The 55,315-nt window shown below is 63.1% G+C and carries 61 protein-coding genes (2 of these 61 running past the window's edge); 16 read left to right on the top strand and 45 right to left on the bottom strand.

The genetic code is table 11. The features are described from left to right. Positions 1-247, bottom strand: the 5' portion of a protein-coding gene (locus tag ACERIT_RS07890; protein WP_373674296.1) for a transcriptional regulator. The gene continues 32 nt to the left of window position 1, outside the view; the window shows 247 of its 279 coding nt (coding positions 1-247); its start codon is at positions 245-247; its stop codon lies off the left edge, out of view. Between the two features lie 91 nt (positions 248-338). On the opposite strand from ACERIT_RS07890, the gene ACERIT_RS07895 reads away from it, so the two are divergent. Continuing rightward, on the top strand, positions 339-1,313 hold the full coding sequence (locus tag ACERIT_RS07895; protein WP_373674297.1) for a sugar phosphate nucleotidyltransferase: 975 nt from the start codon (positions 339-341) through the stop codon (positions 1,311-1,313). A 35-nt stretch (positions 1,314-1,348) separates the two neighbouring features. On the opposite strand, the gene ACERIT_RS07900 is transcribed toward ACERIT_RS07895, so the two are convergent. Next, positions 1,349-2,071 carry a diphthine--ammonia ligase gene (locus tag ACERIT_RS07900; protein ID WP_373674298.1) on the bottom strand — a complete coding sequence of 241 codons (723 nt, stop codon included), beginning with the start codon at positions 2,069-2,071 and terminating at the stop codon, positions 1,349-1,351. A gap of 140 nt (positions 2,072-2,211) precedes the next feature. Here ACERIT_RS07900 and ACERIT_RS07905 point away from each other — a divergent pair, with 140 nt between their 5' ends. Continuing rightward, positions 2,212-2,646: a universal stress protein gene (locus tag ACERIT_RS07905; RefSeq protein ID WP_373674299.1), complete on the top strand. Its 435-nt coding sequence runs from the start codon at positions 2,212-2,214 to the stop codon at positions 2,644-2,646. A gap of 108 nt (positions 2,647-2,754) precedes the next feature. On the opposite strand, the gene ACERIT_RS07910 is transcribed toward ACERIT_RS07905, so the two are convergent. The 3 genes from ACERIT_RS07910 to gfcR all read right to left on the bottom strand — a co-directional run bounded on the left by ACERIT_RS07910 (position 2,755) and on the right by gfcR (position 4,572). Next, positions 2,755-3,324, bottom strand: coding sequence for a hypothetical protein (locus ACERIT_RS07910; RefSeq protein WP_373674300.1), 570 nt, complete (start codon positions 3,322-3,324; stop codon positions 2,755-2,757). A gap of 166 nt (positions 3,325-3,490) precedes the next feature. Continuing rightward, positions 3,491-3,835 (bottom strand): glutaredoxin family protein, encoded by a 345-nt coding sequence (locus tag ACERIT_RS07915; RefSeq protein ID WP_373674301.1) that lies wholly within the window; start codon positions 3,833-3,835, stop codon positions 3,491-3,493. Positions 3,836-3,927: 92 nt separating this feature from the next. Further along, the gene (gfcR, locus tag ACERIT_RS07920) at positions 3,928-4,572 is read right to left on the bottom strand and encodes a transcriptional regulator GfcR (protein ID WP_373674302.1); all 645 of its coding nucleotides are present in this window, start codon (positions 4,570-4,572) and stop codon (positions 3,928-3,930) included. Positions 4,573-4,710: 138 nt separating this feature from the next. Between gfcR and ACERIT_RS07925 the strand changes: the two genes are divergently transcribed. Both ACERIT_RS07925 and ACERIT_RS07930 read left to right on the top strand, forming a co-directional pair. After that, positions 4,711-5,493 (top strand): NRDE family protein, encoded by a 783-nt coding sequence (locus ACERIT_RS07925; RefSeq protein ID WP_373674303.1) that lies wholly within the window; start codon positions 4,711-4,713, stop codon positions 5,491-5,493. A gap of 87 nt (positions 5,494-5,580) precedes the next feature. Further along, positions 5,581-5,934 (top strand): helix-turn-helix transcriptional regulator, encoded by a 354-nt coding sequence (locus tag ACERIT_RS07930; protein WP_373674304.1) that lies wholly within the window; start codon positions 5,581-5,583, stop codon positions 5,932-5,934. A gap of 59 nt (positions 5,935-5,993) precedes the next feature. Here ACERIT_RS07930 and ACERIT_RS07935 read toward each other — a convergent pair whose 3' ends face one another. The 16 genes from ACERIT_RS07935 to purN form a co-directional block, all read right to left on the bottom strand. Then, positions 5,994-7,442 (bottom strand): DHH family phosphoesterase, encoded by a 1,449-nt coding sequence (locus ACERIT_RS07935; protein ID WP_373674305.1) that lies wholly within the window; start codon positions 7,440-7,442, stop codon positions 5,994-5,996. Positions 7,443-7,574: 132 nt separating this feature from the next. After that, positions 7,575-9,059, bottom strand: a complete 1,485-nt coding sequence (locus ACERIT_RS07940) for an NADH-quinone oxidoreductase subunit N (RefSeq protein ID WP_373674380.1) — start codon at positions 9,057-9,059, stop codon at positions 7,575-7,577. An 83-nt stretch (positions 9,060-9,142) separates the two neighbouring features. Next, entirely contained in the window at positions 9,143-10,666 is a 1,524-nt protein-coding gene (locus ACERIT_RS07945) for a NuoM family protein (protein ID WP_373674306.1), read from the bottom strand. Continuing rightward, a complete protein-coding gene (nuoL, locus tag ACERIT_RS07950) occupies positions 10,663-12,717 on the bottom strand; it encodes an NADH-quinone oxidoreductase subunit L (protein WP_373674307.1) in 2,055 nt (684 codons plus the stop codon). Before nuoL ends, ACERIT_RS07945 begins: the two co-directional genes overlap by 4 nt. A gap of 1 nt (position 12,718) precedes the next feature. After that, the gene (nuoK, locus tag ACERIT_RS07955; RefSeq protein ID WP_373674381.1) at positions 12,719-13,021 is read right to left on the bottom strand and encodes an NADH-quinone oxidoreductase subunit NuoK; all 303 of its coding nucleotides are present in this window, start codon (positions 13,019-13,021) and stop codon (positions 12,719-12,721) included. Positions 13,022-13,023: 2 nt separating this feature from the next. Then, positions 13,024-13,419, bottom strand: a complete 396-nt coding sequence (locus ACERIT_RS07960) for an NADH-quinone oxidoreductase subunit J (protein WP_373674308.1) — start codon at positions 13,417-13,419, stop codon at positions 13,024-13,026. Further along, positions 13,416-13,679, bottom strand: a complete 264-nt coding sequence (locus tag ACERIT_RS07965) for an NADH-quinone oxidoreductase subunit J (RefSeq protein ID WP_373674309.1) — start codon at positions 13,677-13,679, stop codon at positions 13,416-13,418. The genes ACERIT_RS07960 and ACERIT_RS07965 overlap by 4 nt, the downstream gene beginning before the upstream one ends. Positions 13,680-13,741: 62 nt before the next feature. Then, entirely contained in the window at positions 13,742-14,203 is a 462-nt protein-coding gene (locus ACERIT_RS07970) for an NADH-quinone oxidoreductase subunit I (protein WP_373674310.1), read from the bottom strand. Beyond that, the gene (locus ACERIT_RS07975; protein ID WP_373674311.1) at positions 14,200-15,303 is read right to left on the bottom strand and encodes an NADH-quinone oxidoreductase subunit H; all 1,104 of its coding nucleotides are present in this window, start codon (positions 15,301-15,303) and stop codon (positions 14,200-14,202) included. The genes ACERIT_RS07970 and ACERIT_RS07975 overlap by 4 nt, the downstream gene beginning before the upstream one ends. Continuing rightward, positions 15,303-16,985, bottom strand: a complete 1,683-nt coding sequence (locus ACERIT_RS07980) for an NADH-quinone oxidoreductase subunit D (protein WP_373674312.1) — start codon at positions 16,983-16,985, stop codon at positions 15,303-15,305. Before ACERIT_RS07980 ends, ACERIT_RS07975 begins: the two co-directional genes overlap by 1 nt. Further along, positions 16,982-17,683: an NADH-quinone oxidoreductase subunit B gene (locus ACERIT_RS07985; protein ID WP_373674313.1), complete on the bottom strand. Its 702-nt coding sequence runs from the start codon at positions 17,681-17,683 to the stop codon at positions 16,982-16,984. The genes ACERIT_RS07980 and ACERIT_RS07985 overlap by 4 nt, the downstream gene beginning before the upstream one ends. Next, a complete protein-coding gene (locus ACERIT_RS07990) occupies positions 17,680-18,096 on the bottom strand; it encodes an NADH-quinone oxidoreductase subunit A (RefSeq protein ID WP_373674314.1) in 417 nt (138 codons plus the stop codon). The genes ACERIT_RS07985 and ACERIT_RS07990 overlap by 4 nt, the downstream gene beginning before the upstream one ends. A gap of 105 nt (positions 18,097-18,201) precedes the next feature. Next, on the bottom strand, positions 18,202-18,816 hold the full coding sequence (gene purE / locus ACERIT_RS07995) for a 5-(carboxyamino)imidazole ribonucleotide mutase (protein ID WP_373674315.1): 615 nt from the start codon (positions 18,814-18,816) through the stop codon (positions 18,202-18,204). A 26-nt stretch (positions 18,817-18,842) separates the two neighbouring features. Beyond that, positions 18,843-20,078 (bottom strand): 5-(carboxyamino)imidazole ribonucleotide synthase, encoded by a 1,236-nt coding sequence (locus ACERIT_RS08000; RefSeq protein WP_373674316.1) that lies wholly within the window; start codon positions 20,076-20,078, stop codon positions 18,843-18,845. A 120-nt stretch (positions 20,079-20,198) separates the two neighbouring features. Continuing rightward, complete coding sequence (locus ACERIT_RS08005) at positions 20,199-22,004, bottom strand: flippase activity-associated protein Agl23 (RefSeq protein ID WP_373674317.1); 1,806 nt, start codon at positions 22,002-22,004, stop codon at positions 20,199-20,201. Positions 22,005-22,168: 164 nt separating this feature from the next. Further along, entirely contained in the window at positions 22,169-23,761 is a 1,593-nt protein-coding gene (gene purN / locus ACERIT_RS08010; RefSeq protein WP_373674318.1) for a phosphoribosylglycinamide formyltransferase, read from the bottom strand. 166 nt (positions 23,762-23,927) lie between these two features. On the opposite strand from purN, the gene purB reads away from it, so the two are divergent. After that, the gene (purB, locus tag ACERIT_RS08015) at positions 23,928-25,418 is read left to right on the top strand and encodes an adenylosuccinate lyase (RefSeq protein ID WP_373674319.1); all 1,491 of its coding nucleotides are present in this window, start codon (positions 23,928-23,930) and stop codon (positions 25,416-25,418) included. Between the two features lie 201 nt (positions 25,419-25,619). Here the strand turns inward: purB and gvpM are convergent, their stop codons facing one another. Genes gvpM through ACERIT_RS08065 form a run of 10 tightly spaced genes read right to left on the bottom strand, consistent with a single transcriptional unit; the run spans position 25,620 to position 31,468 of the window. Beyond that, positions 25,620-25,871 (bottom strand): gas vesicle protein GvpM, encoded by a 252-nt coding sequence (gene gvpM, locus ACERIT_RS08020; protein WP_373674320.1) that lies wholly within the window; start codon positions 25,869-25,871, stop codon positions 25,620-25,622. Between the two features lie 5 nt (positions 25,872-25,876). Then, a complete protein-coding gene (gene gvpL, locus ACERIT_RS08025; protein ID WP_373674321.1) occupies positions 25,877-26,722 on the bottom strand; it encodes a gas vesicle protein GvpL in 846 nt (281 codons plus the stop codon). Then, complete coding sequence (locus tag ACERIT_RS08030) at positions 26,715-27,062, bottom strand: gas vesicle protein K (protein ID WP_373674322.1); 348 nt, start codon at positions 27,060-27,062, stop codon at positions 26,715-26,717. The genes gvpL and ACERIT_RS08030 overlap by 8 nt, the downstream gene beginning before the upstream one ends. A gap of 2 nt (positions 27,063-27,064) precedes the next feature. Next, positions 27,065-27,415, bottom strand: a complete 351-nt coding sequence (gvpJ, locus tag ACERIT_RS08035; protein ID WP_373674323.1) for a gas vesicle protein GvpJ — start codon at positions 27,413-27,415, stop codon at positions 27,065-27,067. Next, a complete protein-coding gene (locus ACERIT_RS08040) occupies positions 27,408-27,824 on the bottom strand; it encodes a protein gvpI (protein WP_373674324.1) in 417 nt (138 codons plus the stop codon). Before ACERIT_RS08040 ends, gvpJ begins: the two co-directional genes overlap by 8 nt. Beyond that, on the bottom strand, positions 27,821-28,384 hold the full coding sequence (gvpH, locus tag ACERIT_RS08045) for a gas vesicle protein GvpH (RefSeq protein WP_373674325.1): 564 nt from the start codon (positions 28,382-28,384) through the stop codon (positions 27,821-27,823). Before gvpH ends, ACERIT_RS08040 begins: the two co-directional genes overlap by 4 nt. Beyond that, on the bottom strand, positions 28,384-28,635 hold the full coding sequence (gene gvpG, locus ACERIT_RS08050; RefSeq protein WP_373674326.1) for a gas vesicle protein GvpG: 252 nt from the start codon (positions 28,633-28,635) through the stop codon (positions 28,384-28,386). Before gvpG ends, gvpH begins: the two co-directional genes overlap by 1 nt. A 3-nt stretch (positions 28,636-28,638) precedes the next feature. Then, positions 28,639-29,283, bottom strand: a complete 645-nt coding sequence (gene gvpF / locus ACERIT_RS08055) for a gas vesicle protein GvpF (protein WP_373674327.1) — start codon at positions 29,281-29,283, stop codon at positions 28,639-28,641. Continuing rightward, the gene (locus tag ACERIT_RS08060) at positions 29,273-29,851 is read right to left on the bottom strand and encodes a PadR family transcriptional regulator (protein ID WP_373674328.1); all 579 of its coding nucleotides are present in this window, start codon (positions 29,849-29,851) and stop codon (positions 29,273-29,275) included. The genes gvpF and ACERIT_RS08060 overlap by 11 nt, the downstream gene beginning before the upstream one ends. A gap of 3 nt (positions 29,852-29,854) precedes the next feature. Beyond that, positions 29,855-31,468 carry a gas vesicle protein GvpD basic region 2 domain-containing protein gene (locus ACERIT_RS08065; RefSeq protein WP_373674329.1) on the bottom strand — a complete coding sequence of 538 codons (1,614 nt, stop codon included), beginning with the start codon at positions 31,466-31,468 and terminating at the stop codon, positions 29,855-29,857. A gap of 211 nt (positions 31,469-31,679) precedes the next feature. Here ACERIT_RS08065 and gvpA point away from each other — a divergent pair, with 211 nt between their 5' ends. The 7 genes from gvpA to ACERIT_RS08100 all read left to right on the top strand — a co-directional run bounded on the left by gvpA (position 31,680) and on the right by ACERIT_RS08100 (position 36,278). Further along, entirely contained in the window at positions 31,680-31,916 is a 237-nt protein-coding gene (gene gvpA / locus ACERIT_RS08070) for a gas vesicle protein GvpA (protein ID WP_373674330.1), read from the top strand. 95 nt (positions 31,917-32,011) lie between these two features. Next, positions 32,012-33,019, top strand: a complete 1,008-nt coding sequence (locus tag ACERIT_RS08075) for a MucR family transcriptional regulator (RefSeq protein WP_373674331.1) — start codon at positions 32,012-32,014, stop codon at positions 33,017-33,019. Next, positions 33,016-34,059: a gas vesicle protein GvpN gene (gene gvpN / locus ACERIT_RS08080; protein ID WP_373674332.1), complete on the top strand. Its 1,044-nt coding sequence runs from the start codon at positions 33,016-33,018 to the stop codon at positions 34,057-34,059. The genes ACERIT_RS08075 and gvpN overlap by 4 nt, the downstream gene beginning before the upstream one ends. 24 nt (positions 34,060-34,083) lie before the next feature. Beyond that, the gene (locus ACERIT_RS08085) at positions 34,084-34,509 is read left to right on the top strand and encodes a gas vesicle protein (protein WP_373674333.1); all 426 of its coding nucleotides are present in this window, start codon (positions 34,084-34,086) and stop codon (positions 34,507-34,509) included. Positions 34,510-34,543: 34 nt separating this feature from the next. Further along, on the top strand, positions 34,544-35,326 hold the full coding sequence (locus tag ACERIT_RS08090; protein ID WP_373674334.1) for a ParA family protein: 783 nt from the start codon (positions 34,544-34,546) through the stop codon (positions 35,324-35,326). 221 nt (positions 35,327-35,547) lie between these two features. Further along, a complete protein-coding gene (locus ACERIT_RS08095; protein ID WP_373674335.1) occupies positions 35,548-35,931 on the top strand; it encodes a cupin domain-containing protein in 384 nt (127 codons plus the stop codon). 2 nt (positions 35,932-35,933) lie between these two features. Further along, positions 35,934-36,278 carry a cupin domain-containing protein gene (locus ACERIT_RS08100; protein WP_373674336.1) on the top strand — a complete coding sequence of 115 codons (345 nt, stop codon included), beginning with the start codon at positions 35,934-35,936 and terminating at the stop codon, positions 36,276-36,278. 9 nt (positions 36,279-36,287) lie between these two features. Here the strand turns inward: ACERIT_RS08100 and ACERIT_RS08105 are convergent, their stop codons facing one another. From ACERIT_RS08105 to cobN, 5 genes are all read right to left on the bottom strand, one after another. Next, on the bottom strand, positions 36,288-37,652 hold the full coding sequence (locus ACERIT_RS08105) for an MFS transporter (RefSeq protein ID WP_373674337.1): 1,365 nt from the start codon (positions 37,650-37,652) through the stop codon (positions 36,288-36,290). 228 nt (positions 37,653-37,880) lie between these two features. Beyond that, positions 37,881-38,669, bottom strand: coding sequence for a CbiX/SirB N-terminal domain-containing protein (locus ACERIT_RS08110; RefSeq protein WP_373674338.1), 789 nt, complete (start codon positions 38,667-38,669; stop codon positions 37,881-37,883). Between the two features lie 165 nt (positions 38,670-38,834). Then, the gene (locus ACERIT_RS08115) at positions 38,835-39,743 is read right to left on the bottom strand and encodes a cobalt-precorrin-7 (C(5))-methyltransferase (RefSeq protein ID WP_373674339.1); all 909 of its coding nucleotides are present in this window, start codon (positions 39,741-39,743) and stop codon (positions 38,835-38,837) included. Then, the gene (locus ACERIT_RS08120; RefSeq protein WP_373674340.1) at positions 39,740-40,510 is read right to left on the bottom strand and encodes a precorrin-8X methylmutase; all 771 of its coding nucleotides are present in this window, start codon (positions 40,508-40,510) and stop codon (positions 39,740-39,742) included. The genes ACERIT_RS08115 and ACERIT_RS08120 overlap by 4 nt, the downstream gene beginning before the upstream one ends. Beyond that, positions 40,500-44,564: a cobaltochelatase subunit CobN gene (cobN, locus tag ACERIT_RS08125; protein WP_373674341.1), complete on the bottom strand. Its 4,065-nt coding sequence runs from the start codon at positions 44,562-44,564 to the stop codon at positions 40,500-40,502. The genes ACERIT_RS08120 and cobN overlap by 11 nt, the downstream gene beginning before the upstream one ends. A 34-nt stretch (positions 44,565-44,598) precedes the next feature. Here cobN and ACERIT_RS08130 point away from each other — a divergent pair, with 34 nt between their 5' ends. The 4 genes from ACERIT_RS08130 to ACERIT_RS08145 all read left to right on the top strand — a co-directional run bounded on the left by ACERIT_RS08130 (position 44,599) and on the right by ACERIT_RS08145 (position 48,577). Beyond that, positions 44,599-46,974 (top strand): VWA domain-containing protein, encoded by a 2,376-nt coding sequence (locus tag ACERIT_RS08130; RefSeq protein ID WP_373674342.1) that lies wholly within the window; start codon positions 44,599-44,601, stop codon positions 46,972-46,974. A 102-nt stretch (positions 46,975-47,076) separates the two neighbouring features. After that, positions 47,077-47,301 carry a CbtB domain-containing protein gene (locus ACERIT_RS08135; RefSeq protein WP_373674343.1) on the top strand — a complete coding sequence of 75 codons (225 nt, stop codon included), beginning with the start codon at positions 47,077-47,079 and terminating at the stop codon, positions 47,299-47,301. 2 nt (positions 47,302-47,303) lie between these two features. After that, positions 47,304-48,131 (top strand): CbtA family protein, encoded by an 828-nt coding sequence (locus ACERIT_RS08140; protein WP_373674344.1) that lies wholly within the window; start codon positions 47,304-47,306, stop codon positions 48,129-48,131. Further along, positions 48,131-48,577 (top strand): ferredoxin, encoded by a 447-nt coding sequence (locus ACERIT_RS08145; RefSeq protein ID WP_373674345.1) that lies wholly within the window; start codon positions 48,131-48,133, stop codon positions 48,575-48,577. The genes ACERIT_RS08140 and ACERIT_RS08145 overlap by 1 nt, the downstream gene beginning before the upstream one ends. A 155-nt stretch (positions 48,578-48,732) precedes the next feature. Here ACERIT_RS08145 and ACERIT_RS08150 read toward each other — a convergent pair whose 3' ends face one another. From ACERIT_RS08150 to ACERIT_RS08190, 9 genes are all read right to left on the bottom strand, one after another. After that, on the bottom strand, positions 48,733-48,882 hold the full coding sequence (locus tag ACERIT_RS08150) for a cold shock domain-containing protein (RefSeq protein WP_373674382.1): 150 nt from the start codon (positions 48,880-48,882) through the stop codon (positions 48,733-48,735). 33 nt (positions 48,883-48,915) lie between these two features. Beyond that, positions 48,916-49,287, bottom strand: coding sequence for a DUF3209 family protein (locus ACERIT_RS08155; protein WP_373674346.1), 372 nt, complete (start codon positions 49,285-49,287; stop codon positions 48,916-48,918). Between the two features lie 52 nt (positions 49,288-49,339). Beyond that, positions 49,340-50,539, bottom strand: a complete 1,200-nt coding sequence (locus ACERIT_RS08160) for a CbiX/SirB N-terminal domain-containing protein (protein WP_373674383.1) — start codon at positions 50,537-50,539, stop codon at positions 49,340-49,342. A 56-nt stretch (positions 50,540-50,595) separates the two neighbouring features. Further along, positions 50,596-51,321: a cobalamin biosynthesis protein gene (locus ACERIT_RS08165; RefSeq protein WP_373674347.1), complete on the bottom strand. Its 726-nt coding sequence runs from the start codon at positions 51,319-51,321 to the stop codon at positions 50,596-50,598. Continuing rightward, positions 51,314-51,625, bottom strand: coding sequence for a ferredoxin (locus ACERIT_RS08170; protein ID WP_373674348.1), 312 nt, complete (start codon positions 51,623-51,625; stop codon positions 51,314-51,316). The genes ACERIT_RS08165 and ACERIT_RS08170 overlap by 8 nt, the downstream gene beginning before the upstream one ends. Then, positions 51,615-52,742 carry a precorrin-3B C(17)-methyltransferase gene (gene cobJ / locus ACERIT_RS08175; protein ID WP_373674349.1) on the bottom strand — a complete coding sequence of 376 codons (1,128 nt, stop codon included), beginning with the start codon at positions 52,740-52,742 and terminating at the stop codon, positions 51,615-51,617. The genes ACERIT_RS08170 and cobJ overlap by 11 nt, the downstream gene beginning before the upstream one ends. 2 nt (positions 52,743-52,744) lie before the next feature. Next, complete coding sequence (locus ACERIT_RS08180) at positions 52,745-53,665, bottom strand: precorrin-3B C(17)-methyltransferase (protein WP_373674350.1); 921 nt, start codon at positions 53,663-53,665, stop codon at positions 52,745-52,747. Between the two features lies 1 nt (position 53,666). Next, on the bottom strand, positions 53,667-54,770 hold the full coding sequence (cbiG, locus tag ACERIT_RS08185; protein WP_373674351.1) for a cobalt-precorrin 5A hydrolase: 1,104 nt from the start codon (positions 54,768-54,770) through the stop codon (positions 53,667-53,669). 93 nt (positions 54,771-54,863) lie between these two features. Then, positions 54,864-55,315, bottom strand: the 3' end of a protein-coding gene (locus ACERIT_RS08190; protein ID WP_373674352.1) for a cobalt-precorrin-4/precorrin-4 C(11)-methyltransferase. 604 nt of this gene lie beyond the right edge of the window; 452 of the gene's 1,056 nt are visible here — the last part of the coding sequence; its start codon lies beyond the right edge, outside the window; its stop codon occupies positions 54,864-54,866.

Below are 55,315 nucleotides of genomic sequence, written 5' to 3' on the forward strand. Positions count from 1 at the left end.
GTTCGGATCGACATTCCGGACATCGAGACGGGAGGGTGATCGGATCGTCGAAGTCGTCGAACCCGCACTCGCGACATCGCGGAGGGACGACGAGAAACTGCTCATCGTCGTCAAGCGAGGCCGCGACGTGTTCGAGGTGTTCGTAGACGACCGATCGGGGACGCGAGACGGTTTCGGAGAGATCGCTTGCGGTGGCGTCCGTCTCGCGAAGCCGATCGGCGATTCGCTGGCGCGTCGTTCGCTCCATGTCCATTCGTAGGTCGCGGCCCGTAATATATCGTAGCTAATCGGGGATACAACACAAGAGTGATACGACCCCTCCTCGTCTGCGCGAGTATATGAAGGCGGTTGTACTCGCAGGCGGGTACGCGACGCGGTTGTGGCCGATCACGAAGGATCGACCGAAGATGTTTCTCCCTATCGGGGAGAACACGGTCATCGACGAGATCTTCGCGGATCTCGAGGCCGACGACCGCATCGAGGAGGTGTTCGTCTCGACGAACGAGCGGTTCGCCGACGATTTCGAGGAGTACCTCACCGAGACGCCCTTCGAGAAGCTCACGCTGTCGATCGAGGACACGACTAACGAGGACGAGAAGTTCGGCGTCGTCGGCGCGCTTGCCCAACTCGTCGATCGTGAGGGTATCGACGAGGATCTCGTGGTCGTCGCGGGCGACAACCTCATCAGCTTCGACATCGCCGAGTTCGTCGACTTCTTCGAGGACGCCGGCGAGCCCGCACTGGCTGCCTACGACGTCGGCTCCCGCGAGAAGGCCAAATCCTACGGCCTCGTCGAACTCGAGGGCGACCGCGTCGTCGACTTCCAGGAAAAACCCGAGGACCCCAAGAGCACGCTCGTCTCGATCGCCTGTTATGCGTTCCCGGCCGAGCAACTCGACGACCTCGACACGTATCTGGAGGCGGGCGAGAACCCTGACGAGCCCGGCTGGTTCATCCAGTGGTTACAGGAGCGTCGCACGGTTCGGGCGTTCACCTTCGACGGCGCCTGGTTCGATATCGGCACGCCCGAAAGCTATCTGGACGCCATCGAGTGGACCCTTGATGGAGGCGCAGTCGTCCACGAGAACGCAACGGTCGTCGACTCGACGCTCGGCGAGACCGTCCACGTGATGGAGGACGCGACCGTCGAGGAGACGACGCTCGAACGCGCGGTGGTCTTCCCTGACGCCACGGTTCGAAACGCCGAGATCCGTGGCTCGATCATCGATCGGGGAACCACGATCGAGAATTTCGACCTCTCGGGCGCGCTCATCGGCGCCCATACCTCCATCACCAACGGCGGCCAGTTCTAGAAAGAACGAGACGAACCAGGTGAACGGGAGCGGACTCAGGCCAACTTCGCATCGAGGATCCGCAGGTGCCCCCGCGATCCCTCCCAGACCGGTTCGCTCGTCAACTCGATCGGGCGATCCATGTGTGGGGCGTCCGTCACGAACGTCTCGAATTCGCCGCCTTCTCCGAGGATGTGAACGCCGTATTCAGCGTTGAGCTCGCGAAGCTCCGCAAGCGCATCGCGATCAAGAGTCCGGCCGAGCCAGGAGGCATCGAGGCCGTAGGCCGCCACCTGAACGATCGTGATCTCGAAGCCGGCGTCGATCATCGCTTCTGCGAGTTCGACCGGATCCTCCTGCCACAGCGGGGCGAAGAGATCGATCCCGAGACGATCACACATCGCCTCGATCCGGGCGGTCTGGAACTCGCTTTCGACCGCCCCGGCGGTGACGCCGGCGAGATCGATCCCGGACGAGTCCCGAAGCTCCCGGAGGGCCGTCTCGAGAGGCTCGATCTCCGCGTCACCCCGGCTACCGGCGTCCGAATCGGCGGAGTCTCCCGTCTCGAAGTCCGCCGGTTCGACGTCGATCGTCTCGATCCCGATGCTTTCGGCCGCGAGGCTCGACAGCTCGGTCGCGGGAGTGTGATACATGTAGGAGTCGCCCGCCGGATGGACCGTCAACAGCCGGGCGACTGAAAGTCCCTTCTCGAGGGCCTGATACAGCGCCCACGAGGAGTCCTTGCCCCCCGAAAAGAGACTGATCCAATCATCGCTCATGGATCGAGGAGAGGTCCAGAGCGGTAAAGCCGCAGCGGTCGACCCCGAGTGTGGCGAGAGGACGGCATCCACGGGGTGCAGATTGTGATCGGGAGTACGTTGATACGTCGGGACGCCGAAGCCCCAACTGGGACAAACAGATGTACGAACACGTACTCGTTCCGACGGACGGCAGCCCGACAGTCGAAACGACGCTCGATCACGCGATCCCGATCGCGCGTGACAACGATGCAACGGTGCACGGCCTCTACGTCGTCGACAACCGGATCGTCACCGCAGCCGACAGCGACACTCGATCGGACCTCGAATCCTCCCTCCGTGAGGAGGGGAAAACAGCCGTCGAGACCGTCACTGATCGGGCCGAGTCGGCAGGGCTGGAGGCCGTCGGGGAACTTCGCAAGGGGACCCCCTGGAAGGAAATACTCACGTACACCGAGGAGGCAGACGCCGATCTGATCGTCATCGGCACGCGGGGCAAAAGCCCGCGAGAGAAGATCGTCTCGCTCGGCAGCGTCTCCGAACGCGTCGTCGACAACGCGTCGACGCCGGTCTTCGTGGTTCGCGGCGGCGAGTAGGACACGATAGCTAGCAACTGGCTGCGGGGTTGGTAGCTAGCAACTGGCTGTCAGAAGCGGGGTACAAAAGGCGACTCGAGGAGAAACGAGCGAACGGCCGGCGCGATTTTAATCCGAGATGAACTCGTTGTCTCGCCAATTGACGCCGCCGTTCCCCTCGCTGTTGCCCTGTGGACTCTCGACGACCTCGACCGTTGCGGGGCGTTCTTCGCCCTCCACGATCCGCGTCGCTTGGAGGTCGCCGTCATCCTCGGTGATCGCCGTGAGCGTGCCCTTCTCGGAGCGCAACGCTATCTCGCGAAGCACGAGAAACATCGGATACTGAAGCGCCGTGTTCTGCAACACCGTCTCACGATCGCCTTTGAAACAGGCGAACTCGACGAGCTCGGAGGGAATTTCCTCCTCCTCGTCGTCCATCCACTGGGGACCGCCCGCCCGCGGCGGCTCCTCCTCGTAGACGCGCGTCTCCGTGACGGAGGCCTTGAGTTGAGCCGTTGGCGTGTACTTGCTGATGCTCTCGTCCGACGTCTCGGCTTTGAATATGAGCGTGTTATTTCGGCGTGTGATATCCACGTCGTCGATCTCCGGCGGCAATTCCGGATTGTTCTCGAAGTAATCCTCTACGTCTTCGAGTGGCAGTTCGAGCGTCGAATGAAGTCGGAACACGCGGCCTGACATGGTTGAGATGGGGTGGGTCGTCACAGCGGCGACACTGGGACAGCACCTACCACTCTCTAGGGTGCGAAGCCTTATAGGACCTACTCTTCGCCGAACGGACGTCGACGGTCGCCGTCAGCCGACAGTTGCCACGGTTCGGGGGCACCGAAGTCGATCAGGATCGACCTCACTCGACCGACAGCGTCGATTCGAGATCGCCGCGTTCCTCGAGTTCCGCGAGAATGTCGCTGCCGCCGACGAACTCGCCGTCGACGAACGCCTGCGGGATCGTCTCCCAGTCGCTTCGGTCCGAGAGGGCCTCTCGATACTGCGGGAGTGCCGGCAGGACGTCTATCGTCTCGAACTCCGAAACGTGCGTCGAGATGAGCTGGACTGCCCGCTTGGAGTAGCCACACTGCGGCATCAGTCGGTTGCCCTTCATGAACAGGACGACGTCGTTCTCATCGATAGCCGACTCGACGTGGTCGGCTATCGTCTCGGCGTCATGGTCGCTTTCGGGACTGAACGTCATGGGAACGGATATGCGCCGGTCACCGAAAGAGGTTGCGCCCGCGGCGAGTCCGTCCTTTCCCTCGCGGTCGAACGGTGGCTGGGGGAACTCCCTCAGTCCTCGCGGTCGACACGAACAACGTTGATGAGGGAGTATAGCGGCACACCCTCGATCTCGTTTCTACCCTGCTTGTCGACGAGCACACAGCAGCCGACGGGCTCGCCGCCCCGTTCGCGGATCGCGTTTATGGTCTCGGCCATCGTGGTCCCCGAGGTGACGATGTCGTCGACCACGTAACACTCCCGGTCACGGATGCCGGCGAAATTGCGCGAGAAGCCGCCGCCATGTTCGGCGATATCTCCCTCCTCCCACTGATGTTTCGCGGGGGCGTACGCCCCCAGATCGGTATCGAGCGCGCGTGCGACCATCGTCGCGATCGGCACGCCGGCCTTCTCGACCCCGATCGTCAGATCAACGTCGCCGTCGATCTTCGAGAGTAGGTCGGCCATCGCCTCCCCGGCGTGGGAGAGACGCGTGGAATCACGACCGATCGCCGACCAATCGACGTGGATGTCGGCGGTGGCACCCTCTTCTCGATCCGCGGTGTCGGGCCGGGCATCCGCGTCCGCGCCAGCACGCTCGACGAGCCAGCTCGCCGTCTCGCGGGAGACGTTCAGTTCGTCGGCGATCTCCCCCTTCGAAAGCCCGCGATCGGCAAGCTCCGATGCGTTCGCGATGAGGTCATCGACGTTCTTCATGTGCCCCCGTTCGACGGCCGTTTTAATAGTCGTGTCGTCATCGTCGGCGAATGAGGACGACGGCGACGGTGCCGTCGATCTCCACTCCGGGTCGCATCGACGAGGAAGTTTTTGGCCGTCGCGCGCGGATGGGCGAGCGTGTGTACGCTCACGCTCGCCTGGAACGTGTTTCCCGGATCACCGATCGTGGCCGTGGCGAACCGCGACGAGGCCCTCGATCGACCGGCGGAACCGCCACGCGTTCGTCCTCGGAGAGACGACCGACCTGGGATCGTCTCCCCACGGGACGGCCGCGCCGGCGGCACCTGGGTCGGCTGTACTGACCGCGGGGTCTACGCAACGATCACGAACCGATGGCTCGATGCCGAGATCGATGGCGACCGGTCGCGAGGTCGGCTCGTCGACGACTGCCTTCATCAGTCCTCGACCCGAGCGGCTGTCGATCACGTCACCGAAGCGGTCGACGAGCACACGTACGCCGGATTCAACCTCATAGTCGCCGACCGATCCGAGGCCGTCCTCCTCGAATACGACGGCGAGTTGCGAACCGTCCGTCTCGATCCGGGAGTTCACGCGATCTCGAACGTGGGCGGCGTGATCGATGGGACGACGCGATTTTACCTGCCCGACCGGCGCCAGGAGGCGGGCACACAACGGAGGGAGAGCACGATTCGACTCCACGAGCACCTTCGTCCGCAGGTCGGCGAGGACGTCAACATGTGGGTCGAACGCGCCCGCGACGCGCTCTCCGATCACGAGTTTGGCGCATGCATCCACGGCGACGGGTTCGGGACGCGTTCGAGTTCGGTTGTTCGGGTCGGATCGCGGATCACCGTCGAGTACGCCGATGGCCCGCCCTGCACGACGACCTACGAGCCCGTCCCGATCCCCGATTCGTGGCCGCGGGTCGAGTCCAGTTAGCCAATCGAAGCGCACGGTGAGACCGCAGTTGCTGCGGCCGAGGAGCGGAAGGTCACTTTTAAGCGACTCGCGGGCAGGAGATAGGACATGAGCGTGTCCGAACTCGAGGCCGAACTCTCGGAGGACCAACGCGAAGGGCTCGACCTCATCCGGGAGACCGGCGGGATCCATCAAAGCGACTTCTGGAAGGAACTCGATGTCTCCTCACGAAAGGGGAGCCGCATCGCGGAGGCGCTCTCCGAGGCCGGACTCATCGAGCGCGAATCGACCGTCTACGACGGACACAACACGTACTTTCTGGAACCGACCGCCCGCGATCTCGATTTCTCGCTTTTGATGGCCGGCGACATGCTCTCGCCGTTCATCGGCGAGGAGGAGATCGATCCGCGCTCGGACGCCTTCTCCCAGTGGCTCATGAACCTGGCCTACGAGGAGTACTGAGTCGGACCCCACCGACGACGCGTCCTCTCCAGACACCGAGCACGGCTTCCGATCTCCGTTCACTCCCGCGAATTTCCGGCAAGGGGTTCCTCGATCGTGGGGGTTTGTGGGGCATCGACGACGGTCTCGAAGAACCGCCCGGAGATGCTCTCACGGACGACCTCCATGAGCGTCTCCGTCGAATCGTCATCGACCTCGGCGAGGATGCCGAGGGGAATCTGGGCGCCGGCCATGTCGTCGTGGCCGCCGGCCGATCCGATCGGTCCGAGTGCATCTCTGAGCGTCTCGCCGATGTCAACGTCCGACCCACGCGAGCGAGCCGACGCGTAGACCACGCCGTCGAGATAGCCGTAGACGAAGGTGACGGTGATCCCCTCCAGATCGAGTAGCCGATCGGCCGCCTGCGCGAGCGCGTCACGATCGGTTATCTCGCCGACGCATGAGGCGACTACCGATTCACGGACATCGCGTTCGCGGATCGCGGTCGCGAGGATGTCGAACGTCTCCGGACTGACGCTTGGTTGTTCGACCCGTCTGAGCGTCTCGACGTCGGCCGTCTCCAGGAGCCGGGAGGCCGCCTCGAAGTCCGCGACGGAGACCTCCCGGATGAACTCCCGGGTGTCGACCCGGAGCCCGAACAACAACGCAGTGGCGATCCGCTCGTCCAGTTCCATGGCCAGCCGGTCGAAGTACTCCGCGATGAGAGTGCTCGTCGCGCCGATCGACGGGCGAATGTCGACGTACCGTGCATTCACCGGCGCGCGCGGAGGGTGATGATCGATGACGAAGTCAACCGTCGTCCCCTCCGGGAGCCCGTCGTTGACTCCCGGACGGGAGTGATCAACGAGTGCGATGCCGGCATACGTATCCAGATCGATCCCGTCGAGATGCTGAAGCGAGATGTCGAGGACGTTCACGAGCGCCCGGTTCTCCTGATGGGATATCTCGCCGCCGTAACACGCGTCGGCGTCGACGCCCGCTACCTCGGCGATATGCTGGAGGCCGATCGCGCTGGCGATCGCGTCAGGGTCGGGATTGTCGTGGGTGACGACGGCAAGCGGCCCGGAAAGCGACTGCAGAACCGAGAGGAGATCGACGATCCGCTCGTTTTCGTTCGCGCCGGTGACGTCCAACACCCGGTCAGCGATCGCCTGGACGGGATCAACGATCCGGTCCGCGATGCCAGCGAGCGCCTCGCGAACGGAATCCGGCGGATCGACGCCGACACAGACGACGATGGAGGCGTCGGGATACCGATCGCGAGCGGTTCGGGCCACCGCCAAGTTCCGATCGGGATCGTCGTCGGCGACGATGACGACCTCCGCTCGGTCGGGATACGACCGAGCGTCGGCGGGGTCGGCCTCGACGGCTGCGACGTTCGACTCCCGAAGCGTCGTAACCCAGCCGGAGTCGTCGGTGACGACGTAGACCTCCCCGCGCTGCTGGCGTGCCTGCTCGATGAGCGTGTGGCCGACCGAGCTACAGCCCAACACCAGTCGTCGAACCATGTGAACACGATAGGACGCTCGGCGCCTAAAACGGTGCCGTCCGGGGAGCGACGATCGACCGGGCGAGACCGTGGCCGGCAAAAGGGGCGATCGGAAAGCGGCCGAGTCGAACGGGAACGGATCGCGGTCGTCTTAGCCGAACAGCGCCGTCGCGGCTGCCTCCGCGGTCTCGATGACCGGGCCGAATCCGGGCAAGACGAGGACCGTGGCGACAGCAGCGAAGATGACCGCGCCATACAGCGCCGTCGGCCGTGAGTCGATGGTCGGAAGCGATCCCGACGGGTCATCAATCCACAGGGCCTTGACGACGCGGCTGTAGTAGTACAGCGACAGGACGCTGTTTATCGCGCCGACCGCTGCAAGCCACCAGAAGCCGTTGAATACGGCGTTCATGAACAGGAAGTACTTCGAGAAGAACCCGCCAAGCGGGGGAAGTCCCGCAAGCGAGAACATGAAGACGGTCATGGCCAGCGACGCCATCGGCGCCGTGCGACCGAGACCGGCGTAGTCCTCGAAAGTCCGACCGACGCCCCAGTGTTCGACCATCGCGATGAACAGGAACGCCCCGGTGTTCATGAAGCCGTAGACGAGCAGGTGTGCCATCGCGGACCCCATCACGGCGCCGTTGTGACTGCCGCCGGCCGAAAGCGCCGCCAGTCCGATCAGCGCGTAGCCGGCGTGGCCGACCGAGGAGTAGGCCAGCATCCGTTTGACGTTCGTTTGTACCGCGGCCGCGAAGTTCCCGAGGGTCATCGTGACGACCGCGAGGATCGCGAACGCGAGCGGCCAGTCAATACCGGCCGCAAGCGAGGCCCCGATCGGGAACGCCTCGGCGAACACGCGGAAGGCGACCGCGAACCCGGCGGCCTTCGAGGCCGACGAGAGGAAGGCACTCACCGGTGCCGGGGCGCCCTCGTATGCGTCCGGTGCCCAGAAGTGGAACGGCACCGAGGCGGTCTTGAACGCGAACCCACCGATCATCATCACGACGCCGATCCCGGCGACGCCCGAAAGCGCGCCGAGATCACCGAATGCGGTCGCAACGTCACCGAGGAGAAGCGATCCGGTCGCGGCGTAGACGAGCGAGATTCCGAAGGCGAAAATCGCCGAGGAGACCGCGCCGACGAGGAAGTACTTCATCGCCGCCTCGACGCCGCTACGGTTCCGTTTGAAGTAGGCAACGAGCGCGTACGACGGCAGTGAGACCATCTCCAGGGCGACGAAGACCGTCGCGAGGGAGTTTGCCGACGCCAGAAGCGCCATCCCGGTTGCCGCGAAGGTAACGAGCGAGTAGAACTCACCGGGCGTCTCGTGGTCGACGAGATAATCGTGGCTCGCGACGACTACGAGCGCCGTCACCGACGCGACGATGGCGGTGAAAAACAGCGCGAGGCCGTCGATCTTGAGTGCGTCCGCGAACAGGTAGATCGCGCCACCGGTCGCGGGCTGGCCGGTGCCGACAGCGAGATACCACACCGCGAACGCTAGCGAAGTGAGCGATCCGATCGCCGCGATGATCGACGAGGCGGCGTTCGTCCCGCTTTTCGGACGGAGAGTGTCGTAAAGCAACAGCACGAGGCCGGTGAGCGCAAGCGCGAGCGCCGGCGCGAGTGCCATCCACTCGGGAAGCGGTGCCGAACCGGTCTGGGCCGGAACGGCTGCCAGCGGTTCACCGATCGACGACTGTAGCGTGAGCGCCATCAGTTGACACCTCCTTCAACGACCGGAGCGACCGCATCGCGCATCATCTCGAAGATGAGATCCGGGGCGACGCCGAGAACGATGATCGCGACCAGAAGCGCCGCAAGCGGTAGCGTATCGTGGAGCGCCGCCGGCCCGATATCGTAGTCGGTATCGAGCCGGTAGGGACCAAACAGGGTCCGCTGCATCGCGAACAGCAGGTAGCCGGCGACGATCACGATGCCGAACATCGCGACCGCGGTGAACACCGGCATCAGGCCGTTCGCGACCGGCGAACCGAACGAGCCCACGAAGACGTAGAACTCGCCGGCGAAGCCGGCCATCAGCGGCAGACCCATGTAGCCGAACGCGCCGGCAACGAGGATCCACACCGCGACCGGCATCCGGTCCGCGACCCCGGACATATCCGTCACCATCCGGGTGTGGGTGGCGTTGTAGATGACCCCGACCGCCATGAACATCAACCCGGAGATGAGCCCGTGAGCGACCATCTGGAAGGTCGCGCCGCCGACGCCGTAGACGGTGTAGGCGATCAATCCGAGGGTGACGTATCCCATGGAGGAGACGGACGAGTAGGCGACGATCCGCTTGAGGTCCTGCTGTGCGAGCGCGAGCATCGCGCCGTAGATCACGGACGCCACGGCGACGATCGCGATCGGGACCGCGAGCGCGGTCGCCTGCTCGGGCAGCATCGTGAAGTTGAATCGGAGCAATGCGTAGGTACCCATCTTCAGGAGGACGCCCGCCAGAAGCACCGACGCCGGCGTCGGCGCCTCGACGTGGGCGTCCGGCAACCAGGTGTGAACCGGCACCATCGGGACCTTCACCGCGAACCCGATGAACATCGCGAGGAACGCGATCATCGCGATCGAGCCGGGAGCGATCCCGTAGAACGGTTCGAGTTCCCCGGCGGCGATCGACGCCGCGATCTCGGGCATCCCGAACGTCTCGACCGGGAGGCTAAACACGAGCGTCATGAACCCGAGGAACATGAGCAGCGAGGCCGCGTTCGTGTACACGAAGAACTTGATCGCGGCGTACTTGCGGCGCGGACCGCCCCAGACGCCGATGAGGAAGTACATCGGCAGTAGGACGGCCTCCCAGAAGACGAACCATGCGAAGAAATCAAGCGCGGAGAACACGCCGAGGAGGTTCGCCTCCATGAACAGCATGAGGCCGTAAAACTGGCTCTGCCGGTCGTCGATCGGCGTCCATGCCGACAGGATCGCAAGCGGAACGAGGAACGTCGTGAGCACGACGAGCGGCAGGCTGATGCCGTCGAGACCGACGAACCACTGAACGGTGTATCCACCGATCTCGATCCAGTCGATCCGCGTTTCGAACGCGAGCTCGCCGCCCATGAGGGCGTTTCCGCTCCCGTCGAACAGTGACCACAGGTAGAGGCTCCCGACGAAGGGAACCAGGCTGAACGCGAACGCGAGACGGCTTGCCCACCGGTTGGGTACGGCGAGCACCGTCAGCGCGGCCGCGAAGGTGAATGCGATGAGTACTTCGATGATCACAGGAACCACCCCCCGAGAACGCCCAGGACGATGAGCAACCCGGTGAGCCCGAGCGTCAGGATCGCCGCGTAGTTGGTGACGATCCCCGTCTGGACGCGGCGAATTCGCTCACCCGCCGCGAGGCTCACCGAGGAGGTGCCGTTAACCACGCCGTCGATCACGCCCTGATCGAAGGTGTCGGCGACGCCGGCGAGGCCCGCCGTCCGATCGGCGAGCCAGACCTGCAGTTCGTCCTGGTAGTAGTTGTTGTACAGTACCGTCTTGATGCCGCCGAGTCTGGCCGTGTGTTCGGCCGGGTCGGCAACGTTATACAGCGTCCACGCGGTGGCGACGCCGAGCAACGCGAGCGCGAGCGAAACGCCGGCACCGACGAGGACCGTGGCCGCCTCGCCGCCGGCGATGTATCCGGAGGTGTAGGGACCGAGATCGGCGTAGTGGTGGGAGGTGAGTTCGGCAAAGCCGCCGTACTCGCCGTCGAGCCACCGGTGGAGGAAGTCGATACCCTCCACGCCGAGGACCTTCTGAACGGGGACCATGTTAACGACGCCGGCGACGACCGCCAGGATGCCGAGAACGGTGAGCGGCCCCTTCACGTTCCAGCGAACCGAATGCGGGTTGCGTGCGGTCTCCGTGCGCGCCTCGCCGTGGAAGGTGAGGAACACCATCCGGAACGTGTAGAAGGCGGTAACGGGAACCGCGAGCAGACCCATCGCCCACGCGGCAAGCAGCAGCGGCTCGTTCAGGCCGTGTACGAACGCCTCATAGAGGATCTCGTCTTTCGACCAGAATCCGGCGAACGGGAAGATACCCGCAAGCGCGAGCGACCCGGCGAGGAACGTCCAGTAGGTGACGGGCAGTTTCGCCTTGAGTCCGCCCATCTCCCACATGTTCTCCTCGTGGTGCATCGCGATGATGACCGCGCCGGCTCCGAGGAACAGCAGGGCCTTGAAGAAGGCGTGAGTCATCAAATGGAAGACTGCAGCGACGTACCCGCCCGCGCCCAGCGCGAGCATCATGTACCCGTACTGGGAGATGGTGGAGTAGGCAAGCACCTGCTTGAGTTCATCCTTAACGACGCCCATCGTCGCGGCGAAAAGCGCCGTGAAGCCGCCGATGAAGGCGATGATCGCCATCGTCGTCGGCGTCAACACGTAGAATCCGTACATCCGGGCGATGAGGTAGACGCCGGCGGCGACCATCGTCGCGGCGTGGATGAGCGCGGAAACCGGCGTCGGGCCCTCCATCGCGTCGGGGAGCCAGGTGTGCAGCGGGAACTGTGCGGACTTGCCGATCGCTCCGCCGAGCACCAGCAACCCGAGCACGGTGAACCACGTCTCGGTTCCGAGACCGAACGGCGTCCACGCGTTGAACTCGCCGGCAAGCGCCTGCTCTGCAAGCACCGGGAAGGATTCAGATCCGGCGAACGCGGCCGTTCCGAAGGTCGCGAAGATCGCGACCACGCCCACGAGGAAGAAGTAATCGCCAAAGCGAGTGACGAGGAACGCCTTCTTCGCGGCCGAGGGCGGGCCGGGTTCGCGGAAGTGGAAGCCGATCAGCAGGTACGAACAGAGGCCGACCAGCTCGAAGAACATGAACGCAATGAGCAGGTTATCGGCGACGACGAACCCAAGCATCGACGCGGTGAACAGGCCGAGTCCGGCGTAATACCGCGGGAGGTCGGGTTCCCCCTCGTCGTTCATGTAGCCGAGCGAGAAGACGTGCACGAGCAGCGCGATGAGCGTCACGATGACGAGCATGAGCGCCGACAGCGGATCGATCAGTACGCCGAAAGCGAGTTCGATCTCCTGTGGCCCGATCCCCCCGGAGGCCATCCCGTCCGTCGAGACCCACCGGTAGAGGGTTTCAGCATGCTGGCGTCCGCTCGCGACGGTTACGAGCACCCAAAGCGACAGCAGGAACGATCCCGCCGTCGCAGCGATACCGCCGAACGCGCCTCCCTTTGGCAGATACTTGCCCAGGAACAGCGCGACGAGGAACGATACGAACGGCAACGCGACGATCGCGGGTACGTAGGCAAAAGCATCAACCATCTTACCACCTCATCTCCCGTGGAACTGTCACGTCGGTCACGCCGAAGTTACGGTACATCACGAGGATGATGCCGATCCCGATCGCGACCTCGGCGGCCGCAAGCGCGATCACGAACAACGCGAACACCTGTCCGGTGAGATCGCCGTAATACTGCGAGAAGGCGACCAGGTTAATGTTCGCGGCGTTCAGCATCAACTCGACGCTCATCAGGAAGTACAACGCCTCACGGCGCGTAAGCACGCCGAACAGGCCGATACAGAAGACGGCCGCGGCCAAAAGCAGGTAATACTGAGCGGGAACCACGGTCACTCACCGCCCTCCCCGGCCTTTCTGCCTTCGGTAAACGCCGAGCCGACCGCCGAGACGATCGTTCCCTCCTCCTCACGTTTGGAGAGATATAACGCGCCGTCGATCGCGACGTCGAGCGTGAGCGCCACGATCAAAAACGCCGCGAGGAATCCCTCGGTCGAGCCCGCAAGCGCTCCCAACTCGAGGTTGAACAGCGCGAACCCGATCTCGTGGGTGATCCCGTACTCGCCGAGTTCGAAGCCGGCCGGCTCCCCGAAGTCCGCGCTCAGGAAGACGGCAGCCATCACGGCGAAAAGCAAAAGCGACGTGAGGCCGGGAACGAGTCCCCGATCCTCGGCGTCGTAGTCTGCGTCGGGCCCGCCACGTTCGCGTGTGTCCGGGTCGTCACTCATACACTACTCACCTCCGGTTCGTCGGTACGCGTGAGCATCACGGCAAACGTGATGAGGATGAGAACCCCGCCCACGTAGACGAGGATCTGCATCGCGGCCAAAAACTCGGCCTGCAACATCACGTAATGCACCGCGACGCTCAACAGGGCGGCGCCCAAAAGCAGGGACGCGTGAAAGAGGTCCCGTGCCAAGACGACGCCCAGGCTGCACGCCAACGTAATGAGGGCGAACAGCGCGAACGCGATGGTTTCAAGCACCATTGTGTGTGTCTCCGTTCAGATGTCCTTTGAAGATTTCGAGAGCGACTCCGCGTCGCTTCGAACTACTGGTAATCGACCTCCCCGTCTCCCTCACCGATCCAGGCGCCGCGATCGGGGTTTCGCGAGCCTAGCGGGTCGATACCCTTGTACCACGGGACGTTCTTGAGCTGTTCTTTGTTGTACACGAAGTCGTCTTTCGTGTCCGCGGTGAATTCGAAGTTCTGTGTCAACAGGATGGCGTCGACGGGACAGACCTCCTCGCACAGCCGACAGTAGATGCACTGTCCGATGTGGAGGTTGTATTCCTCGCCGTTGCGCTGTTCGTCCTGTACGATCTGTATCGTGTCGTTCGGACAGACGTTCTCGCACTGTCGACACCAGATACACCGTTCCTGACTGAACTTGTGGACGCCACGGAACCGCGGGCTCACGTCGGGGGCGACGTCGGGATATTCCACCGTGAACGTCGTCCCGTCGAGCGCGTGTTTCATCGTGGTCGCCATCGATTTGAGCAATCCGATCATGAGACGATCACTCCCACGAGCACCGCCGTGAGAAGCAGGTTCGCGAACGACAACACCAACAGTCCCTTCCAGCCGATCTCGATGAGTTGGTCGATACGGACGCGCGGAAGCGCCGAGCGGCACCACTGAGTGAACAGGAAGAACGCCCAGATCTTGACCACGAACCAGATGAACCCGATGCTCGCCGGTCCGGGGCCGGAAGCGCCACCGAGGAACGCGACTGCGATGATTGCCCCGCCGAGGAAGACGTGAAGGAACTCGCCGAGGTAGAACAACACGAAGTACGCCGAGGAGTATTCGGTCTGATACCCGGCGACGATCTCAGTCGGTGCCTCGGGGATGTCGAACGGATTCCGACCGATCTCGGCCATGTTTGCCACGACGAACAACACGAACGCGAACGGATTGACGAACGCGTACCACGCGGGAATCGTCACGCCCGCGATGGTAAACAGCGCCTCCTGTTGGGCACTCACGATCGCGCTGGTCTGAAGCGTCCCGGCGAAGATCACCACGGACATCGCGGTGACGATAAGCGGGATCTCGTAGGCGAGATTCTGTGCGACCGCCCGAAGCCCGCCGAGCAGCGAGTACTTGTTGTTCGAGGCGTAGCCGGCCATCACCAGCGAGACGGAGGCGATCGACGCAAACGCAAACACCAGCACGAAGCCGACTTCGGGGTCGGCAAGCTGGAGGTTCACGGGACCGATTCGTCCCATCGGGATCACCGAAAAGCCGAGCAGGGCAGAAGCCGGAAGGACGATCGGCGCGAGATCGTAGGCCGGCCGGACCGCGTCCTCCGGGATGATGAGCTCCTTGGCGAGCAGATGGACTGACGCCGCCGGGATGATCAACAGCCCGAACGGACCGATCCTGTTGACCGCGATCCGGTCCGTAAACGCCGCCGTTATCTTCCGTTTTGCCCATGGCCCGGCAACGCCGGTGAACGCAAGCATGATGTTGCCGATCAGGAAGGCCGCAATGAGCGCGCCGACGATCTCCCCGAGGATACCCGGCAGTCCAAGCGCAGTCGTGACCTGTTCGGGAAACAGCTGGGCGGCGATCGCGTCGCCGGCCGGCGCGAGCGAACCGCCGGTCATCAGCGGTCCACCTCCCCGAGAACGATGTCGAGGCTCCCGAGGGCAGCGATCATGTCCGGGATGTACTCCCCGTTTGCCATCTCCGGGAGCGTCTGTAGATTCGAAAAGCACGGCGAGCGGATCTTAAAGCGCGCCGGCTTGTCCGTCCCGTCGGAACGGATGTAGACGCCGAGTTCGCCCTTTGCACCCTCGACGGCACGGTAGATCTCGGCGTCGTCGTCCGGCTTGAGCGTCCGAGGCACGTTCGCCTGGATGTTACGCTCCTCCTCGGGCCAGTCCTCGAGCAGGTCGATACACTGTTCGATGATCTTCGCCGACTCCTCGACTTCGCGCATCCGGACGAGCAGGCGGCTGTAGTTGTCACAACCGTCCTCGGTGACGACGTCCCAGTCGAGTTCGTCGTAGTAGCCGTACGGGTCGTCACGACGAAGGTCGTAGTCGACGCCGGAGCCCCGAAGCACGGGGCCGGTCGCGCCGTAGTTCTTCGCGACGTCCGGCGGAAGGATCCCCGTGCCGATCGTTCGGGCCTGGAGGATCTCGTTGGCGGTAAGCAGGTCGTGATACTCCTCGATGGAGCCCGGTAGCTGATCGAGGAAGTCCCGCGTGTCCGAGAAGAACTCCTCGCGCGGCTCCGGGAGGTCCCAGACGACCCCGCCAAGTCGGAAGTAGTTGAACATCATCCGCTGACCGGTGAGGTCCTCGAGCAGGTTTTGGACCTGTTCGCGGTCGTTGATCGCGTACATGAACGTCGCGGTGAAATCGCCGTTGACGTCCAGCGCGAACGTCGCAAGCGCCAACATGTGTGCGGCGATCCGACACATCTCGGCACCCATCGTGCGGATGATCTGGGCGTATTCGGGAACCTCGATGTCCGCCAGATCCTCCGCCGCGCGGGCGTAGGCCCACTCGTTGAGCAGGCCGGCCGAGATGTAGTCCCATCGGTCGGGATACGGCATGATCTGATGTCTGTAGGTTCCCGACTGAGCCATCTGCTCCTCGTTACGGTGGAGATAGCCGATGTCGGATTCGACGTCGGCGACCTGCTCACCGTCGAGGGTCGTCTTCAGGTGCAACACGCCGTGGGTGGCCGGGTGGTGTGGACCGATGTTGATGAACATCGTGTCCGACTCGTCGGCCATGTGGTCCTCCTGAAGCGGGTTGGCGTGCTCGCGAAGCGAGACGACCTGGGGTTGATCCTGATCGTAATCGAGCGAGAGCGGATGTCCCTGCCAGGTGTCGGGAAGCAGGATTCGGCGCAGGTCGGGGTGGCCGTCGTACTCGATGCCGACGAGGTCGTAGGCCTCCCGTTCGTGCCAATCAGCCGTCCGGAAAACGGGTTCGGCCGACTGTGAGACCGGATTCTCCTTATCGGCGGGGACGACGATGCTCACCTCCTGTGTCGGGTCCGCGAACTTCTTGAGGTGGTAGATCGACTCGTATCGGTTTTCGTACTCCTGTGCCGTGACCACCGAGAGGTGGTCGTAGTCGGCCTCCTCTTTGAGCGTCGAAAGGACGTCCTGGACGGCATCCGGACGGATCACGAATCCGGGCGCGTTGCGGTGGTCATCGCGGCCGATGACGTGAACGCCGAGAAGCTCGGCAAGCTCATCGGGGTCCTGCGTGGGGACGACCCCGGCGGAGTCGGCCGGTTCGAGGTCGGATTCCGGATCTTCCAAGCTCATGGCGAATCAGCGAAGTCGTATCGCATCACGAGGTCATCCTCGTCGATCTGATCGGTCAGGTGTTCGACGAGTTCGTCCTGTTCGAGATCCGAGAACTGTTCGAGCTCGTAGGGCTTTACCGTCACCGGGCTCGCCTCGCCGTTGGCGATCCGCTCTTGGAGCTTGGCGACGCCGTAGACGAGGGCCTCGGGACGGGGGGGACAGCCGGGGACGTGGATGTCGACCGGGATGACCTCCTCTGCGCCCTTGATGACGTTGTATCCCTCCTGGAACGGGCCGCCGGAGATCGTACACGATCCCATTCCGACCACGAACTTCGGCTCGGGCATCTGGTCGTAGACGCGTTTCATCCGCGGGGCGAACTTGGAAACGATCGTCCCGGGGACGATCATCACGTCGGCCTGACGAGGCGACGCGCGCGGCACGCCCGACCCGAACCGATCGAGGTCGTGTTTGACCGCGTAAGTGTGCATCATTTCGATGCTACAGCAGGCGATCCCGAACTGTAGCATGAACATCGAGGACCCACGGGCCCAGTTGAGGAACTTGTCGAACTTCGTGAGGATGAACGGCGAGGAACCGAACGCCTCCCGAAGCCGCGAGTTGAATCTGTCGCCGCGGCCCTCGCCCATGCGGGCGTCGCGGGTGTCTGTCACCACCGCGGAGTCATCCGTAATAAATGGTTGGTTACTACTCATAGTTGGTCACGTTCCGTCTTTCGGCGGGCAGCACGGGGACTTTGCATCCACTCGACCGCGCCATTCCGCCACGCCCAGACGAGTCCGATCGTGAGAATTCCGACGAACGCGAGCATCGGCCACAGGATCTGCAACATCGGGACGCCGGCCTCCAATGCTGGCCGATAGACGACGGCCCACGGGAACAACAGGACCGTCTCGATGTCGAACACGAGGAACAACAGCGCCACCATGTAATACTGGATGTTGAACCGAATGTGCGCGCTTCCGGTCGGTATCTCGCCGGACTCGTAAATGGTGCGTTTGCCTTGTTCCGGCACGCTTGGACGTAACAACGCCGAGACCGCCATCATTCCGAGGGGAATGGCGATTCCGACGACCGCCAATGCGCCGATAGCTATCCAATCGCTCATACAGGTCTCCGTAACGTGAGGTGATTTGGTTGGACCCTACATAAGCGTTGATTCTCGTGCGCGGGGGGAAGACGACGGGTTCAAGCGGTGTCGGAGATAGTTTCGTCAGGAGTTTCCTTTGCGAAAGCCGTCAAGCCCCAGATCGTGGAGGTCCCGGGACACTTGGGCAACCCCGTCCTGCAGCTCCTCGTGATATTCGCGGAGGCGAGTCTCTATCGTATCGTGTTCGCGCGCGAGGATCTGGGCCGCCGAGAGTCCCGCGTTGAACGACTTGCCGGCGTCGACGGCGACGATCGGCGCTCCGGTCGGCATCCCGATCACGGAATCGACCGATTTCTCCTGGACTGGAACGCCGATCACCGGAACCGGATAGGCGATCGAAGCGGTCATGTTCGGGAGGTCGGCCGACTTGCCGCCGGCACCCGCGATCACCACATCGAGACCACGATCGGTCGCCGTCTCCGCGTACGCGTACATCAGATCGGGCGTTCGGTGTGCCGAGACGACATAGCTCTCGTAGGTGAATCTGGAATCCGGCGGGTCGTCGAAGTCGGTCTGTTCCGCAAAGCCCAACTCCGAAAGCGCCTCGTAGGCGCCGTCCATCGTCGGGAGGTCCGAATCGGACCCCATGATGATGCCGACGTCCGGTGTGGTCTCCGGGTCGGCGTCCCGTTCGGCTTCGGCTTCGAGTCGGTCGATGAGTTCGGTGACGGTAGTCATGATTCGATGAGTCGGGTCGTCGATCGTCAGTCGGTGAACGTCAGGGCCTCGCGCAACTCGCGTGCCCGAGCGAGTCGTTCCGCAATGGTGTCGGCGGGATCCTCGATCACGTCCGTGGAATCGGACGCATCCACAGAATCAGAAGCGTCCGTGAACTCGGAGCTGGTCGAATCCGTCGCCGGACCGCTCACGGTCAGATGTCCCATCTTCCGGAGCGGACGAACGTCGTTCTTGCCGTACCAGTGGAGATCCGCGTCCGATGCCTCGAGAATCGTCTCGACGCCCGAGAGCGTCGCCGGCTGGATATCCTCGACATCGCCGAGAACGTTCGCGGTCACCGTGGGCGCACTCAACTCGGTCGGCCCGAGCGGCCATCCGAGGACCGCACGGACGTGGTTCTCGAACTGGGAGGTCCGTGCGCCCTCGATGGTCCAGTGGCCGGAGTTGTGTGGCCGCGGGGCGATCTCGTTGACGAGCACTTCCCCCTCGACGGTCTCGAACAGTTCGATGCCATAGACGCCCCGACCGTCGAGGAACGTGAGGACGTCCCGGGCGACCGACTCGGCTCGACGAGAGACCGCGTCGTCCGTCCGGGCCGGCGTCGCGCTTTCGCGGAGGATCTCCTCGCGATGGATCGTCTCGGTTACGGGATAGGTCCGGACCTCCGTGGCCCCCTTCACGCCGATGACGGAGAGCTCCCGTTCGAAGGGAACGAACGTCTCCGCCATCGCGTTCGCACCGATCTCGCCGATCGCCGCCTCGGCGTCGGCCGGATCAGTGACAGGGCGGTTCCCGCGTCCGTCGTATCCGCCCTCCCGGGCCTTGAGCATCACCTGTCCGAACCGGTCGAGGGCGTCCTCGAGATCGGCGACCGAACCGACCGCCTGAAACTCCGGCACCGGGATGCCAGCATCCGCGAGGGCCCGCTTCTGGACGAGTTTGTCCTGGATCGTCCGGAGGGAGTCCGGATCGGGGTGGACCGGGACATCGTACTCCTCGCTCGCCGCCGCGAGGACGTCCGGATCGGCGAGTTCGATCTCGTAGGTGAGCACGTCGGCCCGATCGGCGAGGTCCCGTATCGCCGCCTCGTCATCGAAGGCACCCACGATCTGGTCTTCGACCACCGGCGAGGCCGGGCACCCGGGCGTCGGATCGAGCACGACGACCTCAACGCCGAGTCGGGCGACCGCCTCGCCGATCATCCGCCCGAGCTGTCCGCCGCCGACGATCCCGAGCGTCGGCCCTGGTAGCGTAACTGTCACGCGCGTGGGTTGCATACGTCGGTGCATAAGGGTTGCCTCATACGACGATCGGATACCCACAAACGCGGATCGAGGCCTGAAAACGCGACCTGACGGACCGGCAGAACGACCGAATCAGCATCATTCTCCCGACCGTGCGGCCCGAAGGGCGTCCTCCTCGAGGAAGAAGGCGATCCGGAAGTTCCAGAGGCGGAGTTGGTGTTCGCGCACGCGATAGCCGTCGAGGTGAGGTTCGACCTCCCCACGAGCGTCGGCGTGGACGATCACGACAGGGGGCGCGTCGGCAAGCGCCTCCTCCCGGTCGGCGTCGGCGCTAATGCTGTCGACGCGTGCATCCGATCGCTCGAGGTACCAGGGCAGCGGGAGCCGATCGTTCCAGCCGCCCGGGGCGTACATCTCGTCGGCATCGGATTCGTCGGCCACGTAAAACGTGTCGTCTCGCGAGTCGACGTCAGCTCCCACGAACAGTACGTCGGTCCCGTCACCGTGATGGCTCGCGATCGCCTCGATGTCGGCGATCGTTTCGGAAGCGTCGTTGTGGGGCTGAGCCCACTGGACGACGGCGGTATGATCAGAGTTCGTCGAGTTCCAGTAGGTGGCCGTGGGCGCGAGCAATCCCCCGGTCGCCGTCAATGCGATCAGAAGGACGATCGCCGCGGATCCGGGTTCGGGAACGTGTATCGTCGGCGATCCCGCTGTGGAGTCATCGATCGCGATCGCAGCTCGACACTCCCGAAGGACGTACGCGAGACCGACGGCGGCCGGGATCGTCGCCGGAAGCACGATGTGGACTGCCGACCACGGCGCGTTGATATCGGTTGCGGCCGGGTAACCGATGAGGCTCGCGATCCCCCAGTATGCGGCGAAGGCGACGAACGCGCGGTTACGGCCGGCCGGAACGCGATCGCGTCCCCGGACGTGTCCGTCGACGATGAATCCGACGACCGCAAGGACGGCCGTCACCGCCGCCGCGTGCGCGATCGTCTCCAATTCGTGTCCGAGGTAGGTCAGGTAGGGGTTGTCCTGCATGTCCCCCTTGATCCACAGGTCGACGAGTTCGCGGACGGAGCCGACGGTTGCCTCGTGAAGGACGCCCGACCACGCTTCCGGCGACCCGATCGCTCGGTAGAGATCCGGACGAGGGGCATAGAAAAACACGATGATGGCGAGGAAGACGACGCCGATCCCGACGACGTGGGATAGCAGAACCCCGACGGGATGGCGGTCCCCGGCAACCGCGACGAGTCCGCGCCAGCAGGCCTGCGCCCAGTCAACTGCCGTCGATCGAAGCCCATCCCGCCGGACGACGCGGGCGAGCCGATGATCGACGAGTAACGCGCCGGCACCGAGAAAACACAGTACGTAGAGGATCGTGTTCGCCTTCGTCGAAAGTGACAGCGCGAGCAATGCGGATCCCGCATAGAGGTGCCGGACCTGTCGCGTGTCGAGCGCCCGGACGACGAACCCGAGCGCGAGAAACGCGAAGGCGCCAACGAGCACGTCGTTGCGCATGAACCGCGAGTAGTAGACCAAAAGCGGGTTGAGAGACAGGAACGCGGCCAACGTAACCACTTCGAGGCGATCGAGGTGCGCCCGGAACAGCAGGGCACCGAGCGGGAGGATGCCGCCGACCAGCGCGACGACGAGACGCGCCGAGGCGTCCGTCGGAGGGAGAACACCGAAGAGCGCCCCGTTTACGATCCGCAGGAACGGGCCGTGAATGATGGGCTCGTACTCGAAGTGACCGGTCTCGGCGTATCGTAGCGTCCAGTATCCAACACGTCCTTCGTCCCAGTGAAAGACCCTCCCACCGAGGTCATACAGCCGGATCGCAAGTCCGAGGATCGTCAGGAGTACGACGCCAGCAACCGTCCGGCGATCGGTGACGGAACGATCGCGATGATCGCCGGACCCCGGAGGTGACATACACGGAGGAACCACACGCGAGGTTACAATTCTTGTGTTCCACGGATCGAACGAAACGGTCCTTCTGTTCCACGGATCGAACGAAACGGTTCGACGGCCGGGGGCCGGGATCGAACCCATCGCGTGAGTCTGTCGAGTGAGTCGTGTTTGACCGACCGCCTGAATCAGTCGTGTTTGAAGCTTCGCGATCCGGTGAAGGCCATCGCCATGCCGTGATCGTTTGCTGCCTCGATGACGTCCTCGTCATTGACCGACCCGCCCGGCTGGATCACGGCCTCGATGCCGGCGTCGGCCGCCTCCTCGATCCCGTCGGGGAACGGGAAGAACGCATCGGAGGCCATGACGGCTCCCTCGGCGGATTTCCCATCCGCATCCTTCTCGGATTTCATCGCTGCGAGCGTGACGGCGTCGACCCGGGAGACCTGCCCCGTGCCGATCCCGACCGTCTCGGTCCCGGTGGCAAAGAGTATCCCGTTCGATTTCACGTGTTTGAGCGTCCGCCAGGCGAAACACATCGTCTCGAGTTCCGCGTCGGTCGGATCGCGTTCGGTGACGACCTCCAGATCGTCCGCGGTCGGCGACTGGAGATCACGTTCCTGGACGAGTCGACCGCCGACGAGCGACTTCTCCGTGAGCGTCTCGCGGAACCGATCCTCGCCGTCGCCGAGGGGACCGACGTCGAGAACGCGCAGGTTCGATTTCTCACGGAGAACGTCGAGGGCCGCGTCGGTGTACCCCGGTGCGATGACGACCTCCTTAAATGAGTCAGTAATGGCCGAGGCGGTCTCGGCGTCACACTCGCGGTTGAGTGCGACGATTCCGCCGAAGGCCGATTTGGCGTCCGTCCGCAACGCGCGGTCGTAGGCGTCCGCGATCGTCGAGCTCGTCGCACAGCCGGCCGGATTCGTGTGTTTGATCACGGCGGCGGCAGGCTCCTCGAACTCCTTTATCAACGAGAGGGCGGCGTCCGCGTCGTTGTAGTTGTTGTAGCCCATGCCCTTCGCACCCTCGTTCAACTGGGGCGCGCCGACGACGGTGGCCTCCTCGCAAGCGTCGTCAACGTAGATGGCGGCATCCTGGTGGGGATTCTCGCCGTACCGAAGCTGATCGCCGCGGTCCTCGGAGACGATCCGTCGCGTCGGGAAATCCCCGCCCGTGTCGCCATCGATCGAGACGGTTTCGGCGTCCTCGTCGACAGTCACACGATCCTCAGCGAACCACCGGACGACCCGGGGATAGGCGGTGAACTCCGCTTCATATAGCACTCTATGCTTTAAGCTGTCCGCGTCGTCGTCCTCATAGACCGGAACCGGCTCCTGAGTGAGGATTGGACCGGAATCGACATCCTCGGTGACGACGTGGACGGTACAGCCCGTCGTCCGGACGCCCGCATCGAGGACCTGCTCGTGGGCGTCCATCCCCGAGAATGCAGGGAGCAACGAGGGGTGAACGTTGATCGTCGTCGGCGCACTATCGAGGAACTCCCGAGTTAACACGCGCATGTAGCCGTCGAGGCAGACGAGTTCGAAATCGTAGTTCGAGAGCCGTTCGAGGATCCGGCGTTCGTGTGACTCGCGCGACTCATCGGGCTCACGGTCGACGACCTCGGTGGGGATCCCGCGTTCGGCGGCCGACTCGACGATCGGCGCCCCCTCGCGATTACTCAACACGACGGACAGTTCCGCGCCGCCCGGCGCGACGTCATCGATGTGTAACAGGTTTCGGCCCCGGTTGCTGGCCAGTCCGGCGATCTTCATACCCGTGCGTCCTCGCGGTCAACTATATGGATTGCGGTCGATCGTCGATCGGTATCCACGAACGCGGATAGATATGCGCGCGATCGGGACACATATCGGTGGAAGTATGCACGGCCGTGGGCGGATCCATCGATACGCTTTTGCGGTCCCCGCGGCAGCATCCGACATGACGAACGATCGACGATCGACGACCGATCGCGGGGATTCGATCGCGGATCTCCCGCGTGAGGATCCCCTCGCGGCCGTCTCTCCGCTCGACGGACGGTATGCCGGACGGACCGAACCGCTCTCGCCGTACGCGAGCGAAGCCGGGTTGATGCGGGCCCGCACTCGCGTCGAGGCCGAATATCTGATCGCCCTGGCCGACCTCGACGTGACGCCGATCGACATGGATGAGGACGCCCGATCGGCGATCCGATCGACGTACCGAACCTTCGACGCCGCGGACGCACGCCTTATCAAGGATCTCGAGGTACGTGGTGCCGAGGGCTACGAGGCGACCAATCACGACGTGAAGGCGATCGAGTATTTCCTCCGCGTCCGGCTGTCGGAGTTGACGACGGACGGGACGGCCAGGAACGAGAACCCGATCGACGACGCCGAGGCACTGTATCCGTGGATTCACTTCGGCCTCACGAGCGAGGACGTCAACAATCTCGCCCATCGGCTCCTCGTGAAACCCGCGATCGAGGAGGTACTCGTCCCCGCAATCCGGGAAGTTCGCGAGGAGTTGACGACGCTTGCCCACGATTACCGCGACGTACCGATGCTCGCACGGACGCATGGCCAACCGGCAACGCCCACCACCTTTGGAAAGGAAATGGCGGTCTATGCGACCCGACTCGGACGTGGACTCGGCCGACTCAAGGACGCGACGGACGCGATCGCCGGCAAACTCGCGGGTGCCTCCGGGACGTACGCCGCCCACGAGGCGGCTTACTCGGAAGTCGACTGGCGGGCGTTCTCCCGGTCGTTCGTGACCGACCTCGGGCTCGAACACGTCGACCTCACGACGCAGGTAAACCCCTGTGACGATCTAGCCGCCGTCTTCGATGCAATCCGTGGGATCAACAACGTCCTCCGGGACCTCGATCTCGACGCTTGGCTGTACGTCTCCGACCGCTATCTCGGCCAGGAAACCGTCGAGGGCGAAACCGGCTCCTCGACGATGCCTCATAAGGTGAACCCGATCGACTTCGAGAACAGCGAGGGGAACCTCTCGAAGGCCAACGCTGACCTCACGTTCCTAGCCGACTACATCACCACCTCGCGTCTCCAGCGTGACCTTTCGGATTCGACCGTCAAACGAAACGTCGGCGCCGCGCTCGCCCATAGCCTGATCGGCTACTCGAAGGCGGCGGACGGACTGGAGACGGTCGTGCCGAACGAGCAGGTCATGCACGAGGAACTGGAGGGGACCCCGGAGATCATCGGTGAGGCCGTCCAGACGATCCTTCGACGGGAGGGCGATACGGAGGCGTACGAACGGGTGAAGACGTTGAGTCGAGGGAAACGCGTCACGCTCGCGGACTTTCGTGAGCTCTTCGCGGAGTTGTCGGTCGACGAGTCGGTTCGTGAGGAGCTGAATGCGTTGACGCCCGCCGGCTACACCGGGATCGCGGACGACCTCGCGGTCACGATCGACGACGAGCAGTAAGTGTTGGGAGGGACGAGGATCGACGGTCTCCGGCTACCTGATAAACTAGATAACGCGATAGAGAAAGTCGAGATGAAATCGGCCGACGCCGAGAGCCCGTCCCGGGATCTCTGATCGATCGTGTCGTCACGGATGATGAATCCGTGAACAGCAGACCACTCGGAGAGGGCACTGTGTCGACCACGCTACTCGCTCTCTCGATCACCGCTGAGTGGAACGAGACGCCGTCCGTTCCTCAGTAGTCGCGCGCTGTCGGTGGGCAGCATCCCACTCTTCGAATACACCGTATTCCGTCATCGTCGTCATGCCAGCGATGGCGGCCCGAAGACTGATTCCAATGAGGGGGATGTCGGCGACCGTTACAATGACGTCCGCTTGAATCACGGCTCCGTCGCGCAACAGCACGTCAATGAACTCAACGATAGCGTGCGTATCGTCCTTTGTTGGATCCATGCTTTCTACCCGATGTCCGGTGCGAACGTATACGGTGGCCATGCCCCGGTGAATCTGATTCTAACTCCGTTCTGCTCGACTAATTCGTCCAACCGGTCACCGAGTGCGGATTCATCCGTTGCGTCCGCGAGGACTGCCAGTCGCGCAACTTGTTCCCCCTCGGTTGCGGCGCTGGGTTCCGATAGCTGAGAGTGGGGATCCTGTTCAATCAGTTCGTTCACGACAGGGGTGACTGTCTCTTTCAGCCTCGCGTTTAGCTCGGCGCGATGTTCTTGCTTCAGTTCGCGAAGCCGCTTGTCGTACTGTTTCTCGAGTAGAAATGCCTTACCGGCCCCTGCCCGCTGTTGGCGTTGCTGTAATTCCTGCAACTGATCGTCCTGATCTGCGATCTCGTCTTCGAACGTCGACGGTTCCCAGAACAATCGAATCCGATACTCCCACGTGTCTGCAAACGATGTCAACGCCTCGCGAATCCTGTCGTGTTGTCCATGCAACCACTGGGTGACACCCGTATCACCCCCCTCAAGAACGGTGTTGAACCGCATCGGTAGCGGTGTCCCGAATACGTCGCCCGCCGCGTCGACGACGTGCTGGTGCCTGAGAATCCGTTTTTTTACTTGTTCCGGATTCTCCGTACTGTAGATCGTTTCACAGTCGTGGACAACGGCTCCGACAGTTCCCTCTTCGATGACGTACACGGAGTTGTCTCCAACTCCTCTTGTGGACATGGTATCCAGCTCTGCGGTCGTGATGTCCACCAAGCAGTAGAGGTAACGGCCACCGGTAACCGCTTGTTCCTCGTTTGATCCAGTGGACTGTTCTGTGGCTGAGGGAGAAGACTGGTCAGTCATCGGATTCATCACCGAAGGTAAATAACGAGCCAGGGGATGGAGGGGTCTCCTGGTCGGATAGCTGCTCGATAGCACCACGTACGACGTGATCGAGATCGTTCTTGAAGTCGGCGACGTCCTTGTTGATGTTTTCCTGTTGTTTTAACCGTTCAATCTCTTCTTCTAAGGCGTGCAGTTGCTGGCCTAATCGTTCGATCTCAGCTTCGGAGAGATTCCCAGATTCCATCCGTCGCACGGCCTCCTGTTCGAGAGCCTCGACTAGCAATTCGACGACGGTCACGACGAGAGCAGTGATCCCGCCCTGTAAATCGTCTGCATCTTCATCAAGCGCGAGTTCCACTACTACTCACTCTCCTGTGGTGTCGTGTTTGAGATCGACGCTCGTTCCTCTCCCGACGGCTCGTGTTCGTCCATTTGTCCGGATCCAGATCCGGCGTCCGGGCTATCGGAACTATCGGACGAAACGCCAGCCGCTGTCTCGACGCGCTCCATGTCTGTTCCAGTGGGAAACTCGAGGCCGTATTGGGCCGCGGTTTCGAATGAAGCGATAGCTGCCCGCAACTCGATGCCCAGCAGTTCGGTGTCTCCGATGCTGACCGCAACATCGGCGTTGACGACTACCCCTTTGTCCAACAGCATCTCCAGCATCTCGGCGAGATCACCCTGTGAGCGGGTTGGCTTAGGGTCACTCATCCGTCGACACCTCCTCATCGTCAGTCTCGTGTTCGGCCACAGGAGTCGTCGTCGATGTTTCGTCACCCTCGATCATTTTGCGGTAGAGTCGCCGGCCATACAACCGCTCGCGAGCTGGTACCACCGAGTATTTGGGTGTCTCCGGGACGGTCGAATGGGAGTTGCGGGTCGCGTTTTCGGCGTTCGACTTCTGGGGGGGCAGCGTCGAGTGCGCCGTTGGATTCGTTCCCTCCGTCTCATCATCATCATCACGCCGTGTTTCGGATTGACGTCGATTCCGGGTCCGACGGCGCGCGAGCTTCTCCCGCTGTTGGAGCAGTTTGCGTCGGGCCTTGTCGCGGTTCTTTTGTGCCTTCGCCTGCGCTTGTCGCGCCTTCTGCTTCCGTTTTTGCTGTTGTTTGTCCGTCATTCAGACTCACCGTCGTTGGATTCGCTCGCCCGAGTTAGCCGAATTTCGAGAATCTGATTATTGAGTGCTACGTCGGTGATCGTCACGTCCGGTTGGTCGAGCGCCACGCGCTCGACGAGTTCCTCGTTGGCCCACAACTCAAGAGCTGGATCGTCAGCGTCGAGCGTGACGTCGAGTTCATCGTCAGTAACGCCGGGCAAATCCGCGATGACGACACGTTCGTCATTGCTGATCTCCCGTGTCTCGATACGGATCGACTCCTCGTCTCCCTGCTGACTGCGTGTTCGTTCTTCGGTTCGGGACCGATCAGAAACAGGCTGATCGCGTGGTGAAGCTGTGCGATCATCGGGGCCAAGCCCAATCGAGACATCGTAGCTATAATCGATACGGGTACTCCCGCGATCGATACGGCCCGATCCCTGTCGATACCCACCCTCGTCCTCCTCGATCTCGGCGAGCGCCTCGATAAGGGCTTGTAACTGTCCAAGCAGGCCACTTGGGTCTGATGAGCTATCAGACTTGTCGGATGTGTCGTCAGTATTGTTGTGATCGGATGCCATTAGCGTTTAACCTCCATTTGATTCCGCATTTGGGCCTGGATCTGCTCGGCCATCTCCACTTGCGCCTCGAGTTCCTGCTTGCGCTCTTCGTACTCCTCCTTCGATCGCTCGCCAATCTCGTACAGCAGTCGGTTTTCCTTGATGTCGTCTTGGATCGCCTCCATATCGTACATCTCGTCTAGTGCCATCGTTTGCAAGATATCCAGCAGCGAGAGGAAGGGGTTCACCAGCAGATCATCCACGAGGAACATGTCTCATCTCCCTCCTTGCTGCTGATCGGCACCGATGTGGATGTCTACGAAGTTGTACGGTGACCACGGCCCAGTATACTGAATCATCAACTCATCATCGTACTCCGCCTCGATCTCATCGATTACGTCGTCGAAGGCATCCCGATGCTCGCGCTCGACCAGATACGACTTGTTCACGATGAGCCGGTCGCTAAAGAGATCGTTCTCAGTTTCGTTGAGACTCACCGCTGAGAGCCGGTCTATCACATCGTCCTGAATCTCCGCTTGGGACGGCCCGCTCTCGTCGGGGGCGATTATCTTCACCCCGAGTTCGACCGTGCCCTCAATGTCGTTCAACGTGCTGCGCAGGGCGCGCCGTGCCCCCCGCAGGACGCCCTTCAACGTACGGCCGTTCTTGAACGCCATCCCGAAACTCATCGGCACGACTGTACGGCCGCCGTCGTATTCGAGTACACGCTGTAGGACGTTGTTGTGCGCCTCTACGGCCTCATCTGTACGCTCCGGTTCCGTCGTGTCAATATCAGATACCACGGCAGACAGCGTGCGGTAATCGACCGTGTACACGTGCTCTGCTTGCCCAACTCCGTCGACCTCTAATTCAATATCTTCCTGTTCGATGACGCCATACGTGTAAAGATTATCGCTCATCCGCCTCACCTCGCGGTGGCTCTAAATCGCGGGACCTGCAATCGATCAGTAATGCCTTCAGCAGGAGCGACAACGTGACCAACCGGTTTACCTCTGGCACAATTCTGTTGAAGGTGGTTTCACAATCAGTGATCTGATAGACTTTTCGCATCTTTAGCTCGGTCATGGCAAGCAGACCCTCGTCTGCGAGATCGGTTAAATGAGGATAGACCGTACCGGGGCTCAAATCCGCACCGAACAGTCGACGGAGATCCTGGCGAAGTTCTTTCCCACACGCACGGCCTCGAACAGCGATCAACAGAAGCAAAATTTCGTCTAATTGTGCGATGATGTTCTCATTGCTGATAGATTGAAGATAGTTATCATCGAGCCAATTCTCTATCGTGGTCACCGCGTCGTCAGTAAGTGGGGTCTCTCTGTATTGCGACGACGGACTATCGTCGCCTTTGTGGGATGTGTATTCTGGTTCAAGTTCGGACGCAAGCAACGACTCGCCATCCGAACCGGTAAATGATAGCTCGATGCCTGTCTCGATTTCGTCGTGGAATTCCTTGAACAGTTGATTCATTTGTCAGACCACCTCTGTGAGTGTGATCTTCGGAATGGATTGTGATTGGTCGATGCCGATACCGAGCAGCGGGGTCAGTGGATTCTCGCCATACAGCATGATGGCGTTGCCCGATCGCTCCAGCCGGAAGTGCATGTCCGCGACACGGTCCGCCCGCTTTCGGAGTTCCGTTCCCGGCTTGGTGATAAGGATCGTCAGGTCGTTGTGGAGGGCGACGTAATTCGCGAAATCGCCCAACCGAGTCTCGAATGCCGTTCGTGCCGTATCCATACTGATCACGTGTAACAACGGCCCCTCACTCTGCTCGCGCATCTGCTCGGCGTATCCAATGTACCGTTCGTAATCAAGTTGGCCCCCTTCTAAGGGCGACTTGAGTTCCTTGTTGATTGTAGCGGATCGTTTCTCATCCGCCACATCTCCGCTGGTGTGCTTCCCTTCTTGGATGAATTCTGTCTCGACTTGGGTACCGTGTTTTGTATCGGATGGAGGAACCATCTGTGACGGTTCGGAGGGTGTCTCGGCGTGTCGGTCCTCCTCAGACGGCCCCGTACTTCGAGAATGGCTCGCGTATGTCTCGAAGATGTGACAGTACGTCTCGAACGCCCTGGCTGCCAACACCGTATTCAGATCGTTGTGGAGCAATCCGGGACTCCCCTCACGCGGGGGGACGACAGCAACGCCCATCTCATTGGCGAGAAAGTTTCGGATGGTCGGGAGCGTCAGCACGCTCCACGCGTCCCGGGAGAGATCGGTCCCCAAATCGAGGTGAACGACGCTTCCGCGGTTGTACCCGCCGGAGAGGATGGGGTCAAGATCACTGATCCCCGTCGAAAACTTCGCCTTCGTATTCGGGCGTGGATCCCACGTGCCGTCGCCGGTCCCCGTACGGACGGTGGACAATTCGACGGGAGTGATCGCTTGAAACTGGCCGTCAGCAAGCGTGATGGGCTGTAACCGGTTGTCGATCCGAACGCTACGTAACTTCTCTAATCGGAGATGACGTCGCGTTCGTCCCCGCTGGTCCTCAGAGACCTGCAGCGAGACCACGCCATCAACGATATACTCAAGCGGTGACGAATCGGCAGTTTCCGAGACGAGCAACGTCCGGATGTCCTCTTGGCGGGCGAGGGCGACCAACTGGGTTGTCACCGTCTCGATATCTGGAGGGTCGTCGTGCCGAGTGGACACGTACTCATAGATGAGTTCCCAGCTGTCGAATGCGATCGTAAGCCGCTTGCTCGCATCCTTGATTCGTTGGATCCACTCAAGTAAGGAATCGAAATCCAACTTTTCGAACGGGACATCCACGTCCAACGGAAGTTCGAACGCGTCTTGGGAGAGGTCAAGGATGTGTGTCTTATCGAGAGAGGAATGATCCTTGAAGTACATCTCGTGAATAGTGTCTTGATCGACGCGTGTCGACACGTAGAGGACATCGCCATCACGCTCTAAGACATCAAGGCCACGGATTGAGAACAGCGTCTTACCTGTTCCCGGTGCTCCCTTAACCAGGAGGGTATGTCCCGGGGTGTCAGTAAAAAAGCGACTGATCTCGCGAGGAAAGAGCGCACGACCTTGTTGTTCCGGGGGGATGTAAGCGAAATCAGGTGAGGTCATGATGTGCGTGCTGGTCGGGGTGACGGAGCAGTTCCCACTCACTCACTCATGAGTGTGAAACACCACTCGGTTAAGACGGCCTGTGTGAGCAGTTAATTCCGGGATACGTATAGATGTGTGTTGTTACAGAAAGTGAAACGGATGCCAAAATCATGAAAGTATATTTATAAATACCTAATTATTGCTAATACGGGTAGAACCCAAATCAATCATGGCTCAGCCTGATTCCTCAAGTTTGGCCGAAGTTCTGGATCGTGTACTGGACAAAGGTGTCGTCGTCGACGTATGGGCGCGTGTCTCCCTCGTCGGAATCGAGATTCTAACCGTCGAAGCCCGAGTCGTTGCCGCATCGGTCGATACCTTCCTCCACTACGCTGAAGAGATAGCGAAGATCGAACAAGCGGAACTCACCGCTGGTGCCGAGGCGGCACCCGCGCCAGAGGCCTGACCCACTGGCCCGCTTCGGCGGACCGTAACGGAGGCGTATAGCTTGCAAACTAACCCTACTCAACCAATTTTTGCACCAACCCCAACCCATCACCCATGAGTGTTATAGACAAACGTGAGGACATGAGCGAAACTCGCGAGGAATTCACAGCCGCACAACAAGAGTTCGCAACCTACGCCGACAAGTTTACCGCTGACGTCGAAATGAAACGTGACGTGGGCGATCTCGTCGGCGCGATTGAAACCCTACGGATGGAGATGGACGATACCAACGATACGTTCCACGCGTACAGCGAGGAATTCACCGCGGATATCAACCATCTCCACAGTGAGATCGAAGAGCAGCGTGAAGCGATCGACGAGGTTCGCGACGCCTTCGACGCGTATACCGACACCTTCGCAACAGCCGTCGCGGCAAAGCAAGACGTGAGTGGCCTCCTTGATGCGATCGACGCGCTGTGTGCGGAGATAGACACGACTAACGAGGCATTCGAGGTCTATGCGGACGAGTTCGGGGCTGACGTGGCTGCCCTCCGAGACGTGTCCGACCTGTTGGCGGCGATAGAGGAACTGCAACTGGAATTTGCTGCTGTCCACGACGTATTCGACGACTACACTGACGAATTCGATGCCGACATCGACCGATTCCAGGAGGGTGTCACAGAGCAGCGCAACGCCTTCGCAACCACCGAAGAGGCCTTCACCGCCTTTGCCCGTGACTTCCACGGACAAGAGACGACCCGCGAGTCAATAGCTCCTGAAGAGGAGACCGAAGCCCCCGACGCCGAAGCGGAGGAAGCGGAACCGCTAGCGGAAGAAGCGACAGAACCCGAGGTTGGTCAGGAGGAATCCGAAGTGGGCGAATCCGAGGCTGAAACGGAAGAAGCGGAAGCCGAATCTGCTGAGGTGGCTGAAGAAGAACCAGGCAGCGAAAAAGCGGCTGAAACAGAAGAAGCACCAGAAGACATGGTCCAGTGTCTGGTGTGTGGTGAATACTATCAGGCGATTACGGAACCCCACCTTCAGACACACGACATGACGATTCAGAAGTATCGCGAAGAGTATGGTGAAGACGTGCCGCTCCGGCCGGATGATAAAGCATGACGGACGGATCACGCGAACGGAGGGTGCGAGGCTCACAGATCCGCTCGTCTCGCGAGACGAAGAAACAACAAAAAGATCAGCAGCGCGAAGACAAGGGACTCCAACGCCTGGAAAAACAACAGGATGGACATGCACGGGAGACGTCTTCGCAACTCGACGAGAGTTTCATTCCTGAGGAACAGCCGTTTATCAAAACCGACGCCGTCAATCAGATCGAAACGCGAATGGGACGCTGGCTTGACGTGGGTCGACCGGTCCACCTCATTGGACCGACGGGGTGTGGAAAAACGGCGCTGGCGATGCACGTTGCTCACGAACGCGACCGCCCAGTTGTCTGGATCAACGGAGACGCCGATCTTACGACCAGCGATCTCGTTGGGGAATACGCTGAAAAAGAACGGATATCCGAGCGTGACCAGTACATCCACAACGTCATCAAGAGCAAGGATATTATCCGGGATCGATGGGTCGATAATCCCCTGACGCTCGCCGTACAGGAAGGAGCAACGCTGGTATACAATGAGTTCTCCCGCACCAAGCCCGTCGCGAACAACGTCCTGCTGTCGGTCTTCGAGGAAGGCGTACTCGAGTTACCGGGCCAGCGAGGCAAGTCCCGATACGTCGACGTCCACCCGGACTTCCGAGCGATCCTCACCTCGAACTCCGTAGAGTACGCGGGCGTCCACGAGCCACAGGATGCACTCTTGGATCGTCTCGTCGGTCTCTATATGGACTTCTACGACCGAGATACCGAGATCGAAATCGTCCATGCTCATGTCGATGGGTCCGCTACGGAGTACGTCGAACCGATCGTTCGGTTGATGCGCGAGTTACGTGGACGTCTCGACATCAACGTCGGGACGCGAGCGGCGATCATGGCTGCGGAAGGAATCGAAACTGTCGATGACCTCGATCAAGTAATACTCACGGACATTTGTGTTGATGTGCTGGCCTCAAAGGTCGCACAGCACAGTGCTGTAGACGAGTTACGAGACGAGGTCGAATCAACTATCAACGACGTAGAGGTCTCCCTTTCATGAGGCCTCAACTTCATACAGAGGAGCATGTCGGACCAAGCAAATGATCACACCGATCAGGACGATATCGACGACGCGGCACCCTCCACCGAGATAGAGGAGGAAGAACTATCATCGGGGGATATCGATACTGAGTCGCCCGAACAGGCTGCATCAGCCGAAGAGGAGTCCAGCCAGTCTTCGGATTCTCCAATCAGCCTGGGTGAGGCCCAGAATCGAGCGCGGGAGGTGGCAGAAGACCTGTTGGAACACGGGTTTGAGGGGATCATCAAAATCGAGGCGGCAGGGGATGACGGCTGGCGCACTGTCGTGGAGGTGGTCGAACGCCGTGCCGTTCCCGATACCCAAGACATCATCGGTCGTTACGAAATCATGCTTGACACCACGGGCAATGTCACCGGCTACGAGCTCCTGGAGCGTTATCAACGAGGGGACATGAAAGAAGAGCTGTGAACTGGTCTTACACACTAGAGTTGAGGGAAGAAACATGACATACCGGCTGGCCGTGGCAAACGAGAAGGGTGGGGTTGGGAAGACGACGACTGCGATCAACGTCGCCGGAGCCTTTGCTGACCACGGTCACAACGTCCTGTTTGTCGATCTCGATGCACAGGGGAATGGGACGATCGGGTTGGGATTCGACGGGAGTTACACTCGAGAGGACACCTCGTTATATGACGTGCTCGTGGATCTCGATGATCAGTCGCAGATTAACGAGGTGATTCAGTCGCACGAGGAGTTCGACGTTCTCCCGTCCCATATTGACATGTTCAGTGCAGAGTCGGAACTCCAGACGGAGATTCGGGGTCGCGAACGGCTCTGGATGGCATTTGATGAATTGGATGCCACGTACGACTATATCATCATTGACACTCCACCGTCCTTGGGACTGCTCACGGATAACGCACTGCTGGCCTGCCGAAACGTCCTCGTTCCGGCACTGGCTGAAGCCACCTCCCAGCATGCGCTCGACATCCTATTCGATCATATGGAGACACTGGAGGAGGGATATGGCGTGGGTATCGATCCGGTCGGTATCGTGATCAACCGAATCGAGGTTGATGGTGAGGCCGACCGCATGCTTGAGTGGTTCGAGAAGCGGTTCGGCGAGTCGCTCCCAATCTGGAAGATCCGCAATCGCGTCGCGCTGAAACGGGCGTGGGCGAATAGCGCCTCGATATTCGGTCACAATGAAACAACGGATATGGACACCCGGTTTCAGTCTATCGCCGCCCACCTTGAATCAACCACGCGTTCGACGAAGCAGTGACAATACGCATGAGACTAGTCGCTGGGGCAACGGGACCCGTAGTTGACCGTTAGTCACCATACCCGATATATAATCGTCCGATCGAGCCCACGAATACGTTCGGGGAAAGCCCGTTCCTCGCGGGGGACTTCGATCGGACGCATGGACGGAGGCACATTTGACACGGGACTGGATCGCCACGCAACATCGAACCGATCGCCATCGAACGACGGGGCCTGAAGATGCCGGAGATCGATTTCGACGCCGAACGTGCGTACGCGGCGGACCGCTTTAGCGCACGGGAGGCGTTCGGAAGTGACCGGGCGAAAGTCGTCTGCGGGTACTTCGAGCCGGGACAGTTCATCCCGGTCCACGCCCCCGAAAGCGACCTCGTGGTGAGCGTCCGAACCGGGACGGGGATCGTCCGAGAGGGAGAGACGGCCCACCAGGTGGAACCCGGAGACGTGGTCGTCGTCGAGGCGGGTATCGATCGCGGGATCAAGGCCGATGAGGAAGGCCGTCTCGAGGCGCTTTTGGTGACGGCTCCGCCGCCGACGGACGAGGAACATGGCCCGGTCCGTCGGGGGATCAAACACGGGGAGTTCGAGCCGGACCGGGAGGCGTGAGCGTGGCGACCGTTCGAACGCTCGACGCCCTGGAGGGAACGCCTCACGCGAACGTCTTTCCTGGATCCGAGCCGACGACGATTCGGCTCCAACTCGCGGCGGGCGAACGCATCGACCCACACGACCACCCGGATCGGAACGTGGTGGTGTCCGTACTCGAGGGCGCGATCGACCTCCGACTGGGATCGGAGGTATACGAACTGGAGGCCGGCGATGTCGCCCGATTCGATGGGGCTCAGCAGGTCTCGCCGGTCGCGACTGCCGACAGCACGGCACTCATCGTGTTGGCGAAAAAGCCCGAGTGGTCGGATGGAGCCGAAGCCGGCGGCGACGAATCGTCGACGTAAGCGGGGATCTCACGCGTAGGCCGCGAACTCCCTCCCGAACACCAGAAAGTAGCCGGTCCCGACGACGCCGATCGCGGCGGCGATCGTGAACGCGACCTGCGGACTCACGAATTCCCATAGGTACCCCCCGATCGCCGCACTCGGGATCACGATCGTGTTTCGAAGCAGGTAGTACGTTCCCGTCACGCGCCCGCCGGCGCCGCGTTCGGCGGGACCGACGATCAACGCCTTATGTGAGGGAAGTCCAGCGAATCGGAGTCCGGAAAAAGCGAAGATGACGACCAACGCCGCGGCCGGCGAGAGGGACGGACTCATCAGGGTCGGGCCGTCGATCAACACGACCGGAAAAACGGCGTAGACCGCGAACCCGATCGCGACGACGGGTTTTAACCCGATACGCTCTGCCGCCTTTGCCGCCGGCGCCATGACGAGCAGCGCGATCAGCATCTCGACGCCGAGGAGGTAGCCGAAGAACGCCTGCGGCGAGAGGTCGATGGCGGAGGAGAATCCGGCAATGGAGATCGTCGTCTCCAGTCCGACCCCGTAGATCCGGGTGACGACGAGCACGAAGAAGACGTAGACCATGCCGTTGGCGAACCGGACGAGCGTATCCCCGACGAGAAGCGGACGTAACTCGGGAGGCATCTCCGCGAGATCACTCCGGATCCGATCGAGACCGGCAAACGATCCCCCGATCGTGTCGCCGCTAGCCGCATAGAGAACGTGCTGGACTAGAGTTCCGACGGCACCGAAGACGACCGCCACCGCGAGAACGTACCGGAAGCTCACGGTGAAGGTCGGATGAAGATCGATGAGGACGGCGGCGAGGACCGGTCCGACGAGGAAGGCAGTGCGACGGAACGTCTCGGTGCTCGCGAAGCCGGCCGCAAGCTGTGAGGGATCGGTCGCCTGCTTGACGACTGCAAAGGAAGCGCCAAGCCCGAAGGATTTCCAGGCCTGGGCGAAAAGCAGGCCGACGAAGACCCAGATCCACGGCTGGATCGTGATTCCGGCCACCCCTATCGGACCGACGGCGGGAGCCACGAGCCAGATCCCGAACCCGACCGTGGAGACCAGCCCGAAAACTGTCAACGCGTATCGCGAGCCGATCCGATCGGAGATCGCTCCGCCGGGATACGGATAGACCGCCGAGATGACGTTTCCGACGGTACCAAAAAGTCCCACGACGAAGCCGCTCGCGCCGAGGGCGACGAGGTACTCCGGCAGGTATCGGTTGGTCATCTGAAAGCCGAGACTGAATGCGAACATCGCCAGCGACAGCACCAACACGTCCCGTTCGAGAGCGAAAAATCGGCGGAACGCGTCCAGTGCCCCCGACTCCTCGGAATCAACGGCATCCCGGTCATCAGTCATCGGGCTGAACGCTCCCCTCGTCGACGTTGTTTCAGGCCTCGCCGTCGAACCTGCTCCGGCTCCCGAACCCGTTCCGATTCCATCGCGGATCGAGCGATCGTTTCGACCAGACACCGATAAAGCATCACGCCGGTCCCGCTACGTCACCGTCATCGAATCCGACGCTGTCACCGACGCCGATCGAACGCGTGAAGCATGAATGCGGACGAAATCTCGAATCCGGGCCGATCAGGCGTCGTGGATCCCCTCGCCGTCGGTCGCGACGGGGCGTGTCGTTCGCGTCAACCGATCCTCGAAGGTAGCATCCTCGGAGGAGTCCGTCGAGAGTGCTCGTCGTCTCTCGATTTCCGCGTGGATCGCGTCGGTGATTCGTGGATGTTTTCCGAGTGGATCTGCGTACTCGATGCCGCCACGGTCGAGTTCAAGCGCCGCCGGAATCCGCTCCTCGGTCGCCGGAGAGCGAGTCACGAAGAGCGGAACCGCTACGGCTCGACGCGTCTCGACGGCATATCGGACACACTCGACGGCCGGGTTCTGCACGAGATAACTGGAGATCACCTGGCCATATCCCGACCGCTCGCGGAGACGCTGTACGTGATACTCGGCCGTGCGCCGGTGGTGCGGCTTCGAACTGCTGCCGAAAGCGACGAGAACGATCGCGGCATCGTCGTCGGGCGGGAGCGACATTGCGGCCCGATCCTCGATCACGTCGGTGACGGCCGGACTTCGCCCGACCGGTTCACAGTACCGGACGTCCCCCTCGACGTACGAGAGCGCACCGGGAACGGCATCGAGCGTATCGTGCGCGTGGGCGGCACACATCGGGACGGCATACACGGTGTCGGCGTCGATCCGAGCGAACCGGTCGCGGAGCTCACGGACCGGTTCCTCCTCGTAGAGCGCGATCTCGACGTCGTCGACCCCGGCGCGTCGAACGAGCCGATCGGCGTGAGTCCGAAAGCTGTCGCGTGCGGTGCTCGTCTCGCGGCCGATGAGCAGGAGTGAATCGGTCGTCATGAGTTAAATAAACTTGTGTTTAATTAAACCAATCTGGCTTGCTAAAGACGTGGGAGTCGGATGTAAAATACGTTGTGGTCGCAGGAACCCCAACTGTTCGAGAATCCTCCGGATCAAGGAGCGTGTCGATCGGGACGCGGACGGTTCGAGCGTGGATCGCCCGAATCAACCGTCCGATCGGACCGCGAGCACGGAGAGATCGGAGAACGGCGATTTCCCGGCGTCCGTGTTCGAATCGTTGGATCCCGAAGTCTCGTCGGCTTCCGAGGTCTGGTTGGATCCGGAACTCCCGTCAGCTCCCGACGTCCCGTCGGATTCTGTGGTTCGATCCGCTCGTTCGGCGAGATTGTGAAGCGTCGTTCGCGCGATCGTCTCGTCGTCGTGGGTCAGTCGTTCAAGAACGATCGCCTCAAGCGACGGGGATGCACCCGCATCAAGGAGATCGACAGCGACGTCCTCGGGCATCAGATCGTACGGTCGTGGCAACACGAGCAGATGGCGGTCTCCGACGTCCGATCGAAGCCGTTCGAGGTCCGCAGTGAGGTCCCCGCTTTTGTGAAGTGTCACGAAGGTCGTCTCCTCCATCGGCGTGCGCGCCCGACTGGCCGCGACCTGCAGAGAGGATATCCCCGGAATCACTCGAACGGGCCGGTCGATGGCCGCCTGTACCTTTCCGACGAACTGGTAGCCCGAATGGTTCGGATCCCCCATCAGGAGCGCGGTTCCGACGGCACCGTCGGCGATGCGGTCGGCAAAGGCGGCGAGCGTTTCGGCCTCGTCACGATATCCGCATGCGAGGATCTCGGCGTCGATCGCCATCGCTTCCCCGACGTATTCGACGACCGTCTCGAATCCGACGACGACGTCCGCCTCCCGGATAGCCCGGCGTCCCCGGGGTGTCAGATACTCCGGATTCCCCGGTCCGATCCCGACCGCGTGGATCGGAACGGACCCATCGGATCCATCCACCGCCGTATTATCGTCAGCCGACGATAATCCGACCGGCGGTTCCGGTTCCGCCGCAGCCAGGTCCGCGGGATCGGGTCCAGCATCGAGATCGTAGTCGTCGCTCATTGCGGATCGTCCGCCCACTCGGCGTCGATCGTCCCGTCGCGGACGTCGCTTGCGACGTGGACGAGTTCATTCGTCAGGCCGGCGGCGAGCCCGCTGCCGCCACGCCGGCCGACGTTAGTGATCGTGGGGACTCCGTGTTCGAGGGCAACCGACCGCAGGCGGGTTCGGCTTTCAGCGGCCTTGACGAATCCGACCGGCGTGGCGACCACGACCGCCGGCCGGGTCCCGTCCTCGATGCAGTCCGCGAGCGCGAGCGCGGCGGTCGGTGCGTTCCCGATCACGGCGATCGCATCCTCGTAGACGCCCTCCCGGTCGAGTTCGAGGACGGACGCCGCGGTCCGAGTCATTCCGGTTCGGTTGGCCAACTCAGCCCCGTTCCCGATCGCCTTTTTGACCGGACAGTCGTGGCCGCGGCCGGTGATTCCGGCCTCCACCATCGTGATATCGGTCACGATCGGTCGTCGCTCCAGAACCGCGCGTGCTCCGGCACGGACCGGCGCGTCATCGTCCTCGTGGCGGCTCCCGTCATCGGTGCCGCCGGTAAAGCGGACGAGATGCTGGAACTCCGGATCGCCGGTCGCGTGGACCGACTTCTGGCGGATCCGGTCGGCGAGCGTCTCGTCGGGGACGAGTTCGCGGACCCGGTCCATGCTGGTCTCGGCGATCGCCATCGCGTTCTCGGTGGTCGCACCGAGATCGGCGTACTCGTCGATCGTCTCGGATCCGGCGTCGGTTCTCCCGACACTTGAGGCGTCCTCAGTCGTCATCGCTCGTCACCTCCTGGGAATCGATCTCGGTCGCGTCGTTCGTTGTGTCCGTTTCACCCGCACGCACCTCAAGGTCGCCGTCGACCCGGAGGTTGATGTCGCGGAGCCGATCCTCGGTTCCGGCGTCGGCGTCCCACAGCCCGCGATCGATCGCCTCGAGCAGCGTGTCGGTGATGCTCTCGAGGGCCCACGGGTTCACCTCGCGCATCCACTCGCGCCGGTCGGGGTCGAAGGCGTACTTCCCGGCGACGTCCTCCCAGAGCGTGTCGCTTATCACTCCGGCAGTCGCGTCCCACCCGAGGACGACATCAACGGTAGTCGAGAGATCGCCGGCTCCCTTGTATCCGTGTTCCGTCATGCTGTCGAGCCAGTTCGGATTGAGCACGCGGGCTCGCATCGCCTTACGGACTTTCTCCTCGTTAGTGTACACGGAGACCGCGTCGGGATCGCTCGAGTCCCCGACGTAGGATGCCGGCTCCTCGCCGGCAATGGCCGTTACGGCGGTGATGAACCCACCGTGGAAGGCGTACCAGTCGGAGCTGTCGAACTCGTCCTGCTCAGCGGTGTCCTCGATCTTCACCGTCGCCTCCACGTTACCGAGCCGACGCTCGAAGGCGCCGTGGGCCGCGGAGACACGTCCGCGCTTCCCGAGCGCGTAGCCGCCCCACTGGGTGTAGACGTCGGCGAGGTCCTCGCGGTCCTCCCAGTTCCCCTCGTCGACGGCCTTGTTCGTCCCCGCGCCGTAGCCGCCGGGTTTCGTCGTGAACACGCGGTGGGTGGCGGCCGCCTCCGGATCCTCGACGCCCTCGGACTCCAGCCGGTCCGTCTCCTCCTCGACGTGTTTTTTGACGTAGTTACGGTCGTGGGGCTCATCGAGGGCGACCACCGCCTCGACGGCGTCGTGGATGACGCCGGCCGCCTGCGGGAAGGCATCGCGAAAGAGTCCGGAAACGCGAGTCGTAACGTCGATCCGCGGACGTCCGAGATCCGAAAGCGGGATCGGCTCCACGTCGTCGACTCGACCGGCGTCGGTCCACTCCGGCTCGACGCCCATCAGCGCAAGCACCTGCGCGATCGTCTCGCCACGGGTCCGGACCGTTGGGGTGCCCCAGGCGACCACGCCGATCTCCTCGGGATACTCGCCGCGTTCGTCGTGATGGCGGTCGACGACGCCCTCGGCGACCTCCCGGCCGACTTCCCAGGCGCTCCTGGCCGGGACCTTCCGGGGATCGAGCGTGTAGAAGTTACGCCCGCTCGGAAGGAGGTCGACGCCGCCACGCGTGGGGGCGCCGCTGCCGCCCGGCGGGACGTACTCGCCGGTTAGTGCGTCGGCCGTTCGAGGGATCTCCTCGATCGCGCCGTGAACGCGCGGGGCCGCCTCCTCACAGATGAACGCCAGCGCCTCCCGAAGGTCCTCGTGTGCCCCGGGGCTCGCACGGGCCTCGCCGATCGGATCGAGGTCGACCACGAGAAGATTCATGTTCACCTCGCGATCCGTCTCGGAGCCGGACGGGTCCTCCTCGTCCGCCTCGCGCGTCCGGCCGTCGACCTCCGAGTCGGGCACGTCGAAATCGTGCTCGGCCAGGGTCGCGACGAGTTCGAGGCTCGTCTCGTGAACGACGTCGGCCGCGGCAGCCAGCGTCATGCCGAGATCCTCGTCGTAGGCTCCCGGTTCGTTCACCATCCGCTCGTGATCGATCCCGAGGACGCCGGCCACGCTCTCACGGAGGCTCGGCCCGCCAGGGTTCTCCAGTCGGGTCAAGGCGACCAGATACTCGACGAGCCGGTCGTCCGCAGGCGGCTCCCCCATGGTGTGGAGGCCATAGCGGATCTGTGTCGTCTTCACGTCCGTGAGGTACTCGTGGATGCGCTCGACGAGCGCGTCGACATCGAGGTCGTCACCATCGACGTCCCCTTCGGCGAGCGTCGAGCCAGCTTCCTCGGGGCCGCGGACGGTGGCCCGTTCGTCGATGGTCCCCTCGATCCCGAGTTCGACGGCGAGATCGAGGTCCGCAACCGTCTCCCACAGGAGGCGTTCGAGCCCCTCGCCGTCGTCGGTTCGGGCGTCCTCCATTCCTGCCTCTCGGTAGCGATCGGCCAACTCCTCAAGCTCCGCGAGCTCGTCGTAGGTGCCGGCGTTTCCCATCACCGGCGTGAGATGGTCGACGATCGCGGCGTACGAGCGCCGCTTCGCCTGGGTTCCCTCACCGGGGTTGTTGATCACGTACGGATAGACGTTCGGGACGTCGTCGATCAGCCCGTCCGGGGCGCTCTCGGCGTCGAGTCCGACCGTCTTTCCGGGGAGCCACTCGAGGCTGCCGTGCGTGCCCAGATGGACGACGGCGTCGGCCTCAAAGGTGTTCCGGAGCCAGGCGTAGAAAGCCACGTAGTCGTGTGGGGGCTGGAGGTCGGAGTCGTGATACACCTTCGTGGGGTCCATCCCGAACCCGCGGGGTGGCTGGACCGTGACGATGACGTTACCGAACTCAACGCCGGGGATCGCGAACGGTCGGTCCGGGGGATCACCCCACTCCTCGCGGACGTTCTCACGAAGCGAATCGTTCAGGGCGCCAAACCACTCGCGATACTGGCCGGTGGAAACGACGTCGACACTCGCCTCCCGGACGTCCTCGGGGGCAACCCACCGCGAGTCGAGGGTCAACTGGTCGGTCAGCCGATCGATGAGTTCCGCGCCGTCCGCGGGGATCGGAGCGTCAGCCGATGCGGACGTCGTCTCTCCGTTCTCGCCGAGGTCGTAGCCCCGATCGGCCAACTCCGCCAGGAGGTTTCGGGTGCTTGCGGGGGTATCGAGCCCGAAGGCGGTACCGATGCCGTCGTCGCTCGGAGGGTAGTTGTGCAGGACGACCGCAATGGACTTCTCCGCGTTCGGCGTGTGCCGGAGTTCGGCCCAGTTGACCGCGAGGCGGGCGGCGTGGTCGATCCGGTCGTCAATCGGGAAATGCTGTTTCGGCGCCGTGCCGATCCCGGCGTCGTCGTCCGTGCGCTCCTTGCCACTTATCGGATGGGTAATGACGTTGCCGTCGAACTCCGGAAGCGCGACCGAGAGCGCGAGTTCAAAGCCCATCACGCCGGTGTCGCTTGCGGCGTACCGGGATCGGGATCGCATCGTCGTGACCGTCTGAATCACGGGCACGCCAAGGCGATCGAGGAAGACGTCCTCGGCGGATTCCCCTTCGTCGCTCGCGTCGCGACCGCGCTCGTCCATCGACAGCGAGAACATGAACGACGAGAGGACGGCGTCGACGATCGGCTCGCCGGTCGCGTCGGTGAGCCACTCGTCCGTGACGCGCTCCGCATCCCATCCCCCATCCGTGTCGGAGGCCGGATTACAAAACACCGGGAGCGCGTTCGCACCCTGCGCCTCAAGCGCGCGTACCTGCGCGTCGACGTACCGGAGGTTCTCGTGGGTCCAGTGGGACTCATAAAACCAGACGGCGACCGTCGGCGCGTCCGGATCGAGGCTCGCGAGCAGTTCCTCGTAGCTCGCGCCGGGACGATCGGGGTGATAGACGCCCTCCGTCGGCAGGGAGACGGGATCGTCGTAGGGACGGTCCTCGTCGCCGACGCTCCCGTCGACGGGGGCGTCATCCCCCTCAACGGACGCATCTGACTCCTCAAGCGATACACCAGTCCCCGTGCCGGCGTATTCGTCAACGAGAAACCGGAGGCAGTTGGCGACGTTGACGGTCCCGCCTCGGTCCAGATACTCGTAGACGCGATCGCGGACGGCCGGATCGACGGTCGTGTCTTCGATCGCGTAGGCGTCGCCCGTCGAGTTCACTACGAGCGGGACCCCGGCCTCAGTGAGGCGATCAACGGCATGCTCGTAGCCGGGCATGCTCCCCTCTGAGCCGTGGAGCCAGCAGATCACGGCGGTCGCATCGGTCAATTCCTCGACGAACGCGGCGGCGTCCGTCTCGTCGTCTAGGTCGCTTGCCGACCGGACGACCAGTTCGGCGTCGACCTCCTCGGCCGCCCGTCCGATCGCCCCCAGTTCGTTCTCGGTCGCGGTGTAGATCCCGATCGTTGGCATAACGTTGTTAAACCTCCATGAATCTAAGACAAGTATGATTGATTTAGGAAAGAACAAAAAGGCTTCGCACGATCGCGGCGAAGCGCCCTCGTTCGGCGAGATCGTCGGCCAGGAGGAACTCAAGCGTGGTTTACTCGCCGTCGCGGCCAATGACGATCTCGACGGGCTCCTCGTACGCGGCGAGAAGGGAACGGCGAAGTCGACGGCCGTCCGCGGACTCGCCGACCTTCTCCCGACGCAGGTCGTCGTCGAGGGATGTCCCTACGGCTGTCCACCCGACGATCCCGGCCGGCAGTGTGGTGCCTGTCGCGACCGATCCCGGGCAGATCTCACGGCGGTCGAACGGCCGGTTCCACTGGTGACCCTCCCGTTGAGCGCGACCCGCGAGCGCGTCGTGGGGACGCTCTCCGTGGCCGATGCACTGGCCGGTGACTATGAGTTCGATCCGGGCCTTCTCGCGCGAGCCAATCGCGGAATCCTGTACGTTGACGAGGTGAATCTCCTCGAGGATCACCTCGTCGACACGCTTCTCGATGCGGCCGCAAGCGGGGTCAATCGGGTCGAGCGCGACGGCGTGAGCGTGGACCACCCTGCGAAGTTCACGCTCGTCGGGACGATGAATCCCGAGGAGGGTGACCTCCGGCCACAGTTGCGCGACCGCTTTGCCCTCCAGGCGACCGTCGAGGGATGTCGAGCGATCGAGGACCGGGTGGCGATCATCGATCGGGCGATCGGTTCTGCCAAGGACACCGCCGACCAGAAACACCCGAACGACCGCGACGACCGATCCGACACCGCCGACCGAACGGCGGAGTACCGCGATCGGCTTCAGCGGGCACGCCGTCGGCTCGCGGACGTCTCGCTTCCCCGATCGTTCCGCCAAGAGATCGCGGAACTATGTCGCGACGCCGGCGTCGAGGGACACCGGGGAGACATCGCGACCGCCCGTGCCGCGCGAACGTTCGCGGCGCTCGACGATCGCGGCCGAGTCATCGAATCGGACGTCCGGCGGGCCGCGTCCTTCGCGCTCCCCCACCGGTTGCGATCACGTCCGTTCGAGGAGGCTCCCGATCCGGAGGACCTCATCGACGACCACTTCGACTCCGACGGATCGGAGTCGAACTCGGAGGAGCGGACCGAGGAGGAGACGGAGGACGCAGGAAAAACGGAACGGGACGAGAAGGACGAAGGTAACGGAGAACGCGCGGAGAACAGGACGGAAGAGCCGGATACGGGGAAGGACGGAACCGATCGCGACGAGCGAGCGGGCGGCCAAGACCGGGTCGATGAGGACCGCAATGGCGAGAACCGAACCGACGAGGACGAGCGCGGAGTCGGCTCCTCAAATGAACCGCTCGACGGAGCGTCCGAAACGGATCCCGATCGAACGATCGAGAAGACGACTGCGGATGAGAGCGGAACTGACGATCCGGGCGAGGGCAGAGTCGACGATCCGGACGGAGACGGACAGGGGTCGGACGATCGGGAGAGTGAGGAATCGGGAGCATCATCCGAACGGCAACCGGTCGGCGAGGAGGGACGCGGTGACGGAGTGGAGGACCGACCGGACCAAACCCCGATCGTTCCTGGCGAGTCGCGTTCCGGGATCGAACCGGGGAGTGCTTCCGATCTCCCGATTCCGGAACCGATCGACGGCGGTCCCTCCGACGGCAGTGGATCCGGGTCACGAACGCGTTCGGAAGTCGGCGGGAGCGACTCGGGACCGCGGATCCGATCAGAGCCGACGAAGTCGTCCCGAGCGTCCGACATCGACGTTGGAGCGTCCCTCCGGGCGGCGACCCAGCGTGGTTCCGGAGCGATCGAGTCCCGCGATCTCAGACGCTCGGTTCGGCGCGGGAACGCCGCCGCGCTCGTCGTGTTCGCCGTCGATGCCAGCGCCTCGATGCGTCCGGCCATGCGCGCGGCCAAGGGAACCGCTCTGGAGCTTTTGAAGGACGCCTACCAACACCGCGATGAGGTCGCGGTCGTCGCGTTCGCCGGGACCGACGCCGACGTACTGGTCCCCCCGACCGACAGCGTCGAGTTGGCCGCCCGCCATCTCAAGGACATCCCGACCGGCGACCGGACGCCGCTTCCGGCCGGATTGCGAACCGTCGGAGACGTCCTGCACCGGGCGGAGCCCGCCGCGAGCGTGGTCGTGATCGTCACCGACGGACGGACGAACGTCGCGGACGGAAGCCCGAGCGCCGAAACGCGCGATGCGGCACGCGAACTCGCCGCGACGGATACACACGTGGTCGTCGTCGACGCGGGCAGGAACGATCGGGACCGCGATCGATCGAGTCTCACGGACGTCATCGTCGCGGAGACCCTCGCGGAACGCATCCCGCTACCGGCGCTGTCGGCCGATCGGATCGACGCGGCCGTAGGAAGCGTACACGAGGGGTGACGGCGGAATCGGCGATCGGAGGACGTCACTCGAAGACAAGTCGATCGTCGTTCACTCGAAAGTTTTACAACCTTAGTTGATGTTGTGCAATTTGTATTTATTATGACGACCGCGATCGACGCCACGACGGAGACCGTATCCGGCGCCGCGCCGGGGACGATTCACGGGCGGATCGACCACGCGCGCGTCGAGTTCACGCCGACGAGGATCGCCTTGGGGATCATGCTCGTCGCGGCCCTCGGGTTCGCGCTATTGTTCATCCAGGAGCCGATGGTTCACGACTCGATGCATAGCTTCCGACACGCGGCCGGCGTCACCTGCCATTGAGGATGCTCGCCGAGTACGTCCTTCGCGGGCTCAAGGCGGGGGTCCTCGCGGGGCTCGTCTTTGGCCTCTTCGTGGCGATCGTCGCCAATCCGTTGGTCGCGTTCGCCGATGAGCTCGGCCACGGCGAGACGGCGATCGAGGCAGGTCACGAACACGACGGCAGTAGCGGCGATGGCGTCGTTCCGTCGGCGGTCACGAACGCGGTGAGCGTCGTCTCGGGAGTTCTCTGGGGGATCCTCCTCGGCGCGACGGTCTTCGGGGCCGGCTTCTACCTCCTGGAGCCGATCCTTCCCGGCGGGCCGAGATCGGTGATACCCGACTCCGCCATGGCCGCCGCCGGCTTTCTGTCCGTCTCGGGAGTGCCGTGGCTCCTCCTCCCGCCGCAGCCGCCGGGCGTCCAGCAGTTCCTCGCCGTATCCACCCGCATTCGTCTGTACGCCGGACTGCTACTTCTCGGCACGGTCTGTTGTCTGCTCGCGCTGTTCGTCTTCGATCGCCTCTCGCGGAAGCGTGGACGGTCGACAGCCCGCGCCGCGATCACTGCGCTGTTGCCGTTCGGTCTGCTCGCCGTTCCGGTCGTCCTTGCGCCCGCGAATCCGATCGAGAATTCGCTTCCTCCGGAGCTATCGGCGGGACTGGTGGGAATGACCGTGTTCGGACAACTGTTGCTGTGGGCCGTTCTCGCGAGCGCCCACGCATGGCTGCGCCGTGGGCCGTCGGGCGAATCGCTGGTCGAGCCGAATGGATCGACGATCGAACCGGATGGATCGACGGCCGAGCGTTCCCAGACCGCATCGACGAACGTCGAGTCGGCGGTGAGTGGGGACTGATGCAGGATCGAACCGACGACGTCCACGCGAACGGCTTCACCGACCATGTGCTGGTCTGTACGACCGAACGGGACCCCGAATACGCCTGCTGTGGGAACGCGGGCGGTGAGGCGGTCCTCGAGGCGGTGAAGACGTGGCTTCGCGACCGGGACGTCTTCTGGTCGCGGATCCACGTCGCCGAGACGAGCTGTCTGGGTCTCTGTAGCGAGGACGGGACCGCGATCGCGATCCATCCGCGGAGCCGATGGTACTCGGACGTGACACCGACGGACGTGCCGGAACTTCTGGCTGCCGAGTTCGGCGAGGACGCTTCGGGCGTCTCACGATCAGGGATCGAGAGGAATGAGGAGCGAAAAGAAGAGAAGGAGGAGGAGAGTGGAAAAGAAGAGAAGGAGAAGAAGGAGGGGAAGCAGGAACCCGCGATCGAAGCCGTCGCCGAGGAGTGAATTGACGGCTTACCCGTTCACGAATAACGACGGATCACGACGGCGGACTCGGGACTCACAAGGGACCGAAATGCGTCTCCGTATTCAATACTCAAGCGTGGAAAAAACGAATTCGACGTCCAGCATCGCCGCGAGGCGGCGATCCGGTATCGGAATTAGTTGCGGACGACGTTCGTCGCGCGCGGGCCTTTGGGGGCGTCTTCGATGTCGAAATCGATGTCCTGTCCTTCTTCGAGGTCCGGGGCGCCAACGTCCTCCATGTGGAAGAAAACGTCATCGTCCGCATCCTCAGTCGGAATTCCGATCGATCGCGGGACCCGTGGTAGGTGGACCGTCCGTTACTCCTCGGCCGGGAAGGTCTCGTGGAGGACGTCGTGGGCGTCCGCGAGCCCCTCGAGAACGCTTTCCCCCTGGTCGGTCAAACGCCGGACGGCGCGTTCGGCGTCGCGAACGGCGACGAGTCGGCCGCGCAGGTAGTCGTATTCGGGATCATCGGGGTCGGTCTCGGCGATCTCGGCTTCCAGATCGACGAGAGCCGCATCGAGATGGCGCTCGATCGCATCGAGCGTCTCCGCGTTCGCGAGGGCCTCGATCGGGCCCTCCAAATGGCCTTCCAGTTCGGCCTCCGCGTGTTCGCGGGCGGTTCGGTCCCCGGTACCGAGGACGTTCATCACTCCGAGTCGAAGCGCTTCGAGTTCGTGACAGCTCATGTGGTGTGTCGTGTCCGTTGTTTCGATTGGTTCGGCGTGTTTCGCGAGCGGTTCACAGCGTTACGTCGACCAGATCGGAGACGATCCGTCCCCGATCGAGGTGCGAGGAGACGATGCGTTCAGCGTCGGTCCCGTCGACGTCTCCGTACCAGACGCCATCGGGATAGACGGCCACCATCGGTCCGTCTCCGCAGCGTCCGAGACACGACGAGCGGGTAATGCGCGCCTCGCAGGCGTCGGAGTCGCGAGCAGCCTGGCGTAGTCGTTCGAGAACCGCCGGCGCTCCGTCGGCCGCGCACGTCTGATTCGTACAGACCGCGACGTGAGCCTCGGGCGCGTCGTGGGCGTGCGGTTCCGCGTCGACGTCGTCCCGATCAGCGTGGGACTCCCGGTGTGTCATCGCTCGGAGCATCGCTCGGGCACCGCCGACATCCTCCTCGTACCCGTCGAGTTCGACCTTGTACTTACAGGTGTCACACGACATCTCGACGCTGTCGGTGCGGGCCGCCTGCCAGCGATCGCCGAGCACGTCGAGCAACCGCGAGTCAGTCCCGAGCGGGTCGCCGGCCGCGGCGTCGACATAAGGGTATTCGTCGTCGAAGGCGGCGGTCCCGTCACGGATCCGCTCGGTCAACACGCCATCGCCGAGCATGTATGGGAGCACGATGATGGCGTCCGGGCGATCCGTGGCGATCCGGTGAAGCGTCTCATCGAGACGGGGCTCGGTCACGCCGATGAAGGACGCAGCAACGCGATCGAAGCTGCGTCCCTCCCGAAGCAGTCGAGCAAGCTTGTGGACGTCACCGTTGGCGTCGGGATCGCTCGATCCGCGGGCGCAGACGACGACGGCGACGTTCGCGTCCGCGCGGTCGACTTCCAGGTCGTCCTCGACGGTCGTAGCTCGATCGTCGAGCAGGTCGACGATCGCCGGGTGGATCCCGAGATGCGATCCGTTGTGGATCTCGACGTCCGAATGAGCGGATCGAGCCGTCCGGACCGCAAGCGGGACGTCGGTCTTCACATGGCTCGCGGCAAAAAGCGACAATTGGACGACGGTGATTCGCGAGACTGTCGCGGCCAGTCCCGCGATCGCCTCGTCGATCGATGGGGACGCGAGTTCGATGAAGCCGGCATCGACCGGGATCCCGAGCCGCTCCTCCAGGCCGGCCGCGAGTTCCCGAACCTGCTCATTCGAGCGCTCCCGACGCGATCCGTGGCCGACCAGAAGCACGGCTTCGTCGTCGCGATCCATCGCGGACACCGGGGTCGTTGGGGCAGCCGAACGAGTGGCGTCGGAATTCGTCGTCATCACGTGTCCTCCAGGTCGCCCACGTCGGATCCGGTCGCACGCTCGATGCTCCGGCGAAGCTTCGCGCGTCGATCGGCCGCGTAGAGTCCGGACTCGTCGCTTCCGGTGTAGAGCCACTCGGCGAACGCGGAGACGTCCGCATCGTCAGCCAGCCCGAACCAGTAGCCGTCCGAGGAGGTTTCCGAAAGGTCGTCGGTCGGGATGTGTGGCTCGGCGGCCGACAGCTGCGAGCGGATCGTCCCGAGGAGCGCGCGGTCGTCGTGGACGAAGGAGACGCCGACCGAAGCGGACGACTCCCGAAAACAGACCGTACCGCAGGCCTCGAACAGTCCTCGAAGGAGTTGAGAACGGTGGTCACGGAAGGCGTCAAACCGGTACCCACCGGGCTGCCCATCGATCGGGAGCCCGAAGGCAGCGCTCGCGCGCTCGGCCGGCGCGCCGATGGCCTGCAACTCGTAAGCGTCCTCGAATCGAACGATCGAGGCGTCGTGGGCGGACTCGCGGGCGGCGATGCGATGGTCGGTCCCCGTCCGGCTGGTTCCCGCGATCGCGGCGAGCGCGTCGGCCGCCGTCTCGTCGCCGGCGCGGGTCGTGATGCAGTTTGCGGTCAGTTCGCCGTCGCCGGCTACCCGACCCCAGAAGTACGCCGTTTCCGGGGTCGCCGCGAGCAGGTCATCCGCCGGCTCGATCGGAGGGGATGCAGCTGTCGGATCGGCGTCACTCATCGGTGGCCACCTCGTTTGCTCCACTCGCTTTTGCTTCCGTCATCATATCGTCCGTCGCTACCGCCACCTCGATCGCGTCGACCGGACAGGCTGTGGCAGCCCGTTCGGCGTCAGCCAGCCGGTCATCGGCGAAGCGAGCGACGATCGTTCCGTCGGTGATCTCGCTATCGCCGATCGTCGCCAGCCCGTCGGCGGCTTCTCGGAACCGGTCGTCACGGACGAGACAGGCGAAGATGCCCTCGCAGGCGTCCCGATCGAGGGTCACGCGGTAGGGCTCGTTTTGACAGGTGGAGTCAGTAGTCATACTTGGACTCGTATCCGCGGGGGGTCACCATTCGATCGTCCCAGACGTACGTCTCCTCGTTGCCGACGAGGATCGTCGTCGTCATGTCGATCAAGTCGCTTTCGCCGAGCGCCTCCAGCTCACCGAGTTCGACGATCTCCACGCGCTCGTCCTCACGACCGGCGCCGTGGACGATCCCGACCGGCGTCTCCGGGTCGCGGTGGTCAAGCAGGATCTCACAGCACGTTCGGAAGTTCTCGCGACGCTTGCGGCTCCAGGGATTGTAGATCGCGATCGTGAACCCCTCCGGAGCGACCGCGTGGAGCCGGGATTCGATCTTCTCCATCGGCGTCAAGTGGTCCGAAAGCGAGACGCTGACCGTGTCGTTGACGAGGGGTGCACCGAGACGCGCACCACACGACTGGGCGGCGGGCACGCCGGGAACGACCTCGAAGTCGACCGATTCGGCGGTCGCACCCTTCGACTCCAGGATCTCAAGCGCCAGACCGGCGAGCGCATAGACGTTCGGGTCCCCGCTTCCGACGATCGCGACGTGGTGGCCGGCAAGCGCCCGGTCGATCGCCTCCTCGGTGCGGGAGACCTCCCCGCACATCGGCGTGTCGTACAGCTCCTCTGCCGACTCGATCACCTCATCGGGGAGGAGGTCGATGTAGGTGGTGTATCCGACGACGTGGTCGGCCGCAAGAAGGGCTCCTCTGGCGCGTGCGGTCATTCCCTCCGGCTCGCCGGGACCGAGCCCGACCGCCACGAGGCGACCCGGATCGCCCTCGAAGTCATCGACGGTCGATTCGACGTTCTCATCGGTCGCGTCCCGCTTTGCAGCGGCAGCGTCCGACGTCGACGCCCCGCAGCCGGATCCGGAGTCGGTCGGGGAGTCGGAGGCGGCCTCCGAACTCGATCCACCACACTTCGAGGAGGAGGCGGAGGCCGCCGAGCGCGAATCGCTCGACCCGCCACAGGTCGCGGGGCCCGAGTCGGTGGCGGTATCGGTCGTTTCGATCGCGTCGTTTGTCCCCACCGTCTCGGTGGAGTCAGCGTCCGTCTCAGTCGTGTCTGCGTCCGTCTCGGTCGTTTCACCGTTCGTCTCGGTCGTGTCGGTGGTGTCGTTCGTGCTCATGATCAGAAATCGTCGACGTCACGCCCGCCGCGCGGGGTGACGAGATGTTCGCCGTGGTCGTTCTCCCAGACGGTCGTCTCGTGAGTGCCGACGAGGATGGACGTCCCCATCCCGCTGACCTCCTCGTCGTGGTCGGTTGCCTCGCCAAGGGTAGTGATCGTGTGCGTCTCGTCCTCGAGGTTGCGCCCAGCGTCGCCGCGGCCGGCATCGTTGAAGATGCCGACGGGAACGTCGTCGGATCGCTCCTCCCGAATCACGTCGATCGCGCGCTCGTAATCCCGCCAGCAGTTGTACAAAACGATCACGAACCCGCTGATCGCGGCTGCACGCAGTTTCTCCTCGATCTCCGCCCAGCCGCGCCACTTGTCGGACAGCGAGACGGTGCAGAAGTCGTTCGACAGCGGTGCACCGAGGTTCGCCGCACCGCCGAGCGCCGCGGTCACACCCGGGACGACCTCGATCGGGACGTCACGAGCGTCCTCGGCGTCGGCCATCGTGAACAGGAGGTCGCTTTTGCCGTAGACGTTCGGGTCCCCCCCGGAGACGTGTGCGACGTCCTCGCCGGCACGAACGCGCTCGAAGGCCTCCTTCGCCAACTCGATCTGGCGTCCCATCGACGATCGAACGAGCGTCTGGCGGGCCCCGTCGGGACGTTCGAGAACGGTTCCGGAGTCATCGTCAGGATCGTCCGTACTCGTCCCAGCAGCCGCATCATCGATCTCGGCGCTCTCGGGGGGGAGGGTCCCGTCGCGTCGCAGGAACTCCTGATAGAGGTTCGAGGCGATCACGCAGTCGGCAGTGGCGATCACGTCTCGTGCTCGCTGAGTCATCGCGTGCGGGAGCCCGGGACCGATCCCGACGACGTAGAGGGTTCCGAGACCGTCAGTACCTACCTCCCCGCTTCCCGCGTCGTGAGCCGCCATCCTATCGCCCCACCGCCACGGTCACGGCATCGTCGAACCGCTCCTTCTCGCGGACGAGTTCGTGCTCGCGACCGCCGGCGATCGCCGACGCCTCCGCGATCCCCGGCCAGCCGATCAGCTCCTTCGAGCGGGACGGGGAGGGCCCCTCGAACGCCTCCAGAGTCTCCTTCTCGAAGAGAACGACTCCGGCACCGATCGCCTCCGCCGCCGCATAGAGCCCCTCCTCGCCCTCCTTTCTGGTTCCAGTGGCGACGAAGTCTATGTTCTCAACGGTCAAATCGAGGTCGTCGAGCGCGGCCTCCCAGGCGTCGAGGACCTGCTCCTCGTCCACGCCCGAGACGGTCCCCGTCCCGATCACGACGCGATCGTCGCTTTCGCCGCCCCCGTTCCGCTTGAGGACGGTCACGTCGTCATCGACGAGGACCGCCCGAGGTCCGTCGAGGCGGGCGACCGGGCCGAGTTCCTCGTTGAGGACGGCGAGGTTCGTCGCCACCGTTGAGTCGCCGTTGACGACGTGGCTGTCGAGCGCCTTGGCCCTGCTCTCGACACCCTGTTTGCCCGCCGCCTCGCTGGCGGTGGTCATCGCCGGAACCGCACCGAGCGTCGAGAGGTCGTGAGCGACCTGGTTGGCGCCGTGGTGGCCGCCCGTAATCGGGATCGCCCAAGTGAGTTCCTCGTCGACCACGACGATAGCGGGGTCGTCCCACTTGTCGTCGAGCAGGGGCGCGGTCTTTCGCATCGCGATCCCCGATGCCATGAGTCCAACGAAGCAGTCGTATTCACCCCAGTGGTCCGCGAAAACGTCGCCGTGATATTCGATGACGTCGATGCGGTCGTACTCCTCGCCGAGCCCTTCGACGATCTCCTCGGCGGTGTCGAGCTTGCGCTCGAAGCTCACGATCGCTATCTCCTCGGCCACTTCACCGTCCGAATCCGGCGTGGAACAGCTCGCTCCCGAGTCGTCGTCGGTAGTGTCGGCGTCTGCGTCAGCGGTCTCGGTTCCGTCCGTTGGGTTGTTCTCGTCCGTCGGGTCGGATTTGTCGGTGGGGTTGTTCTCGTCCGTCGATTCGACGTCGTCGGTCGTGCGGTCTGTGTCCGTACTCATCGGTAGATTACGTCGGCTTCATCGGTGGATCACATCGATCTTCATCGGTGGATCACATCGATCTTCATCGGTGGGTCCCTCGGTCAGCATTGGTCAGTCGCCCGCCTCGTTGGCCTCGATCGGGTCCGTCGATTCCGTCGTCTCGGATGCCTCGGCCGCCTCGTCCGTCTCGTCCGCGGTCGCTCCGCGATTCGCCCAGTCGCCGTAGAGGTACGACCGCTCGTAGCCGGCCTTGCGTGCCGCATCACCGATGACCACGAGCGCGGAGGCACGATAGCCGGCCGACTCGACCGCGGCGCCGATCGTCTCGATCGTTCCCTCGATGACGTCCTCGTCGGGCCAGGAAGCATGATAGACGACAGCCACCGGCGTCTCGGGGTCGTGGCCATCGTCGAGGAGCCGGTCCATCGTCTCGGGGATCGCGTGGGTGCCGAGATAGATGCAGGTCGTCACGTCGCCCATCTCGACGAACTCGCCGATGTGGTCGTCCTCCGGATCGAGCGTCCGTCCCTGTGGGCGGGTGAACGCGACGTGATTGGCCACGC

Origin of the sequence: Halopenitus sp. H-Gu1, assembly GCF_041821145.1 — an archaeon.
GTDB lineage: Archaea > Halobacteriota > Halobacteria > Halobacteriales > Haloferacaceae > Halopenitus.

Excerpts from the sequence above, each read along its gene's own strand:
- ACERIT_RS07895 (WP_373674297.1), top strand. The coding sequence starts at position 339 with ATGAAGGCGGTTGTACTCGCAGGCGGGTACGCGACGCGGTTGTGGCCG.
- ACERIT_RS07900 (WP_373674298.1), bottom strand. The coding sequence starts at position 2,071 with ATGAGCGATGATTGGATCAGTCTCTTTTCGGGGGGCAAGGACTCCTCG.
- ACERIT_RS07905 (WP_373674299.1), top strand. The coding sequence starts at position 2,212 with ATGTACGAACACGTACTCGTTCCGACGGACGGCAGCCCGACAGTCGAA.
- ACERIT_RS07910 (WP_373674300.1), bottom strand. The coding sequence starts at position 3,324 with ATGTCAGGCCGCGTGTTCCGACTTCATTCGACGCTCGAACTGCCACTC.
- ACERIT_RS07915 (WP_373674301.1), bottom strand. The coding sequence starts at position 3,835 with ATGACGTTCAGTCCCGAAAGCGACCATGACGCCGAGACGATAGCCGAC.
- gfcR (WP_373674302.1), bottom strand. The coding sequence starts at position 4,572 with ATGAAGAACGTCGATGACCTCATCGCGAACGCATCGGAGCTTGCCGAT.
- ACERIT_RS07930 (WP_373674304.1), top strand. The coding sequence starts at position 5,581 with ATGAGCGTGTCCGAACTCGAGGCCGAACTCTCGGAGGACCAACGCGAA.
- ACERIT_RS07935 (WP_373674305.1), bottom strand. The coding sequence starts at position 7,442 with ATGGTTCGACGACTGGTGTTGGGCTGTAGCTCGGTCGGCCACACGCTC.
- ACERIT_RS07940 (WP_373674380.1), bottom strand. The coding sequence starts at position 9,059 with ATGGCACTCGCGCCGGCGCTCGCGCTTGCGCTCACCGGCCTCGTGCTG.
- nuoL (WP_373674307.1), bottom strand. The coding sequence starts at position 12,717 with ATGGTTGATGCTTTTGCCTACGTACCCGCGATCGTCGCGTTGCCGTTC.
- ACERIT_RS07960 (WP_373674308.1), bottom strand. The coding sequence starts at position 13,419 with ATGAGTGACGACCCGGACACACGCGAACGTGGCGGGCCCGACGCAGAC.
- ACERIT_RS07965 (WP_373674309.1), bottom strand. The coding sequence starts at position 13,679 with ATGGTGCTTGAAACCATCGCGTTCGCGCTGTTCGCCCTCATTACGTTG.
- ACERIT_RS07970 (WP_373674310.1), bottom strand. The coding sequence starts at position 14,203 with ATGATCGGATTGCTCAAATCGATGGCGACCACGATGAAACACGCGCTC.
- ACERIT_RS07975 (WP_373674311.1), bottom strand. The coding sequence starts at position 15,303 with ATGACCGGCGGTTCGCTCGCGCCGGCCGGCGACGCGATCGCCGCCCAG.
- ACERIT_RS07980 (WP_373674312.1), bottom strand. The coding sequence starts at position 16,985 with ATGAGCTTGGAAGATCCGGAATCCGACCTCGAACCGGCCGACTCCGCC.
- ACERIT_RS07985 (WP_373674313.1), bottom strand. The coding sequence starts at position 17,683 with ATGAGTAGTAACCAACCATTTATTACGGATGACTCCGCGGTGGTGACA.
- ACERIT_RS07990 (WP_373674314.1), bottom strand. The coding sequence starts at position 18,096 with ATGAGCGATTGGATAGCTATCGGCGCATTGGCGGTCGTCGGAATCGCC.
- purE (WP_373674315.1), bottom strand. The coding sequence starts at position 18,816 with ATGACTACCGTCACCGAACTCATCGACCGACTCGAAGCCGAAGCCGAA.
- ACERIT_RS08005 (WP_373674317.1), bottom strand. The coding sequence starts at position 22,004 with ATGTCACCTCCGGGGTCCGGCGATCATCGCGATCGTTCCGTCACCGAT.
- purN (WP_373674318.1), bottom strand. The coding sequence starts at position 23,761 with ATGAAGATCGCCGGACTGGCCAGCAACCGGGGCCGAAACCTGTTACAC.
- purB (WP_373674319.1), top strand. The coding sequence starts at position 23,928 with ATGACGAACGATCGACGATCGACGACCGATCGCGGGGATTCGATCGCG.
- gvpM (WP_373674320.1), bottom strand. The coding sequence starts at position 25,871 with ATGGATCCAACAAAGGACGATACGCACGCTATCGTTGAGTTCATTGAC.
- gvpL (WP_373674321.1), bottom strand. The coding sequence starts at position 26,722 with ATGACTGACCAGTCTTCTCCCTCAGCCACAGAACAGTCCACTGGATCA.
- gvpJ (WP_373674323.1), bottom strand. The coding sequence starts at position 27,415 with ATGAGTGACCCTAAGCCAACCCGCTCACAGGGTGATCTCGCCGAGATG.
- ACERIT_RS08040 (WP_373674324.1), bottom strand. The coding sequence starts at position 27,824 with ATGACGGACAAACAACAGCAAAAACGGAAGCAGAAGGCGCGACAAGCG.
- gvpH (WP_373674325.1), bottom strand. The coding sequence starts at position 28,384 with ATGGCATCCGATCACAACAATACTGACGACACATCCGACAAGTCTGAT.
- gvpG (WP_373674326.1), bottom strand. The coding sequence starts at position 28,635 with ATGTTCCTCGTGGATGATCTGCTGGTGAACCCCTTCCTCTCGCTGCTG.
- gvpF (WP_373674327.1), bottom strand. The coding sequence starts at position 29,283 with ATGAGCGATAATCTTTACACGTATGGCGTCATCGAACAGGAAGATATT.
- ACERIT_RS08060 (WP_373674328.1), bottom strand. The coding sequence starts at position 29,851 with ATGAATCAACTGTTCAAGGAATTCCACGACGAAATCGAGACAGGCATC.
- ACERIT_RS08065 (WP_373674329.1), bottom strand. The coding sequence starts at position 31,468 with ATGACCTCACCTGATTTCGCTTACATCCCCCCGGAACAACAAGGTCGT.
- gvpA (WP_373674330.1), top strand. The coding sequence starts at position 31,680 with ATGGCTCAGCCTGATTCCTCAAGTTTGGCCGAAGTTCTGGATCGTGTA.
- ACERIT_RS08075 (WP_373674331.1), top strand. The coding sequence starts at position 32,012 with ATGAGTGTTATAGACAAACGTGAGGACATGAGCGAAACTCGCGAGGAA.
- gvpN (WP_373674332.1), top strand. The coding sequence starts at position 33,016 with ATGACGGACGGATCACGCGAACGGAGGGTGCGAGGCTCACAGATCCGC.
- ACERIT_RS08085 (WP_373674333.1), top strand. The coding sequence starts at position 34,084 with ATGTCGGACCAAGCAAATGATCACACCGATCAGGACGATATCGACGAC.
- ACERIT_RS08090 (WP_373674334.1), top strand. The coding sequence starts at position 34,544 with ATGACATACCGGCTGGCCGTGGCAAACGAGAAGGGTGGGGTTGGGAAG.
- ACERIT_RS08095 (WP_373674335.1), top strand. The coding sequence starts at position 35,548 with ATGCCGGAGATCGATTTCGACGCCGAACGTGCGTACGCGGCGGACCGC.
- ACERIT_RS08105 (WP_373674337.1), bottom strand. The coding sequence starts at position 37,652 with ATGACTGATGACCGGGATGCCGTTGATTCCGAGGAGTCGGGGGCACTG.
- ACERIT_RS08110 (WP_373674338.1), bottom strand. The coding sequence starts at position 38,669 with ATGACGACCGATTCACTCCTGCTCATCGGCCGCGAGACGAGCACCGCA.
- ACERIT_RS08115 (WP_373674339.1), bottom strand. The coding sequence starts at position 39,743 with ATGAGCGACGACTACGATCTCGATGCTGGACCCGATCCCGCGGACCTG.
- ACERIT_RS08120 (WP_373674340.1), bottom strand. The coding sequence starts at position 40,510 with ATGACGACTGAGGACGCCTCAAGTGTCGGGAGAACCGACGCCGGATCC.
- cobN (WP_373674341.1), bottom strand. The coding sequence starts at position 44,564 with ATGCCAACGATCGGGATCTACACCGCGACCGAGAACGAACTGGGGGCG.
- ACERIT_RS08130 (WP_373674342.1), top strand. The coding sequence starts at position 44,599 with ATGATTGATTTAGGAAAGAACAAAAAGGCTTCGCACGATCGCGGCGAA.
- ACERIT_RS08135 (WP_373674343.1), top strand. The coding sequence starts at position 47,077 with ATGACGACCGCGATCGACGCCACGACGGAGACCGTATCCGGCGCCGCG.
- ACERIT_RS08140 (WP_373674344.1), top strand. The coding sequence starts at position 47,304 with ATGCTCGCCGAGTACGTCCTTCGCGGGCTCAAGGCGGGGGTCCTCGCG.
- ACERIT_RS08145 (WP_373674345.1), top strand. The coding sequence starts at position 48,131 with ATGCAGGATCGAACCGACGACGTCCACGCGAACGGCTTCACCGACCAT.
- ACERIT_RS08155 (WP_373674346.1), bottom strand. The coding sequence starts at position 49,287 with ATGAGCTGTCACGAACTCGAAGCGCTTCGACTCGGAGTGATGAACGTC.
- ACERIT_RS08160 (WP_373674383.1), bottom strand. The coding sequence starts at position 50,539 with ATGGATCGCGACGACGAAGCCGTGCTTCTGGTCGGCCACGGATCGCGT.
- ACERIT_RS08165 (WP_373674347.1), bottom strand. The coding sequence starts at position 51,321 with ATGAGTGACGCCGATCCGACAGCTGCATCCCCTCCGATCGAGCCGGCG.
- ACERIT_RS08170 (WP_373674348.1), bottom strand. The coding sequence starts at position 51,625 with ATGACTACTGACTCCACCTGTCAAAACGAGCCCTACCGCGTGACCCTC.
- cobJ (WP_373674349.1), bottom strand. The coding sequence starts at position 52,742 with ATGAGCACGAACGACACCACCGACACGACCGAGACGAACGGTGAAACG.
- ACERIT_RS08180 (WP_373674350.1), bottom strand. The coding sequence starts at position 53,665 with ATGGCGGCTCACGACGCGGGAAGCGGGGAGGTAGGTACTGACGGTCTC.
- cbiG (WP_373674351.1), bottom strand. The coding sequence starts at position 54,770 with ATGAGTACGGACACAGACCGCACGACCGACGACGTCGAATCGACGGAC.